This is a genomic window from Yersinia similis (assembly GCF_001053095.1).
In the GTDB taxonomy this organism is placed as follows: Bacteria; Pseudomonadota; Gammaproteobacteria; order Enterobacterales; family Enterobacteriaceae; genus Yersinia; species Yersinia similis.
Genome location: NZ_CGBP01000013.1, coordinates 56661 through 114331 on the forward strand (window position 1 = coordinate 56661; position 57671 = coordinate 114331).

Sequence of the window (57671 nt, forward strand, 5' to 3'; positions counted from 1 at the left end):
CTGCAACGGCTCTCGATTCAGCAACTGCAACAAGCGATTCATCTGCTCACACAGATGGAAATCCGGCTGAAACAGGATTATGGTCAGTCAATCTGGCCTGAGTTAGAAACACTATCTATGCTGATGTGTGGAAAAACATTACCTGAGAGTTTTTTTAATGCCCATTAAATCCTCAGATCATTCCCTGTATGCCTTATTCGGCGGTACTTTTGATCCCATTCATTACGGTCATCTGAAACCGGTTGAAGCATTAGCTCAGCAAGTCGGGCTGCAACACATTATTTTATTACCTAATAATGTCCCCCCCCATCGCCCTCAACCCGAAGCCAATGCACAACAGCGGCTGAAAATGGTAGAACTGGCGGTGGCTGGGAACCCACTATTTAGCGTTGATTCCCGTGAATTATTACGTGACAGCCCATCGTTTACCATCGAGACGCTGGAGGCGCTGCGTAAAGAACGTGGTGCAGAACAACCTTTAGCGTTTATCATTGGGCAAGATTCATTATTATCACTGCATAAATGGCACCGCTGGCAGGTGTTGCTGAATCTGAGCCATTTGTTAGTTTGCGCCCGGCCAGGTTATTCACAATCATTGGAAACACCGGAGTTGCAGCAATGGCTAGAAAGCCATAAGGTCATGGATCCACAGGCGTTGAGTCAACGACCACATGGCGCAATCTACCTGGCGGATACGCCGTTGTTAGATATCTCTGCCACCGATATCCGTCGTCGGCGTCACAACGGCGAGAGTTGCGATGACCTTCTCCCACAAGCTGTCCAGCGATATATTGAGTTACAAGGTTTATATCGCGGCTGAGGGTTTCTATCACCACGGAAAGTCCCGTGGTATACTCCGCCGCTAAATTTTAGGTATTCGCTGAAAACCCCTGTGAAATAAGCACGAACGGCGGGCTTTCAGCGGCATCCTGCCGATAAATACATCATAGCCGTTCATTAACGGTCGCCATCTTACGAGAAATCGGATGGAATGGCACCTTAGTGAAAACGTTACGAACAAAAACGACCCGAGGGGGAACCTTTGCAAGGTAAAGCGCTCCAAGAATTTGTTATCGACAAACTCGATGATTTGAAAGGCCAAGACATTCTCGCTCTGGATGTTCAGGGTAAATCCAGTATTACTGACTGCATGATTATCTGTACAGGCACATCAACCCGCCATGTTATGGCGCTGGCAGATAACGTGGTCCAAGAGTCGCGCGCAGCGGGCATGATACCGCTGGGCATTGAAGGCCAAGGCGTCTCAGACTGGATTGTTGTTGATCTCGGCGAAGTGATTGTGCATGTGATGCAAGAAGAAAGCCGCCGTATGTACGAACTGGAAAAACTCTGGAGCTAAGCGGTGAAACTGCAACTGGTAGCCGTCGGCACGAAAATGCCAGACTGGGTGCAGACAGGTTTTATCGATTATCTGCGCCGCTTTCCCAAAGATATGCCCTTCGAGCTGGCAGAAATACCTGCGGGTAAACGGGGCAAAAATGCGGATATCAAACGCATTCTGGAAAAAGAAGGTGAGCTGATGCTGGCTGCGGTAGGGAAAAATAACCGTATTGTCACACTGGATATCCCAGGGACCCCCTGGGAGACCCCACAATTAGCTCAACAATTAGAACGCTGGAAGCAGGATGGCCGTGATGTAAGCCTGCTGATTGGCGGGCCGGAGGGGTTAGCCCCGGCCTGTAAGGCCGCCGCAGAGCAGAGTTGGTCGCTCTCTCCGCTAACGCTACCTCATCCTTTAGTGCGTGTTTTAGTGGCTGAAAGCCTCTATCGTGCCTGGAGTATTACGACCAATCATCCTTATCACCGGGAATAAACGGGCGATGAAACTGAATCAAGTGATGGCTCTGAGTAAGATGCTGGTTTTGAGCAAAATGACGTAAGCTGCGGAATGAAAAAAGAACCTAACCCTTTTCGCGACTATTCGGCTGAATCAGCCCTGTTTGTCCGCCGCGCCGTAGTGGCTTTTCTGGGTATCCTGCTACTGAGCGGGGTACTGGTTGCTAACCTCTATAATTTGCAAATAGTCCGTTTCGACGATTACAGCACCCGCTCCAACGACAACCGCATCAAACTGGTTCCTATCGCTCCTAGCCGTGGCATGATATTTGACAGAAATGGCACACCGCTGGCACTAAACCGCACCATCTATCAATTAGAGTTGATGCCGGAAAAAATTGAAAACTTGTCAGCCACCCTCAATGCACTGCGTCCAATAGTGGATCTGACTGACGACGATATCGCTAACTTTGAAAAAGAGCGCAAACGCTCACGTCGCTTTACCTCTATTGCAGTTAAAACGCCGCTGACCGAGGTGCAAGTCGCCCGTTTTGCGGTGAATCAATTCCACTTCCCCGGTATTGAAGTCAAAGGCTATCAACGCCGCTTCTACCCGTATGGCTCCGCCCTGACCCACGTGATTGGCTACGTCTCCAAAATTAACGATAAAGATGTCGAGCGGTTGGATAAAGAAGGTATTCTCCCCAATTATGCTGCGACCCACGATATCGGTAAGTTGGGTATTGAACGCTATTATGAATCCACATTACATGGCAAAACCGGTTATGAAGAAGTTGAAGTCAATAACCGAGGCCGGGTAATCCGCCAATTACATGAGCAACCGCCACAGGCAGGTAAAGATATTTATCTGACTCTCGATCTGAGTCTGCAAACCTATATTGAGAAGTTACTCAGTGGCAGCCGTGCCGCAGTCGTCGTCACAGATCCCCGCACCGGTGGGATCCTAGCCTTGGTATCAAACCCAAGCTATGACCCGAACCTGTTTGTTGACGGCATCTCCAACAAAGATTATCAAGGGTTGCTTAACGATACGAACCGCCCATTAATCAATCGGGCAACCCAAGGTGTTTATCCACCTGCATCAACCGTGAAACCGTACATTGCAGTGTCAGCGCTGAGTGCCGGGGTTATCACCAAAAACACCAGCCTGTTCGATCCTGGTTGGTGGCAACTGCCCGGTTCGGAAAAGCGCTACCGTGACTGGAAAAAATGGGGTCATGGCCGCCTGAATATCACCAAAGCACTAGAAGAATCGGCAGATACCTTCTTCTACCAAGTCGCCTATGATATGGGCATTGACCGTTTATCATCCTGGATGAGTAAATTCGGGTACGGTGAATATACTGGCATTGATCTATCCGAAGAACGTGCTGGTTTAATGCCAACACGCGAGTGGAAGCAAAAGCGCCATAAGAAGCCTTGGTATCAGGGTGATACCATTCCGGTAGGTATTGGCCAGGGTTATTGGACTGCGACACCAATCCAGATGGCTAAAGCCTTAATGACCCTGATTAATGATGGTACAGTCAAAACACCGCATCTGTTGCAAAGCACCCGGATTGATGGCGTATTAGTGCCCTATAAGCAGAAAGAGAGCACGCAGATTGGTAGTATCAATTCTGGCTATTGGGAAATTGCTAAAGACGGTATGTATGGCGTAGCTAACCGCTCGAACGGTACTGGCCGCAAGTTTTTTGAAGGTACACCTTATAAGGCTGCGGCGAAGTCGGGTACCGCACAGGTTTACAGTTATGAAACCTATAATGCCAGTAAAGTGGCGGAACACCTGCGCGACCATAAGTTAATGGTCGCTTTTGCGCCCTATGAGAACCCTACGGTATCCGTTGCAATAATATTAGAAAATGGAGGGGCGGGGCCTGCGGTAGGAACCATTACCCGTCAGATCCTCGACCATATCTTGCTGGGCGATAATAACACTGAATTACCGGATGCGGCTCCTCTGCCTCCTGGTGTTGAGGCAGATTAGTTGAAGCAGAAGCAAACTAATAGTTGATGCCCGTTGAGTTGAAATAGGTCACGTTGAAATAAATAGCGTTGTAGCGGATTAAGGTAACTCATGACTGATAATCAACAAAAAGGCTCGTTGTGGTACAAACTACACATCGACCTACCGTTTCTGATTTGCATCCTGGCGCTGCTGGCTTATAGCGCCTTTGTGATGTGGAGCGCCAGTGGGCAAGATATTGGCATGATGGAACGCAAAGTTGGCCAAATTGCTATGGGCTTAATTGTCATGTTGGTCATGGCACAGATCCCGCCACGGGTGTATGAAAGTTGGGCCCCCTATCTCTATTTTGTTTGTGTCATCTTACTGATACTGGTCGATGCCTTTGGGCAGATAAGCAAAGGCGCTCAACGCTGGTTGGACTTAGGTTTTATCCGCTTTCAGCCTTCTGAAATCGCTAAGATTGCCGTCCCTCTGATGGTTGCACGCTTTATGAACCGCGATGTCTGTCCACCGTCACTGAAAAATACTGGCATCGCGCTGATTTTAATTTTTATCCCCACCTTGTTGGTTGCCGCTCAACCCGATCTGGGAACATCAATTCTAGTTGCTGCCTCCGGCCTGTTTGTTTTGTTCCTCTCGGGTATGAGCTGGCGCTTAATTGGGGTTGCGGTTGTACTGTTGGCCGGGTTTATCCCCATCCTCTGGTTCTTCCTGATGCACGGTTATCAACGTGATCGCGTCATGATGCTGTTGGATCCAGAAAGCGATCCGCTCGGTGCGGGTTACCATATTATTCAGTCTAAAATTGCTATTGGCTCTGGTGGGTTATCTGGAAAAGGCTGGTTGCATGGCACTCAGTCACAGTTAGAGTTCTTACCTGAACGCCATACTGACTTCATTTTTGCCGTATTGGCTGAAGAACTCGGTTTAATCGGTGTGCTGGTCTTATTAGGCCTCTATTTATGTTTGATCATGCGTGGTTTGGTCATTGCTGCAAATGCACAAACCACCTTCGGCCGTGTCATGGTTGGCGGGTTGATGCTGATACTCTTTGTGTATGTATTTGTTAACATAGGTATGGTCAGTGGCATTTTACCGGTGGTTGGCGTACCTTTGCCCTTAGTCAGTTATGGAGGCTCGGCGCTGATAGTTCTGATGGCCGGGTTTGGTATCGTGATGTCGATACATACTCATCGAAAAATGTTATCTAAGAATTTATAGAGGTGGGCAATGCGTAAGGAATGGCTTTGGGTCGGCATCGCAAGTGTGCTGCTATCAGCATGTATTGATCAGCCTCCGGCCCCCCAGCAACAAGTACAACAAACATACAACGGCCCAGTTGAAGAAATTGGCGGTGCGGAACCGCGCTACGAACCTTTTAATCCTAACTTTAATCAGGACTACAAAGTTAATGGCCAGTCCTACAGTATTATCAAAGATCCACAGAACTTCTCTCAGATAGGGCTTGCTTCTTCATATGGTGAAGAGGCGCGTGGCAATACTACGGCAACCGGAGAAATTTTTGATCCCAATGCCTTGACCGCCGCTCACCCTACTCTGCCAATCCCAAGCTATGTCCGGGTAACCAACGTCAGTAATGGCCGCCAAATTGTGGTTCGAGTGAATGATCGCGGCCCCTACACGCCGGGACGTGTGATTGACTTATCCAGAGCAGCAGCAGATCGCTTAAATATTTCTAACAACACCAAGGTGAAGATAGATTTTATCAATGTCGCGCCTGATGGCTCGCTGTCTGGCCCTGGTATGGTAGGCACCACCATCGCGAAACAAAGCTATGCGTTACCCAGCCGCCCGGACCTGACATCAAGCGGGATGGGTACACCTATGCAACAGGATGCCCCTGCAACAGGTGCCGCTGTACAGGCGATTGATAACAGCCAGTTATCGGGTACTGATGCCACGCAACCCGTCGCATCACAAAGTAGTGGTTTCCTAAGAGCGCCCACGCCAGTCCCTGCGGGTGTGCTGGAAAGCGCGGAGCCAGTGATAGATTCAGCGCCAGTCAGCCCCCCGGTGGTCGCCAATCCCGGCCCGGTCACTACAACACCAACATCCAGCGCGATATCAGGTGGTTATGTCGTTCAGGTCGGTGCGCTTAGCGATGCTCAGCGGGCACAAACTTGGCAACAAAGCCTAAGCCAACGTTTTGGTGTACCGGGTAAAGTGTCCAACAGTGGCAGCATATACCGTGTTCAGCTAGGGCCTTTCAGTAGTCGTCAACAAGCGGTTGATCTGCAACAGCGCCTCTCAAATGAAGCACAGCAGCAATCCTTTATCGTGGCTGCGCCCTAAGGCCAGACACGCCTTGTAGCAATTTAGACACTGACTAATAAAAATAACCGTAACCGCCTGTGCAAACAGGATGTTACGGTTAAAACTGTTTGGGTGATAAGGGGGTATTCCCCTTCCCGTAAATATATCCCCTAAATACGTCAAGTTGCAGGAAGGCAGCAACCCAGCTAATCCCAGGCGCTATTTATGTAAGGTCAACTGATGTAAGGCCAACGGCAAGATACCAGGCCAATGGCAAATCAGTGACTGGGGTGAAGGAAGGCCGCCAACGTACAGGCGACTTGAAATATGACGGGTATAAACGCCACAAGGCGAGGAGATTGTCGGATGTCTGCCGGGATCTCATCTGCTATAGTGTGGCATGTTCTTAACTTACTCCCACGGATGTTGTTGTCCTGATCATGAAATATGTAATTACCTCTCGCATTATCAAGAGCCTAGCGCTCGGCACTGTTATTGTCATGAGCGCGGCTAACGCTGATGACGTCAATCTGAAAACCATGATCCCCGGCGTACCGCAGATCGATGCAGAAGCCTACATCCTAATTGATTACAACTCCGGGAAAGTATTGGCGGAAATGAATGCGGATACGCGCCGCAACCCAGCCAGTTTGACCAAAATGATGACCAGTTATGTCATCGGCCAGGCGATTAAATCAGGGAAAATCGGGGCTGAAGACATGGTCACCGTGGGGAAAGATGCCTGGGCTACCGGTAACCCGGAATTCAAAGGCTCTTCACTGATGTTCCTGAAACCGGGCGACCGAGTGCCGGTGTCTAAACTGACCCGCGGTATCAACTTACAATCGGGTAACGATGCCTGCGTCGCGATGGCCGATTATGTCGCGGGGAGCCAGGATTCATTCGTTAACCTGATGAACAACTATGTTAAGGCTCTGGGCTTACAAAATACCCACTTCAAAACTGTTCACGGTTTAGATGCGGAAGGCCAGTTCAGCTCTGCACGCGATATGGCATTGATTGGTCAAGCACTGATCCGTGATGTGCCAGATGAGTATGCTATCTATAAAGAGAAAGAGTTTACCTTCAACAATATCCGCCAGACAAACCGTAATGGTTTACTGTGGGACACCAGTTTGAACGTAGATGGCATCAAAACCGGTCACACCGAGGCAGCAGGTTATAATCTGGTCGCATCAGCTACTGATGGACAGATGCGTTTGATTTCGGTCGTTTTGGGCGGCCATACCTTTAAGGGCCGTGAAACTGAAAGTAAAAAACTGCTGACCTGGGGCTTCCGTTTCTTTGAAACCGTCGCACCGCTGAAAGTCGGTAAAGAGTTTGCCTCAGAACCGGTCTGGTTTGGCGATAGTGATCGTGTGCAGTTAGGTGTAGATAAAGATGCTTATCTAACTATCCCACGTGGCCGAATGAAAGACCTGAAAGCCAGCTATGTGCTGAATACACCTGAAATTCATGCGCCACTGGCGAAAAACCAAGTTGTGGGAACCATTAACTTCCAGTTAGATGGTAAAACCATCGATCAGCGCCCATTGGTGGTGATGAACGAAGTAAAAGAAGGTGGTTTCTTCAGCCGTATGGTGGATTATATCAAGCTGATGTTCCACCGCTGGTTCGGCTAATCCGCTAGTTTGAAAACAGAAGAGACTTGAAAGCCAGTAGATTGGCCCCATATTGTGATTAATCTTATATTGCAAATAAGCTGACCTTATCTGGCGAACAGTACGTCACTCCCGCTCCGGCGGGAGTTGTGATTTTATAGCCGGATACGTTTTATTATTACCCCACTATCAGTCCGGCGACAGCCCAGGAGCGCACATGAAAACGAAACTGAACGAACTACTTGAGTTCCCTTGCTCTTTTACCTATAAGGTCATGGGCATCGCTGAACCTCAACTGGTTGACCAAGTGGTTGAAGTGGTACAGCGCCATGCTCCGGGTGAATATACCCCGCAGGTAAAACCGAGCAGCAAAGGCAATTATCACTCCGTGTCTATCACCATCACAGCCACCCATATTGATCAAGTGGAAACGCTGTATGAAGAACTGGGCAATCTTGAATTGGTCAAGATGGTGCTGTAGTTCAAGCTATATAGATCATGTTATCTATAGCCCATCTGTCTATAGATAAACTATCAAGCCATTCACAACGCGCTAATGACGGCCCGCACTGTTTATTCAGGTGCCGGGCCTTATTTTTTCGTGGTTAAATTATCCCCTTTAGCCATCAAATTATATCTCTGAACTGTCAAAATAGTGGCCCCACTCCGCGGGGCTGGTATACTGGCGCTACCATTTCTGTAACCAGATGATGCCTCGCTTGCAACAACATAAGATCATTTTACGTCAGCTAGGGTTACAGCCCTATGCACCCGTATCCCAAGCCATGCATAACTTTACTGAGTTTCGCACTGATACCACACCAGACGAAATCTGGTTGGTTGAGCATCAGCACGTCTTTACTCAGGGTCAGGCTGGAAAAGCTGAACATGTCCTGATGCCAGGTGATATTCCGGTTATTCAAAGTGATAGGGGCGGTCAGGTCACCTACCATGGCCCCGGCCAGCAAGTGATGTATATCATGGTTGATCTCAAACGTGCCAAAATCGGTGTACGCCAGCTAGTCACCGCCATTGAGAATACGGTGATAGAGACTCTCGCCCATTTCAATATTGATTCACATGCTCGCCCAGATGCCCCCGGTGTCTATGTTGATCAACAGAAAATATGTTCACTGGGGCTACGCATCCGTCGAGGTTGTTCGTTTCACGGTTTAGCATTAAACATTGCGATGGATCTGGAACCGTTCCAACGCATTAATCCGTGTGGCTACGCGGGTATGCAGATGACACAAGTCAGTGCATTGCAGCCAGGGGTTACCGTTGCGGATGTACAGCCTGTATTGGTTCGCGAATTTACCCGCCAATTAGGTTATCCAGCGGCAGAATTGCAGCCATGGTCATTATCAGACTATTTATTATCGAGCCATTCATCATCAAGCGCATTGTAAATGACTCATATGCCGACGTAACTGAAACCGTGAACGCTGCTGTAGCGCCAAAGGTGAATGGCTGAACGGAACAGAGTAAAGATGATATAATTTTTAAACAATTTTCAAATAATTTTTAACGAACGATACATTACGTTGAATTTAATGAAAAATCTCAAGTTGAGAGATTCAGAACTGGAACCTGCCCGATTATGAGTAAACCGATTCAGATGGAACGCGGCGTAAAATACCGTGATGCAGACAAAATGGCGTTAATCCCGGTAAAAAACGTGGTGACCGAACGTCAGGAGCTGTTGCGTAAACCCGAGTGGCTAAAAATCAAGCTTCCGACTGATTCCAGTCGCATCCAGGGTATCAAAGCTGCAATGCGTAAGAATGGTCTGCATTCGGTTTGCGAAGAGGCCTCCTGCCCTAACCTGTCTGAGTGCTTTAACCACGGTACGGCAACATTTATGATCCTTGGTGCAATTTGTACCCGCCGTTGCCCATTCTGTGACGTTGCCCATGGTCGCCCAGTCACACCGGATGCGAATGAGCCAGAGAAGCTGGCACAGACGATCCAAGACATGGGTCTGCGCTATGTTGTTATCACGTCCGTTGACCGTGATGACCTACGTGATGGCGGTGCTCAGCATTTTGCCGATTGTATTTCAGCAATCCGCGCTAAGAATCCAACCATCAAAATTGAAACGTTAGTCCCTGATTTCCGTGGCCGTATGGATCGCGCACTGGATATTCTGACCGCAACCCCACCAGATGTATTTAACCATAATCTGGAAAACGTACCGCGAGTTTATCGGCAGGTTCGTCCAGGGGCGAACTACGATTGGTCACTGAAATTACTTGAGCGCTTCAAAGAAGCACATCCAGATATCCCAACTAAATCAGGCTTAATGGTCGGCTTGGGCGAAACCAATGCCGAGATTGTCGAGGTCATGCATGATTTACGCCGCCACGGGGTCACAATGTTGACGCTGGGGCAATACTTGCAACCAAGTCGCCATCATTTACCTGTACAACGTTATGTCAGCCCGGCCGAATTTGACGAAATGAAAGCAGAAGCCATGGCTATGGGCTTTACCCATGCAGCCTGTGGCCCATTTGTTCGCTCCTCTTACCATGCAGACCTGCAAGCGAAAGGTATGGAAGTGAAGTAATCAACTGGCCGATGACTGAAATAACTTATTACACCTTAAAACAGCAGATACAAAAAAGTGGATTTCCACTGGAGATCCGCTTTTTGTTATCAGCTAAGCTCACACAACGGCCCCCTGCTTATGCGCTTCCTACCGCCACGCTTTAACCGAAAGCCTGGCGATATGACATCACGCCAAAAGATTCAGTCTTTGCGCTCAACAGAGGCTTGGGGGTCAGATGCCGCTTTAGTTTCAGCGACTGTTTTGGTTTCCGCTGCCATTTTGGTTTCTGCTAACTTTGTGCTTTCCGTAAGCACACTTGTTGAAACCTCATCATCACTTCTCATCGCTTTTTTAAAACCTTTCAGCGCCGCGCCTAAATCCGCTCCCAGCGTGCGTAATTTGCTGGTACCAAACAACAACACAATTAATATGCCGACGACCAACAATTTGGTAATACTGAGACCTTCCATAACTCACCTTCTTGGTTAGTTCTGCCGATAAAACAGTTCAGTCTATAAAACAGTAACAAATTAAATTCTGGTTTATTTACGAATAAATTACCGATAAAGACAACACTAATATGTAACAGATTTCGTAAGTGAACAATGATTAGCTCAAGAGTCCGTTTAGCATTTTGGCGCATCGCGGCAAAGCATTGCCGTAACATCCCTCACGTTAGCCAGTTGAATATCATCTCAATAATTTCATGATAGATTACAGATAATTATTATTATTTTATCACCTCGCATTAATGGCCCTATTGGGAATAATGCCAGCAAAATTAGTCATGATAAAAACCGACAGACTACAAATTAATATTCAAGCAGTGTAATATCGCCCCTCAAGATCTGGAGATGACACGCCTCCACAACCGCCCTAACAGGGCTAATGATTTCTACATGACTTTCTCATTAAGGTACATAGAGTTACCACTGAGCCTTTCTGAAAAGATCTACGGGTAAACAACGCTCCCCAATGGTCAGTATCTGTTAGAGAAAAATGCCTATGTTTAATACATTACTTGCAGTGTTTATTGGTGGCGGTGTGGGCAGCACGGCCCGTTGGTTGCTCAGTTTGAAGTTAAACAGTGCATCGGCTCACTTACCGGTAGGTACGCTTATCGTCAACCTTATCGGTGCCTTTATTATTGGCCTGACGCTAGCGATTTTTAGCCGAATGACTCATATTGACCCCGTTTGGAAGCTACTGATTACCACCGGTTTTTGTGGGGGCCTCACAACGTTTTCCACCTTCTCAGTCGAAGTGGTCTATCTGATCCAAGAGGGAAAGTTAGCGTGGGCCGCCGGAACAATTTTGCTTAATGTGGCCGGTTCTCTGGCAATGACAATACTGGCTTTTATATTGGTCAATAACTTTGCCAGCCAATAATAGCTAGTGGCCCGTTATTAAAAATCTCAGGGAGTGAATAGCGTGGCTATGGTGTTTATTCAGTAGAAAATAGGGCTGCCAATAATATCGCCTTAATGTTTTCTTAATCTATGGTACGGATAATCGTCTGCTAGAGAACAGCTAACCGAGCGGTGGTTACTGAAATACTGGGTGGATGTATGTTTGGATTACCTAAAACATCAGTTGAGTGGCTGACAACTATTTTTTGTCTGTCTATTACCGTAGTTTTCATTAAAATCTATCTCTTCTAAGCGCCCCCCTAATCCCTCCTTCTAATGCGCTATGGGTATATCCCTGCCTAATCATCGATTAGGTAACATACTAAACATATTGTCTTGTATGCTAACGCTACCCATAAAAAACCCGCCCAGTTGAGGCGGGTTTTTAAAGATATGGGCTACTTAGATAGCGATAACATTAGCAGCAGATGGCCCTTTGGCACCGTTCGTGATTTCAAATTCTACACGCTGGCCTTCAGCAAGCGTTTTGAAACCATTGCTAGCGATGGCAGAAAAATGAACAAAAACGTCCTTGCTACCATCTTCTGGGGTAATGAAGCCGAAACCTTTGGATTCATTGAACCACTTAACGCTACCTTTAATCTTAGACATCAAACTTACCTTTAACGTGAATGTTGGACACAAGAATTGTGTCAACTACAGTACAGCAATAGAACCGTTTTTTGTCCACAATGGAGATCACAAAAAAGAGAGAAAAAGTAAAAAATCTCTTTTTCATGGCGAATATCCAGCACAGAAAACTACATTTTCTTACTGTCACCGCTCACCCTCACGGGGTCTAAAGGCACTCTGGTAAACCGCCAGACTGTATCTGAAAGCCATTCACCTGTATTATACTTATCCATTGGATACACTAATATGAGACGCATGATGAACGGTAGAATAACAACTTTTTTTGAAGATAAAGGCTTTGGTTTTATCACCGATGAAAACGGCGATAACCGTTATTTTCACGTTATTAAAGTTGCTAATCCCGAGATGATCAAAAAGGGTGCTGAAGTGACCTTTGAACCAACAACCAACACCAAAGGGTTGTCAGCATTCGCAGTAAAAGTGGCGATTGAGAGCAAATATATATTTATCGCTAATGAAAGGATAAAGCTGACTAGTATCAAATCATTCAATACCTTTACAAAAGAAGTCCCTGCTCAAGCCGAGGTTGACAAAGCCAATACAATATTATCAGTAAACTTACTGATGAATAAAATTCGGCCACAGGAAGAGGATATTTCAGAGAAAACAGTACCACTGAAAATGCTGTCGATAACAACATTCCAAAATATAACATACACATTCTCTGAACACGAAGTCGATATTGATAGTACGGTTGCTAAATTAAAAAGTATTTAATATTTGATTTTGGTACTTGCTGAGGCTAACTAGCCCTGAAATATTTGGGGCTACTAGTGTAGGTGGTTGATGGCGGTGGTAATAGAGGGTAACGCAAGCGTCCTTGCCTGCAAATGCAAAAGCGTCCCTTATAACATCCTCTGGTGTCGGCAGTAAAAATAACGACAACCCCAGATATCCTTATGCTAATTATTTAAACATAAACATTTTTATTAACTCGACATCAGTCCGTGCACCAAGTTTCTTCATGGCGGAACGCTTTTGTCCACTGACTGTTTTTTCACTTTTCTTCAAGATTCTGGCAATATCACCGCCAGAAAAGCCTTCATTGAATAACTTCAGTACAATATTTTCATTTGGTGTCAGATATTGACGCTCAGATGATACTAGATGAAGTACTTTAGCCGTTTTACGTTCGATTAAATTATCTTTAAATCCACGGAACTTACGCTTAAATACAGCAGCGATTTTATTACTCACCGTTTCCAATGAGTCTTCTCTGAAGATCATGGTCACATCGCTAAATCTTGGAATACCTTGTAAAAAACTATTCAATCTGGCATCACAAATCAAAAAGACATCCGCTTCTGCGGGGGTCTTATCCAGACGTTTGAGTGCCTCGAAAAAACTGAATTCATCGACGCCAATAAAAATCACATCTGCTGAATAAAAAGCTTTTCGATAGAATTTAATCTCTTTTTTAAATCCTAAGGATGTGAAGATTTTTTTTACGATAGATACCATACCTAATGTTTGATATTTATCGTTATCGACTATCATGCAGCTTATCATTTTGGCTATGCCCATTAGTGCTTAAGCACTCTGTGAATCCCTGATGCTTATCTGTTTACTATATGATAAAATACTATTGAATATCATATAGATAACCAGACACACTCCTATGCATACAGTAAACCATGGCGGGCGTGTGCAAGGATATAGGATGTCAACACCGGAATATGTAGGAAACGTCTGTTTCTCTTTGAGCTATTTCTTGCCTATTTCTTAAGGCTATGTTTGGTAGGCGTGACAGCATTAAGATTGTATGCAAAGATATACAACGCTATAAGTAGTCTGAATAGGAAGGGTTTTCTTTTACTCGCCGAGCACCAAATATATAGCAGCAGGTGTTCTGTCAGTGCGCGATCTTATGTCATGCATGAGGTTTAACGTAGCAGCCCTATCACATTGCAGATCTCATTTAACCTTATTGTAAGTCAAATTATTTTATGAGAAACGTCGGTTTACATGCCCTAAAAACGTTGAGCTGCTTTTCCGCTGTTACGTTCTACTCCGCCAGTAAGACCTGTACTGAACAGTGCTTTTTAAGTGGGGAAGTCATGGGAGTTTTGTACTTTTTATCGATCATTGCTACCCCATTGTTTTTTATGATCATTGGGTATATCGACTCAAATGATAAAATCGATCAAAAAGACATATTCAGAAAATTAAAATCGATTATAACCATAATTATTTTCTGGAACGTTCTCTTCTACTTTATCAATGAAGATGGTTTCAAGCGGGGTTATTTCCTGCAAAGCTGGCTTCTGTTTAGTATCGCCATCATTTACCTCATAAATCCGATTATCTCTAAGATATTAAAAAGTAACAGGACAGCAATCATAACGCTCTCTTGTCTGGTCATTTTCTCTGTGAGCATTGATCTGATCAGTGCCTTCAGTGAGCGCCCATACCTTATTGATTTCCCACAATACTTTAGGCTCTGGACTTGGATTTTTTACTACATGACCGGTCGATTCCTCTGCTCGCGAATTTGTCAGAAGGTGACAAAACTGCCAAAGGTTCGTCTTGCTGCCAAGCTACTGCTGCTCCCTACATCCATCTCGATGTATTATTACGAAAGTTTCATGTCAATTTACGTGTATAAAACCGTGAATGCGAGTTACTTCCTTGATAACTTCCACGTTTTAGTCCTCAGCTTATGTCTGTTTGTTATATTTGATAATTTTGACACTCAATACGAATGGATAAAGAAAATATTAGCGTATATCAGCCCATCAATGATTGGTGTTTATATATTACATGATGGGATTTTCTACTTTATTGCCAGTGCATATAACTTATCAGATGTAACGTTGAGATTTACGCTGCTGTTATCCGTATTTGCCGCCTCAGTCTTATTGTCACGGGTTCTATTACTGAATAAATACACATCGCGCTTTATCTCATTCTGACCGATATTACCTGATTGAACCTCCGGCCAGTGCCGGAGGCAGCCTGGCTGAAAAATCTCATATTACCTATTTCCCCCTCACAACAACGGCATTTTTATGCACGATTGTTCACACAATCACCTCCAGTTCACGTAAAAAGCTAAAAAGTGATCAGCGTCGTTTTTTTAACACACATATCAAGATTCTGTTTGTCTATTTAATCAACAGTTACTAATTTATAATTAGGCCAATATTTTACATTTCATTAACAGCCTCCCCAAATCTATCTGTTCTATCACCATCGGCAGTCTGCTCAACGGATAGGGCACAATTCTAAAAAAGGGGTAAATCAAATGGCTACACAGAAAACGGATAGCAAATCTTTTATTCAGAAACGGCGTTCATCACTGATGGCGGCGGTATTTCTGATGGCAACATCTGCGATTGGCCCTGGTTTTATTACTCAAACTGCCACCTTTACTTCGACAATGGGAGCCGCTTTTGCTTTTGGGATCCTAGCCTCCATTATTATCGACTACGTTGTACAACAAAATATTTGGCGAGTGGTGACGCTAACGCGTATGCGAGCTTCCGATGTAGCAAATGCCACGCTACCAGGCAGTGGCTACCTATTGGCGGTTCTGGTGATTTTTGGCGGCCTGATATTTAATATTGGGAATATCGCAGGAACTGGACTCGGATTGAATGCGATGCTCGGACTCTCGCCTAAATGGGGCGGGGCCTTAAGTACACTACTTGCTATTGGTATATTCTCGTCACGCCGTACCAGTAGCATTATTGATCGCCTGATTATTGTTCTGGGTCTGGTGATGATTGGCCTGACACTCTATGTAGCGATAGCCTCTCAACCACCGGTTGGCGAAGTCTTGCGCCAGAGTATTCTGCCCGATCAAATTAACTTTGCCATCATTACCACCATTGTGGGGGGGACGGTGGGCGGGTATATCAGCTATGCCGGGGCGCACCGTCTGTTAGATAAAGGCATAACCGGGGTAGAGCATATTCGCGAGGTATCCTCGGCTGCGACCAACGGCATTCTGGTTGTCGGCCTTATGCGTTACGTACTTTTCCTTGCCGTGCTGGGTGTCGTAGCAAGCGGTGTGACGCTAGATACCACAAGCCAGGTCGCTAACCCGGCCTCTCAAGCTTTCCAATACGCCGTGGGGGATTTTGGCGTTCGTATATTTGGTCTGATTTTCTGGGCTGCGGCGGTAACCAGTGTGATTGGTGCGGCGTACACCTCCGTGACCTTTATGACCGTATTCAAAAAAGGCATGACCGAGAACCAACGTAATATCGCAACCGTAATTTTTATCGCTGTCTCTCTGGCGATTTATCTGATGTTGGGTACTGCGCCAGCGGCATTACTGGTATTTGCTGGTGGATTTAACGGCCTGATTTTGCCTATTGGCCTGACTATTTTTGTTTATGTCGGTTGGAAACGTGCAGATCTGATGGAAGGTTATCACTATCCACGCTGGCTGTTATGGCTCGGGGTGATCACCTGCGCATTGACATGGTATATGGGTTCAGTTTCCGTTGGTGCCATTTTTAATTTCTTGAATGTTGTTTAAAACATAAAGGTGTCACCATGAATACCTTAATGAAAGCCAGCCATCAGGCAATCACTGCAGTTCGTGAAGCCCGAAAGGCCATTCGTAGTGGTTATGACAAACCCACCGCAGGGATGGCCCCAGGAATGACACAGGCGAACATGATCAGCCTGCCACGCGATTGGGCATTTGATTTCCTGCTTTACGCTAGCGCAACCCACAAAGCTGCCCTATATTGGATGTGATTGAAGCGGGCGACTACCACACAGTACTCGCTGAATACGCGGACTTACGCACTGATATTTCGCGCTACCGCGTGTGGGAACACGGCAAGTTGGTGGATGAAATCACTGATGTCACCGCCTACTGGCAACAACATCCCGATTTGGTAACCTTCTTGATCGGCTGCAGTTTTACCTTTGAAACACCAATGCGTGAGGCGGGTATTGATATACGCCACATCACTGATGGCTGTAATGTTCCCATGTATAAAACGAATCACCTGTGCCGCCCTGCTGGGCGACTACAAGGGGAATTGGTCGTATCAATGCGTCCGATTCCGGCAGAGAAAATCGCTCTCACGGTGATGATAACCGGGCAATTCCCTGCAGTTCATGGTGCGCCCGTTCATATTGGTGAACCGGAACGTTTGGGGATCCTCGACATCATGCAGCCTGATTTTGGCGATGCAGTGCGTAAATAGATAAGCCACCAGGTGAAATGAAATGACCACGATAGAGGTTCATATCACGCAGGTGGCTTATTTAATATCAGTGCAGACTTCATATCAATACATACTACAGCGGCCTATAAATATCCCTGTAGTACGCTAATCTTTTACGAAAGAAATGACGTTCATCCACAGAAAGCTTTGCTTCAATTTTATTAACATCAAGATTCTTTTTTTGGCTTTCCATAAAAGCAACTGTGGATGCCACAAAGTCTAAACTGGTATGACAATACGCAGAAACCAGCTTCTCTAGTGTTGACATATCACACCCCCACCCACTTTCACAAAAAAACAATAACACAAATATTTATCCAGATAATGTGACTAAAATCTCACCATTAAAGTTAAATGATTGTTATTTGGCCCATTGTCAACCTAATTAATTGAAAAGAAGGTGAGTCCGATAAGATAAATATAATCAATAAGTTAGTAGGTAATATTCCGCTATAACATCAGCGAAAGGAGGGGAGTGAGTTTCAGTCATCACGGTGGCGAGTCCGATTAACCGCCACCAATTAACTCGCCCTTTTATCCATATACCGTGTTTTTTTGAATGATTTCAGCTATCTTCTTCGGCTAGCCTAAAACTAACAATAGACTCGAGGCAGTAATGAGAAAAATAACGATGATCATGATAGCAGTAGCGCTAGCCGTGTTCGCCTATACCTACTTTACCGGGGCATAGAGTGACAATATGCTAAAAGTCATTGCTCAGGATTTTATAAAACTGGCACACATTAACGATGTGTTACCGCTGTATAAAGAATTAGTGGCTAAAACGAAACTGGAAGCGCTTTGTCTCTCTTATGATTTATTTATAGATCATAACGATCCAGGCCACTTTATTTTTATTGAAGAGTGGCCCGATCAGGCAGCTTTAGATACCCATTGTGCAACTGAACATTTTAGGCGGTTAGTGCCGCAAATTAATCATTATCAGCGTCAGGAGTGTGCGGTTACCCTAATGAAGCCACTGGAATAACCGCCGACAATATCCTTACAGCACAGGCTGCTCTTCTTCATGATACTGATTTTGCCACATAGCCGCATAGCGGCCATTCTTTAGCAGCAATTCGTCATGGCGGCCACGTTCAACGATTGAACCCGCCTCCAGTACGATAATTTCATCAGCATCAATGATGGTCGATAAACGATGTGCAATCACCAGCGTCGTATGGTCACGGCTGACTTCCCGCAGATGAGATTGAATCTCTCGTTCGGTGTGGGTATCAAGGGCGCTGGTGGCCTCATCGAAGACTAATATGGACGGTTTCTTCAAAATGGTACGAGCAATTGCCACCCTTTGTTTCTCCCCACCCGATAACTTAAGCCCCCGCTCGCCAACCCGAGTTTCATAACCATCCGGTAAGCTGATGATAAAATCATGGATATGCGCTAATTTCGCCGCCCGTTCGATCTCTTCATCGGTCGAACCTGTTTTACCGTAACCAATGTTATAACGCAGAGTATCGTTAAACAGCACCGTATCTTGCGGTACAATCCCGATGGCGTCGCGTAAGCTCGACTGCGTCACACCACGAATATCCTGATCATCAAGGCAAACGGCCCCCGCCGTGACGTCATAAAACCGGAACAACAAACGAGCAAGCGTTGATTTCCCTGCCCCTGACGCGCCGACAATCGCCACCGTCTTCCCCGGTGAGATAGTGAACGACACATTCTGCAGAATTGGCCGACGTGGATCATAGCTAAAATTCACCGCATCGAAACGCACTTCCCCTTTTGTCAGTTGTAATGGCAAGGCATCAGGGCGATCTGTTATCTCTTGTTTTACCATCAAGAGGTCGAGCATATTTTCCATATCAATCAGGGCCTGCCTAATTTCCGAATAAATAAATCCGAAAAAATTAAGCGGCTGATATAACTGCAAGAGATAGGCATTAACCAACACAAAGTCACCGATCGTCATCTGACCTTGTACAATTCCCTGCGCGGCCATTGCCATCATGACAATCAGACCGACGGAAATAATTGCAGTTTGACCGAAACTAAGTACGGTGAAACTGATCTGGTTTTTGATTGCCGCATATTCATATAACTGACGCGACAGATTAAAACGTTCTGCTTCGAAATCTTCATTACCGAAATATTTTACGGTTTCATAATTTAATAAGCTGTCGATGGATTTAGTATTCGCATCCGCATTCGCTTTGTTTAATTCACGCCTAAACCGAGTACGCCAGCCCACAGCCATTACCGTGAATAAAATATAACAGCCAACCGTGACAAGGATCGCGAGAGCAAACCAGCCACTTAATAACCGCCACATAATTACCGAGACCAGGGTTATCTCAAATAAAATGGGGAGAATAGAAAACAGCAGGCGCGACAGTACCGTGGAAACGGCCTGTGTACCACGCTCAATAGATAATGATAGGCCGCCGGTCTGACGCTCTAGATGAAACCGCAGACTCAAAGCATGCAATTGCCTGAATACACGCAACCCCAATAACCGTGTTGCGTTCTGGCTAACATGCACAAACATCACATTACGCAACTCTTCGAATAGCGAAGCACTGACTCGGGCTACGCCATACGCGATGATAAGGCTGATCGGGATTGCCAACATTTTGGCATTTTCACTGCTCAGCGTATCCACCATCGCCTTATACGCCAGGGGGACCAGTGTCGTACTGACCTTTGCAATCACCATGAAAAATAAAGCGATTATTAAATAATAACGTAGTTTCGGATTATCTTTAGTCCATAAATAAGGCAGCAAAAATTTGAGAATGCGGGAACGGTCCATATTTATCTGTTTTTCATCTCTGGCAAAGCAACGATATTCATGTCTTATATTCTGGCAGCTATCCGTGCAATCTCCGAGTAATAATCGCAGCGCACGTTGCAGTAAGCCTTTTTTATATCGCCGAAATCATTAGCGTTTTAGCCAGACAGTAAGTGAATATCGCCCTCCTGCTCCTTTAAGTGCGCAGGATTTAACCTATAGCATCAATCACATCAACATGACTGTGATAAAGGACAACACAATCAGAGCCAGTGGGACAGCGAAAGTAATTATTAACCACCGTTTACGAAGGATAGCAGCCACGATTAAACCTACGCACATCGCAGCAACAACGGGCCAATATATCATTGATAAAATGATGATATAAACAATCCATGATCCTAACTCTGTGGGATTAAACGAAAAATCCATATTAGCCTCAGTAATTCCATTATATTAAAAACCAAATGTTACAGTATAAATTTATTATCTCAAACGAATAAAAATAAAGAGATTTGGTTATTCACAATAAAATTTTAATCCTTTTCTTGTTGACTATTTAATAAACCATCATTTACATAATAAATAATTTATGTGATAGGATAATTATGATTTATCCAAACATGATCGCTTTCCCAGCTAAATATCCATTTACGTACCGGACCGGCCATTACATTCAGATAATAGCTGTCATAGCCTGCCATCGTCGCTACTGGGTGATAACCTCTTGGCACCATGACCACCTCACGATTGTAAACCGCCATACATTCATCAAGTGAGCGATCATCAGTATAAACACGCTGCATACAGAAGCCCTGCTCTGGATTAAGGCGGTGATAATAGGTCTCTTCCAGATAAGTTTCGTGTGGTGGGTTGTCAGTGTCATGTTTGTGGCTCGGGGACGAACTGCTCGCCCCTTCGTTGGTATAAACCTCCACCACCAGCAGGCTATCGGCGGGGTGATCTTCTGGCAAAATGTTGTGTACATAACGCTGGTTATGGCCCTTACCACGCGCTTCTGCGCCGATATCCTCTGGTGAAATCAGCCGGGTTGGGTAAGTGCCTTTACCGGGGGCGGAACAGACTGCCAGTTCAAGCGGGGTGATGGCCTGCACCTGTACCGCTTCGCCGGGTGTGACATACACCGCCCAAGGTTTACGGCGCTCAAACGGGCTCATGCGATCACCTATATCAGGGAATTGTGCGCTGGGCGTACTGATACTGGCGCGCCCAGCGATCAAAACCAGGCAACGCTCATCGGGAACCGCGGGGAGCGTTAGTTGCTGCCCTTCATTCAGTTCATAGACCTCAAACCCCACATACCCCCAGCCCGCCTGCGCTGGAGTGATTCGCTGCGTCAGACCCCGCTCATCCGGTGCCTGCCTGCGTGATAATAAACGTGACATATTACCCCCTTAAATCAGCCCCGCGTTATGTGCCAGACGGCTTAAATTGTGGTAGCCCATGCGCGCATAGGTCATTGGGTGGGCGACGTTGGGATCTTGCTCTGCCTCTACCACCAGCCAGCCCTGATAACCGTGTTGTTTGAGTAACGCCATGATGGGCGGATAGTCCACACTGCCGTCACCCGGAACGGTAAATACACCACTCAACACCGCGTCCAGAAAACTGGTTTTACGGTTTTTGACATCGGCCAGCACCGACGTGCGCACATCTTTGCAATGGACATGGTTGATCCGCGCAATCCAGCGTTGTGCCACCGCCAGCGGATCAGCCCCCGCAAAGGTGAGGTGGCCTGTGTCGAGTAGCAGCCCGACCTCTTCGCCGGTATGAATCATCAGATTATCGATGTCTTGCGCGCTTTCGATCACCGTGCCCATATGGTGATGGTAAGCAATCTGCACCCCCTGTGCCTGCGTGTAACGGGCAAAGGCGGTGAGCTTTGCGCCATACTCCACCCAACGCGCTGGCGGGAAACGTGGGCGCAGATGTACCGGCGTTTGCTGTTCACCATGAATACAACCGGACACTTCAGCAAATACCATCACCTTAGCCCCCAATTCACGCAGCAGTGCCAGATGTGACCGAACTGCCACGATCTCCTCTTCAACCGAGCGTTCCAACAGCCGCCCGGAATACCAACCGGAGACCAATTTCAGTTGATGACGCTCTAGAATTGGCCCTAAAACCCCCGCCTCGCGTGAAAATTTATTACCCAGTTCAAAACCCGCAAAGCCCGCCTTTTTACCTTCGCTCAGGCATATTTCAAGCGATGTTTCCGCCCCCAGAGAAGGCAGATCGTCGTTAGTCCATGTCAGCGGATTAATGCCTAAATGCACCGCCGCGGTATGCCGATCAGCTTCTGCTTTTCTAAAAATATCTGCTTTTCGAACAACCTCTGTTTTCTGATCAACCGCCGTTCTTGGTTCAACTGCCCTTCTTTGATCTACCATCGCTGTATTTCTCCTGAAGATTATCTCTGTCCGCGCTCACGCCACAGCGTAATGAGCTGTAGATAGTTGTCCCGAATACGTGTAACAAGCTGCGTATCGTCAATATCGCGTTTTAGCCAAACGTAGGAAGCGTCACCAAACAGCGTGCGCCCTACGGCAAAACCTTTAACTATCGGGTAGCCCGCCGCTGCGTAAAAGCCTGCGCGCAGTGCCTCAAGTGATGCATCGAGCCCAAGGATCACTACGCCGCGGCAGTGCGGATCGCGCCGTTCAATCAGTTTGTCCAGCGCCGCCCAACCCTCTGAGGCAAGTGGCGGCAGTTTCCACCAATCGGGGTAGATCCCGAGGTTGTAGAAGCGTGAAATTGCACGTAGGTAGAGTTCATCACTGCGTGGCATGTCGGCGGGTAATATCACTTCCAGCAGCAGTTCGTGACCAGACTGGCAACACGCACGGTACACCTCAATAATTTTCTGTTCCTGCTCCAGGCGTAGGCTGTAAGCATCTTCTGGATGGAAGAACACCAGACATTTGACGATATGCTCTTGCGGCCAACCAATAAGTTGCGAGCCAATATTGCCGTGCTCCATAGCCAGTGGCCTTGAGCCAGGCAATTCAATGGGCCGCCCAATCCACCAGCCTTCTCCCGTAATGGCATTAAGGGCGTCCTGACCAAAAGTGCCATCACATAGCAGCCCCGCTTTCCCTTGCAGTCCGGCAGTGTGCACCGCCTCACGGCTGGCCTGTAAAATCAGTGTTTTGAGTGTCGAGATACGCCACAGTTCAGCGCCGCATTGCAGTGCCATCTCTTCGAGTTGGCTACGGTGATCAAAGGCCATCACGCACAACTCGGGCCACTGGCGGCGGCGCGTCGTAACGCGGTGTAAATGGTTAAGATACACATCAAGATCTGGCCGCACCACTGCATCAGCACGCGCCAGATAATTATCCAGCTCGATTTTACTCGGCATCGCGGGCGCACAGCCGTGGCGCGAGACCACCAGTGCGCCACAAGCATTGGCGTAGCGGCATGCCTGCTGCCAACCTTCATCATTGAGATAACCGCGCAGGAGACCTGACATAAATGCGTCCCCTGCACCCAACACGTTCAGCACTTTTACCCGCACACCGCTAACAGTCAGCCCCTCATCAAGGGCCTGCGGGATGGCCTTGGTGTACACCGAACAACCCAGCGCCCCGCGCTTGCACACCAGCGTAGCGTCACTGACTTCACGCACACCTCTTAGCGCATCCAGCGTATCGGTGCTACCACCCGCAACATGAAACTCCTCTTCGGTACCTACAATCACATCAAACAAATTTAATACTGCGTGCAGTTCAGCAGTGACCTGATGGGATTCAATAAAGCGCGTTTCACCGTCACCAAGCGACGTCAGCCCCCACAGTACCGGGCGGTAGTCAATATCCAACACGGTACGCACACCATTGCGGCGTGCATAGCGCAGCGCTGTCAGTACCGCTTCACGAGTGTTTGGATGAGAAAGATGGGTGCCCGTGATGGCAAGGCAGCGGGCAGAGGCGATGTATTGCTCGCTAAAATCCTGCGTCGTAATCGCCATATCAGCACAGTTGTCACGGTAGAAAATCAGCGGAAAGGTGTCTCGATCTTTAATACTGAGGAGTACCAGTGCCGTGAGCCGCTCTTTATCTGTGGTCAGATGGCTGGTATCACAACCCACCTGATGAAGCTCTTCGCGCAGAAAGCGCCCCATATGCTCGTCACCCACGCGCGCCAACATTGACGAACGAAGCCCCTGCCGGGCGGTACCATAAGCCACGTTGCCGGATGAACCGCCGAGGTATTTGGCAAAGCTGGAAACATCCTCCAGCCGTGCGCCAATCTGCTGACCGTAGAGATCTACCGCAATACGACCCATACATATGACATCAAATTTCTTTCCTGTATTACATTTACTTTCCGTATTACATTTACTTTCCGCGCTAACGCTAAATTGCTTTTCCACACTCATACCCCCCCTCAGACCATGTCATACCCAATCCGCAGACATACCCAGTCCTCAGACTATGTCGGTCACGTTCACCCAGCGGCTATCCTGATGAGACAGATCAATTGCATCGAGAATGCGTGAGACTTTCCAGCCCTCGGCGAAATCGGGCCACAATGGCGCATCCATCGCGATGCCGTCGATCAAGTCACGCACTTCCACGGTTTTTTGATCGTTAAAACCAATACCGTGGCCTGCGGCCATACAGAATGCGGCATACTCCGGGTGCGCCGGGCCGACGAGCAGGGTACGGAAGCCTTGTCGGTTGACCGGGTCGTTGTGCAGGTAGAGTTTGAGTTCCGCCATACGTTCTTGGGTAAAACTGATAGCCCCTTGAGTGCCGATGATCATGTAAGAGAGGCCCATTTTGCGCCCGCAAGCCACCCGCGAGGCTTCAATCACTCCCTGAGCGCCATTCGCAAAACGCACCATGGCATGGGCCTGATCTTCGTTTTCAACCGCCACCCTAACGCTGGAGCCAACACTCGTTGGGCGTGTAGCGACGACAGTTTTCAGATCACCGCATACTTGAGTTATTTCCCCCACCAGGTACTGCGCCATGCTGACGATGTGAGCCGCCAGATCGCCAAGTGCTCCCAGCCCTGCAGTTGCTTTTAAACAGTGCCAATGAATAGGGGTATTTGGATCGGCCATATAGTCTTCGTTATGGGTGCCATAAAAGTGGATCACCTCACCGATTTCACCACGTTCAATGATCTCTTTAGCCAGCTTCGCACTGGGGTTTTTTATGTAATTGAACCCCACCAACGTTTTCACACCAGCACGTGTTGCAGCCGCCATCATCTCGCTGGCATCACGGGCATTCAGTGCCAGCGGTTTCTCCGCATAGACATGTTTGCCGTGGTGGATTGCCGCCAACGCCATCTCTTTATGTAGATAATTGGGTGAGCAAATATCAACTACATCAATGGCCGGATCCGCGACCAGTTCCCGCCAGTCGCTAGTAAACCGGTTGAAACCGAAAGCCTGCGCACGCTGTGCCGCCAGTGCTGGTGAGATTTCGGCCACCATTTCGCGCACCAGTTTGCCGCGCAATTCAAACACCGTCGGTGCCTGCGCGTAGGCAATGGCATGCGCCTTACCGATATACCCGGTACCAATCAATCCAATACGCACTTCTTTCATCATTCACTCCTGACATGAACGTATTACAGCGCGCCGCGACGGTTCTTGGCGTAGGTATCAAAGGCCACCGCCAAGACGATGATCAGACCAGTGATAATTTGCTGGTAGTAAGCCGAAACATTCATCAGCACCAGACCGTTAATCAGTATCCCCATAATGATGGAGCCAATAATGGTGCCGCCAATGCGCCCGTAGCCGCCCATCAGTGAGGTGCCGCCAATCACCACTGAGGCAATCACCCTCAATTCAAACGAGATCCCGGCTACCGCTTCAGCACTGCCTAACCGGGCGCTTAGGATGAAACCCGCCAACCCGGCAAGGCAGCCGATCACTACGTAGACGCTGACCAGCACACGTTTCACGTTGACGCCCGCCAGACGTGCCGCTTCCGGGTTGCCGCCAATTGCATAGACGAAACGCCCCCAACGGGTTTTGTGCAGCGCCAGATAACCGGCTATGGCGACAATGGCAAAAATCCAGATGGGTATTGAAATACCGAGCAAGTCCCCGCGCCCCCACCAGCGGTAGCCTGCATCAAACCCGGCGATAGGTGCACCGTCGTTAATCACCAACGTCAGGCCGCGCCAGATGGTCATCCCACCAAGAGTGACAATAAAGGGCGGCAGACGCAGACGCGTGACACCCAACCCCTGCAAGAAACCAATAAGGGTGCCCATCGCCAGGCAAATACTGAGGCCAATTAACCAACTCATGCCCCCCCAAGCGTTGGGGTCAATGGTGGTAAAGTTATCGCCTTTAATCACATAAGCGGCTGTCATGGCAGACACCGCAAGAATCGAGCCAACGGAAAGATCAATGCCTGCTGTCAGGATGACGAAGGTCATGCCTACCGCCATGATGCCGTAGATGGACACCTCAGTGAGGATGTTGAAAATATTACGTTCTGAGAGAAAATTACTGTTCTGTAACTGGAAGAAAATCAGTAGTAAGAACATAAAAATCAGTACACCGAAGCGTTCAAAAAAAGCGACCGGGTCAAAACGCATCGCGCTTTTCACCGATGCCTGGGGCTTGGAAAGCGGCTGTAGCATGAGGTGCTCCATTATGCGGCATTTAACGCATTATGATTGATGGCCATCATGGTCATCAGCCGTTCTTCGCTGGCATCATCACCGTGAATTTCTCCAGTGACTCGCCCTTCGCTTAGCGTGATGATCCGATCAGAAACCGCGAGAACTTCCGGTAAATCTGAGGAGATGACGATCACCGCCACACCCTGTTTAGCCATATCAAACAACACCTGATGCACTTCCGATTTCGTGCCCACATCAATGCCCCGTGTCGGTTCATCGACGATCAGGATCCGTGGATTGAGCGCCATGCAGCGGGCCAAAATCACCTTCTGCTGGTTACCACCAGAGAGCTTACGCACCACCTGTTCGCTGTTCACCATCTTGATTTGCAATGCTAACCGGTAGGTCTCAATCAGTTGATCTTCTTTGCGGGTATTGACGAAAAAACGCCACTGCAACAGCCCCGCAAGGCTCGATAGTGTCAGGTTGTCACGAATAGAAAGCCCTTGTACTGCGCCCTCTTTTTTACGGTCTTCCGGCACCAGTGCGATCCCCTGTTCCAGCGCGAACAGGGGATCCCGTGGCTGATAGGGCACCCCGTCTATCTCAAAACTGCCGGAGGTGAAAGCCCCCGCCCCAAACAGACAGCGCGCCACTTCGGTACGCCCTGCGCCTACCAACCCGGCGATACCCAGTACTTCCCCAGCGTGGACGTGAAAGCTGATGTCTTTTAGCGTCACACCATGTGGGTCAAGCGGAGGTTTTTCACGACACAGCCCTTGCACAGATAGCCGAATGGGCTGGTCTTGGTGATGGGTCTCACTGGCGGGACGGCGGTTAAACACGACGTCGCGCCCCACCATCAGGCGGATAATTTTCTCAACGTTGGTGCCTGCAACCTCATCAGAACCGGTGTAACGCCCATCCTGAAACACGGTGAAACGGTCACAGAGTTGGAATACTTCGTGCAGGCGGTGGGTGACATAGATGATGCTCACACCACGGCCTTTCAGTTCCCGGACCACGCGATGCAAGCTTTCGACTTCGCCGTCGCTGAGTGCTGCCGAAGGCTCATCCATGACAATAAGCTTTGCGTTCAAGGTCAGCGCCCGGGCTATCTCTACCATCTGCTGTTGCGCGATACTCAAGCGCGCTACCGCCGTGGTAGGTGACACCTTGAGTTGCAGGTAATCGAGGATCGTTTGGGCTTCCTGATTAACGGCCTTTTCGTCCACAAATACCTGACGACGACGCGGTTCACGGCCAAGAAACATGTTTTCTGCCACCGTCATGTTGGGCAGTAGATTAACTTCTTGATAGATGGTGATAATGCCTTTGTTCTGGCGCTCCACTGGTGAGTCATCCAGAGCAAGCGTTTCACCGTTAAACCAGATTTCGCCGTGAGTCTGGGGCTGAGCACCCGAGAGTGCTTTCAGCAGCGTCGATTTACCTGCGCCGTTCTCACCCAAGAGTGCATGAATTTCGCCCTGCTCTACGGTGAGCTGTACGTTACTGAGCGCCCAGACGCCAGAAAAACTTTTCGCCATATCGGTGATTTTCAATAAAGGTTGCGACATCGGTGTTCTCCTTCTGACGCCGCCCCCGGTGCGACGGCACTTACAGGGTTACTTACTCGCTTCGCTAACGCGCTCAGCCTGGTCTAGGTTCTCTTTGGTGATCATTGTTGGCAAGAAATCTGCACCGGTGATCGCTTTTTGGTCACGGATATTCGCCACCAGTTGGCTCATGGCAGTTGTCACCGCATAACCCGGACGTTGATCGGCCGTCACCGCCATCCACCCTTCACGCACACGTGCCAGCGCCTCCGGCACGGCATCGAAACCGGTCACCATGATTTCACCCGGTTTCATGCCATGACTCTGCAACGCTTCAATGGCACCCAGCGCCATATCATCATTGGCTGAGAGGATCACTTGTGGGGGCTTGGGCAGCGATGGGAGTACGCTTTCTATAATGCGCATCCCTTCTGAACGCATCCAGTTTCCTGTCTGATCGACCACGATACGATACTTGTCACCACCGGCTTTCAAGCTGTCGCGGATCCCTTTAGTTCGTTCGATATTGGAGGAGGATCCCGGTTGGCCGGTGAGTAGTACGATATCTGCACCGTTCGGGAACGTGGATTTCACATAGTTGGCAATGGCCTCGCCACCTTTATAATTATTTGCGCCAAAATGCGGCACTTTTTTCTCGCTCTCGACTGACCTATCCAGCGTAACCACCGGCAGTTTGGCCTGTTGAATTTCCTCTACGGCACTAGAAATGGCGTTGATGTCATTCGGCGAGACAATAAAACCCTGCGCGCCACGAGTGATGGCATTTTCCAGGTCAGCCACCTGTTTAGGCGAACTGCCCTGCCCATCCAGCACTTGTAACTTCACACCCAACGCTTTGGCCGTTTTCACCGCAGTGCGCTGCATATGTACTTCAAACGGCATCGCCATATTCGGCGTACTAAAAACAATTTGTTCATTCTCGGCAAAGGCCGCCCCGGAAGTGAATGCGATGAGGACGGCGAGGATCAGCTTTTTCATTGTTGTCTCTCTTTATCGTTGTAGGGTCGGTACGGTTGTAAGGTCGAGATGGTTGTAGAGTCGATATAGTTGTAAGGCCGATATAGCTGTAAGGTCGATATAGCTGTAAGGTCGGTATAAGCTGTAAGGCCGATATAGCTGTAAGGTCGTAAGAATTTACAGGGAGATTTCACGCTGGTTATGCAACGACTCCAGCGCTTTATCGGCTAAATACAACGCCCGCTCACCCTCTTCACCACCACATTCCGGTTGCGCATCGCCGCGTAAAACAGCGACAAAGTGTTCCCATTCCGCAGCATAGGCGGCTTGATAACGTTGCAGGAAGAAATGCTCCGGTAACGCACGGGCCCCCCCCTTTTGGCCAAAGTGCTGCACCTGGTTTTCCAGGATATTGCCCACGCACAGCAACCCCTGCGAGCCGTGCAGCTCTAACCGCTGGTCGTAACCATAAGCCGAACGGCGGCTATTGACGATGGTCGCCATCGCGCCAGAGGCGTATTTCAGCACCACAAACGCGGTGTCGATATCGCCAGCCGCACCAATGGCGGGATCCACCAAATTACTCCCCTGAGCAAATACGGCAACTGGCTCTTCGCCCATGATGAAACACGCCATGTCAAAGTCGTGGATGGTCATATCACGGAACATACCGCCGGAAACGCGCACATATTCCACCGAGGGGGGCGAAGGGTCGCGGGAGATAATCAGTAGCGATTCCGGTTTACCAATGCGCCCTGCCAATACTTCGTTTTTGAGGTGCCGAAACTGTGGATCAAAGCGGCGGTTAAAACCGATAAACAGCGGCACCCCATACTCTTTCACTACTTTTAGGCAATCCCGCACACGAGCAAGATCGAGATGGACCGGTTTTTCGCAGAAAATGGCTTTGCCATGTTTTGCTGCCAGCTCAATCAAATCAGCGTGAGTATCAGTGGCGGAAGCGATCAGCACCGCGTGAACGTTCGGATCTGCCATGGCCTCATTCACACTCTGTTGGCGGGTCCGATACTGTGATACGAGGCGAGCTGCGTTTTCCTGATTGGGATCCACCACTGACCAGAGGGCAGTCTCTTGGTGGGCGGCTATATTGGCGGCATGAACCTGACCAATGCGGCCTGCGCCTAGTAAGACAATGTTAAACATAGCGGCTCCTACTCCTGATCTAGCGATATCTCGGTGGTCTGGTAATCCCCCCTAAAAACTGGGATACCCCGCGAAAGCATTGCTGCGGTATAACCTTTATTCAATCAAACATAACCTTCACCCAATAAAACATTCATTTCATTTTAATTAAAAGTGAAAATTACATTTTTGAGTGGGAGTTAACATTTTTTTAATAAAGTGAGTTAATTTTGCTATCACAATCACAACATTTTCTAAAGCCAACCCTATTACCTGAAATCAACAGCTTCTTCTGCAACTAACCCCATTTTTTGCAGCCAACTCTATCTTCTGCAGCCAACTCTATCTTCTGCAGCCAACCCTATCTTCTGCAGCCAACCCTATCTTCTGCAACCAACAACGAATGAGCAGGCAGGATAACGGGGGGTTAGTACTGACGGGCACGTTTTACCTTCATCCGAGTTCGCTCTGCGGCCTGCTGTACTGCGGGTGAACGGGCAATTTGTGCATCGCCAGTGCGCCACCAAGATGCATAATCGTGTGTCATGCTTTTCGGCAAGACTTTAATATCCAGTAGCACCGGCCCCGGATGATCGCGGGATTCTGCCAATGCCGCTAGCAGGCTTGGTTCATCGTGCACCCGCCAGGCGCGGCAACCATAACTTTCGGCGTTTTGTGCGAAATCAACGCGAATCAACGGGCCATCAAGTTGCCCCGAATCCGGGTTACGGTGGCGACTCTCAGTGCAAAAACTGCCCATCCCGTGCCCCATTTGCAGGTTGTTGATACAGCCAAATCCGGCGTTATCAAACAGCAGGACGGTAATTTTTAGCTCCTCTTGTACCGCCGTGTGCAGCTCGGAATGCAGCATCATATAGGAGCCATCACCCACCATGGCGTACACCGGTTGATGTGGCATCGCAATTTTCGCCCCGATGGCGGCAGCGATTTCATAGCCCATGCATGAATAACCGTATTCAAGATGATAGGTGTCCGCCGTTTTTACCTGCCACAGACGCTGTAAATCCCCCGGCAGAGACCCCGCCGCTCCCACGACAATGGCATCGTCTTCAATATGCTGGTTGATAAGCCCAAGTACCCGAGTCTGGGTCAGTGTGGTATTGAGCACCTCGGCGTATTCTTGTAGAGAATCATCAAGATGACCGGCCACTTCTGGCACCTCATCAGGCCGCCAGGTGCGCGACCAGAGCCGTTGACATTCGTCACGCCACGCTGCTTTTGCCTCAATGATATCGTCCTGCCAAGCGGTGCGATAACCTGTCAGCCCTTCGGTTAATGCCTCAAGCCCCACCCGCGCATCGGCAATCAGGGCCGTGGCATCCAGTTTAAGCGCATCGAATTCCGCCACGTTAAGCAGCAAAAATGCTACCTCCGGGTTAGAAAATAGTGCTTTGGAACCCGTAGTGAAATCGGTGAGCCGGGTACCGATACCGATCACCAGATCAGCCTGTGGGGCTAACCGGTTCGCTGCCAACCCGCCGGTGACACCAACCCCCCCCAAATTGAGTGGGTGATCACTTGGCAGCGCCCCTTTACCCGCTTGAGTTTCAGTAAAGGGTAATTGAGCGCTTTCCACAAACGCACGAAACGCCTCATGCGCGCCCGAATAACGCACGCCGCCGCCACACACCACCAGCGGGCGGCGTTTACGGGTGATTAAGTTGAGCGCATCGGAAAGCCTGTGCACATCTGGTGGACGGCGCTCGATACGGTGCACCCGGCGCTCAAAGAAGCTCGCTGGGTAATCCCACGCTTCGCCCTGCACATCCTGAGGCAGACAAAGGGTCACCGCGCCGGTATCCGCCGGGTCAGTCAGCACTCGCATGGCACTCAGCATGGCGCTCATCAATTGCTCTGGGCGATTAATACGATCCCAGTAACGTGATACCGGGCGGAAGCAATCGTTGGTGCTGATACTGAGGTCGTGATACTGCTCGATCTGCTGTAATACCGGGTCAGGCTGACGGCTGGCGTAGATATCCCCCGGCAACAGCAGTAGCGGAATGCGGTTTGCCGTGGCGGTGGCCGCTGCGGTGACCATATTGGCGGCTCCCGGCCCGATAGACGAACTGACGGCATAGATACGCTGACGGCGATACTGTTTCGCAAAACCAATCGCCATATGCGCCATGCCCTGTTCGTTACAGCCCTGATACACCTGTAAATGGCCCGGATTTTCTTCCAGAGCCTGGCCAATACCGAGTACATTGCCGTGCCCGAAAATCGTCATCACGCCGTGGACAAACGGTACCTCTTGACCATCAACTGCCACATATTGCTGATTAAGAAACCTGACCAGCGCCTGTGCCATGGTCATGCGTACTGTTTTCATCGTCATGTTTATGGTGCTCATGCGGCCTCTCCCTTCAACCGAGTGTCGGCATAGAGAATGCCGCCCCCTGATCGTGTTGTGCTTCTGGCCAACGGGCGGTGATAGTTTTCATCCGCGTGTAGAAGCGCACCCCGTCATTGCCATGCACGTTAAGCGGCCCGAAAATCGAACGTTTCCAGCCGCCGAAGCTATGAAACGCCACCGGTACCGGGATAGGCACGTTGACGCCGACCATCCCCACCTGTACCGCTTCACAGAAGCGGCGTGCGGTACCCCCATCGCGGGTGAAAATGGCCGTGCCATTACCATATTCATGACGGTTGATCAGATCTACCGCACTGCGATAATCCGCGAGACGTACCACAGAAAGGACCGGACCGAAAATCTCTTCTTGATAAATGGTCATGGCCGGGGTGACATGATCGAACAACGTTGGGCCGACAAAATACCCTTGCTCATGGCCTGCCACCTTCAAACCACGGCCATCGATGCGCAACGTTGCCTTCTGAGCCACGCCGCTGTCGATATACCCCAATACCTTCGCGCGGTGTGGCGCAGAAATCAGCGGCCCCATGTCGTTTTCTGGCTCCTGCGCCAGACCCGGACCAACACGTAACGTGCTAATTTGCTGTTCCAGCCGCGCACAGAGGTTATCTGCCGTTTCATCCCCCACCGCCAACACCACCGAGAGCGCCATACAGCGTTCCCCTGCCGCGCCGTAAGCCGCGCCCATAATGGCGCTAGCCGCCATGTCCATATCGGCGTCCGGCATCAAAATGCAGTGGTTTTTAGCCCCGCCCAGTGCCTGACAGCGTTTTCCGTGGGCCGATGCGGTCTGGTAGATATATTCAGCAATCGGCGTAGAACCGACAAAGCTGACTGCCTGCACTCGCGGATCGGTCAACAGCACGTCCACCGCGGTTTTATCACCCTGTACGACGTTAAATACACCGTCTGGTAGCCCGGAATCGGTTAAAAGTTGTGCCAGCCGCACAGCCAGCGACGGATCCTTTTCGGAGGGTTTCAGTACAAAAGTATTCCCGGTCGCCAGGGCTATCGGGAACATCCACATCGGTACCATCGCGGGGAAATTAAAGGGCGTAATCCCCACGCACACCCCCAACGGCTGCATCAGGGAGTGATTGTCCACGCCAGTGCCAACATTGGCTGAGTGTTCGCCTTTTTGTAGGTGCGGAATGCCACAGGCGAATTCCACCACTTCCAGACCACGGGTTAGCTCCCCCACGGCATCGGAATACACTTTTCCATGCTCCTCGCTGATAAGCTGTGCCAGCGCGCCCAAATGCTGCTCCAGCAAACTTTTAAAGCGGAACATCACACGCGCTCGTTTGAGTGGCGATTGACGCGACCAACTTGTGAACGCCTGTTGCGCCGCCGCGATGGCCTGCTCAGTCTCCTGCGCAGTGCTCATCATCACCTGACGGATAGGTTCGCCAGTGGCTGGGTTGAAGATTGCCTGAGTGCGCAGGCTACCGCTGGTAGCACCATTGCCGCGACTAAAGACACATTTACCATTAATAAAATTCGCTACCGTCTCCATTTTGGCCCCTCGCTGTTAAAAGGTGACTGATACCTGGATACTGTATATAAAACAAATGTTCTATTTTAAGTTAAAATAAAACAAATGTTGGATATTGTGATCAATAATGGATTTTTATGTTAACAAGCTGCATGGCTGGCAATGATTGAGGTATTAGATGACTGAAGTATTAGATGACTGAAGTATTAAAGGCCGTTATCGTCCCCATTCTCCCGGAGCGTCTGTTTCATTTGGTGGGTGGTCTGAGTGACAGGCGTTTAAAAACAGCCGTTGAGCGATTACAATCATAATCATGTATTAAGGGAGAAATGATGACTACAGCAAGCAATCTGAGTGAACTACAGCAGCAGATCCGTGATCGCTACGACAAACTGAGTAAGCGGCTCCAGCAGGTCTCCCGCTATGTGTTGGACAATACCAACAGCGTGGCATTTGACACCGTCGCCGTCATTGCCGAACGCGCAGACGTTCCTCCGTCAACCTTAATCCGTTTTGCTAACGCCTTTGATTTCAGCGGGTTCAACGAGATGAAACAACTGTTTCGTATGAATCTGGTGGAAGAGACCGCGAGTTATACTGATCGGGCACGGCTGTTTCGCGCAATGGAAAGCGAAGCCGTGCCGGAAACGCCACTCGGTATCCTGCAAGAGTTTGCCCGATCCAATGCTCAGGCACTACAGCAGTTGGCGGCACGTACTGAACCAGAGATGCTGCAACGCGCGGTGGAACTGCTTGCTCAGGCCGATACCATTTATGTGGTGGGTCTGCGCCGCTCGTTCAGCGTGGCCGCCTATCTGACCTACGCACTCAGCCATTTGGAATGTCGCCCGGTGCAACTTAATGGCCTCGGGGGGATGTTGCGCGAGCAGGTGAACAGCATTAAAGCCCGCGATATCGTGGTTTCTATCAGTTTCTCACCCTACGCCGAGGAGACCGTGATGGTCAGTGAAATGGCCGCCAACGCTGGTGCTCGGCAGATTGTCATTACCGACAGCCAGATAAGCCCACTCGCCACTTTCAGCGATCTCTGTTTTGTGGTGAAAGAGGCTCAGGTAGATGCCTTCCGATCTCAATCAGCCACGCTCTGCCTGGTACAGTCTCTGGTCGTGGCGTTGGCCTACTTGCAGGAGGCTCAGGCCGGGGCCGCGCTGGCGCACAGACAGTGACCCTATATAAGCTGCCTGTGCGGCAGTGAACATTTCCCTATATTCTTTATGTGAATAAGCGAAGCCCCCTCATGAGTTATTATTATGATCTTTATCATCTGTTGTACTAACCCCCTGAAACACTCTCAGGGCATTACTCTGCCATAGCTTCGTTTTAGGGTTCAGGTCAATGGGATCATTAGGTAAATTGGGTCATTAGGTAAATTAAAAAAGAATATTGGCGTGCTCTAGTGGGATCCCAGTGACGGGGATGAGAAAAATCCCACACCAACGTCTGAAATATCCTAATTAATGCGCGTTTTATCTGAATTATTATATATTGGATCAATAAGAAACCTTTTACCATTAGCCCCTCCCCCCTATTTCGCCTATTATCCCTGATAAAATATAACCTGAATGGGGAAACTGTGACTTATCCGTCCGCGGACAGTAACTAACCTCTTGGGTTGTTGTGCTGTCTGGTGTTTAAAGGATTATTATCTATGGATTTGTTGAGGTTTCTGCTGATCTCCCCCTTTGCCCTTATCAAGGGACTCTATCGGTTAAGCGCTTATCTTTTACGGTTAGTGGGCCGCCTATTGCGCCCAGTCGTCGGTAACCTGAATTGGCGCGCGCCACAATGGATGACGAAAACCGCCAACGGGCTACACTGTGCCTTCAACCGTTCAGAGCAATGGGTCGCTAAGCATCCCAAAGGGATCAGTGCGGCAATAGTGCTGTTGATGGTTGCCGCCAGCGCCGCATTCTATGGCTATCACTGGTATCTTAATCGGCCTCAACCGATTGAACCGGCACCGATGGTTTATCAGGAAACCAGTATCAGAGTCTCGGCACCAAGAACGGTTAACTATCAGGCGCAAAAACCAGAAACCCAGCCGCTTATCCTTAATTTTATGCATTCAGCCGCACCTATCACCGCGATGGGCCAGGTAGTCGATCAGGGCATCTCATTAACCCCGGCTATGGAGGGGGAATGGAAATGGGCGGCTGAACGCACGTTAGTGTTTACTCCCAAAAAAGCCTGGCCGATGGGCGCTAACTATCAAATTACGATCGATGCAGAAAAACTTTTAGCACCGCAGATTAAGCTTAATCAGACCGAACTCAATTTCACAACGCCAGCTTTTGCTTATCAATTAGAAAAAGCAGAATATTATCAGGATCCGCAAGAGGCCCAAAAACGCAGCACTATTTTCCATGTGCAATTTAACGCCCCGGTTGATGTTGCCAGCTTTGAAAAACAGATCCTATTGGGATTGGTCGAAGGTAAATCCAAGTCAGAGAAGAAACTTAATTTCTCCGTCATTTATGACGAGAAAAAGCTTAATGCCTGGATACATTCACAACCCTTGATGCCAATGGATAAAGGCGGTTCGGTCCATCTATCGATTAATAAAGGGGTGAATGCCAGTGTTGCCGCCACGCCTACGACACAGGCGCAGAATAAATGGGTATCCGTCCCCAACCTATATAGCCTGGCGGTTAACAGCATCAATGCCACGTTGGTAGAGTCTGATAACAATAATGGTGAGCGGGCCTTAATTATTGCTATCAGCGACGCGGTTAAAGATAAAGAGATCAAAAATGCGGTCAAAGCCTGGTTACTGCCGCAACATAATTTTCAAGCTAAAGAGAGCGCCAAAACATCAACCGATTTCTATCCTTGGGATATGGATGATATTGACGATAATCTGCTGCAACAATCAACGCCGCTGGCGCTGACCCTCAATGAGGCCGAACAAGAGTATCAGCCAATATTCAGCTTTAAGTTTGATGCCCCTTCCTATCGCACACTGCTGATCGAGGTTAACAATAGCCTGACATCGGTGGGCGGTTATAAAATGCCGGAAAAAATCTACCAAATAGTTAGGGTTCCCGATTACCCTAAGACGCTGCGCTTTATGTCACAAGGCTCGTTATTATCGATGCAGGGTGATAAGCAGATCAGCGTCGCCGCCCGTAATATGACCGGCATGAAGCTGGATATTAAGCGGGTTATTCCTAGCCAGTTACAACATATTGTGTCATTTAAAAGCAGCGAATATTCATCAGCTCACTTTAACCGCTTGGGTGACGAATACTTTACTGAACACTTCCAGTACCAAACCGCGCTGAATAATGACAATCCCGGTGAGATCAATTATCAAGGGGTCGATCTGTCCCGTTATCTTGCAAATAATCCGAGTGCTCGGCGCGGGGTGTTCTTACTCACCCTGTCAGCTTGGGATCCGGAGAAAAGGGATAATCAGCAATACAGCGGGGAAGAATACGACGAAGAACAGGATCAAGAATGGGTCGGCGATTCACGCTTTGTGGTGATCACGGACTTAGGCATTATCACCAAGCAATCGCAGGATAGATCCCGTGATGTGTTCGTGCAATCCATTCACTCGGGTCTGCCCGCCGCCGATGCCAAAGTCTCCGTGGTGGCAAAAAATGGTGTGGTCTTACTGAGCCAATTCACTGATAGCAAGGGGCATGTCCATTTTCCTGCACTGGACGCCTTTAAAAATGAGCGCCAACCGGTCATGTTCCTGGTGGAAAAAGAAGGGGATGTCTCCTTCCTGCCCACCCGTGCCACCTATGACCGTAACCTTGATTTCTCACGTTTTGATATTGATGGCGAAGAGACACCGTCCGACCCGCGGACACTGAGCAGCTATCTGTTTTCTGACCGGGGAGTGTATCGCCCAGGCGACCGTTTCAATATCGGTCTGATCACCCGGACCGCCAACTGGGCTACCGCACTCGATGGCGTTCCCCTGCGGGCGGAGATCCGTGACCCACGTGATACCTTGATGAGTACCCTGCCGATAACCTTGGACAGCAGTGGTTTCAATGAGCTCAGCTATACGACCGGTGAAAACTCACCTACCGGTGAATGGAACGTCTATCTCTATCTGGTTGGTAAGAATAATGAAACGTCGATGTTGCTGGGGCACACCACCGTAAATGTTAAAGAGTTCGAGCCAGATCGCTTAAAAGTGCAACTGCAACTGACGCCAGAACGTCAACAAGGTTGGGTCAAACCGCAGGAGCTGCAAGCCAATATCAATGTGCAAAATTTATTCGGTACACCAGCACAGGAGCGCCGTGTCACCTCTAGACTGATCTTGCGGCCAATGTACCCCAGCTTTGCCCCGTTCCCTGATTACCTGTTCTATGAGAACCGTCATAACAGCGATGGTTTTGAGACTGAACTGGAAGAACAAACGACCGATCTACAGGGGATGGCAACCATCCCATTGGATCTGAAATCCTATGCTGACGCCACCTATCAACTGCAATTGCTGTCGGAAGCCTTTGAAGCGGGTGGAGGCCGTTCCGTGGCCGCGACTGCGCGGGTTCTGGTTTCACCTTACGACTCTCTGGTTGGGGTGAAAGCCGATGGCGATCTGAGTTATATCAACCGTGATGCCGTGCGTAAGCTGAATATTATTGCTGTGGACCCGAGCCTGAATAAAATTGCGCTGCCAGACCTGAGTCTGTCATTGATTGAGCAGAAGTATATTTCAGTGCTGACCAAACAGGATTCCGGGGTTTATAAATATCAATCTCGGTTAAAAGAGCAGTTGATCTCAGAGCAACCGTTAAAAATCAGCCCAACAGGGACAGATTTCACCCTGGTGACCCAACAGCCCGGTGATTTTATTCTGGTGGTTAAGGACAGTCAGGGGCAGGTTCTGAATCGTATTAGTTATACGGTGGCGGGTAACGCAAACCTGACCCGTTCGCTGGATCGCAACGCCGAATTAAAGCTAAAACTGAATCAGGCCGAATATTTGCCAGGCGAGGAAATTGAAGTTGCGATTAACGCACCTTATGCCGGTAGCGGTCTGATCACGATAGAAAAAGATAAAGTGTATAGCTGGCAGTGGTTCCACAGTGATACCACCAGCTCCGTGCAGAGGATCCGCATCCCACCGGCAATGGAAGGCAATGGCTATATCAACGTACAATTCGTGCGTGATGTAAATTCCGATGAGATCTTTATGAGCCCACTGAGTTACGGTGTGATGCCATTTAAGATCAGCACCAAAGCGCGTCAGGCGGCTATTGAGTTAGCGTCGCCGTCAGTCATTAAACCGGGTGAAGTGTTGCCGATTAACGTGACCACCGATTCCCCACAGCGCGTGGTGGTGTTTGCCGTCGATGAAGGTATTTTGCAGGTGGCACGCTATCGCCTGAAAGATCCACTGGACTACTTCTTCCGTAAACGTGAACTGAGTGTACAGAGTGCACAAATTCTCGATTTGATCCTGCCGGAATTCAGCAAGCTGATGGCACTGACCTCCGCGCCGGGGGGCGATGCCGGGGAAGGGCTGGACCTGCATCTCAATCCGTTTAAACGCAAACAAGACAAGCCGGTGGCTTATTGGTCTGGTATCACCGAAGTGAATGGTGAAACCACATTCAATTACCCTGTTCCCGACTATTTCAATGGTAAAATTCGCGTGATGGCCATCTCTGCGACCCCTGACCGCATTGGTAAAGTCCAGACCACGACCACCGTGCGGGATAACTTTATTCTGACGCCGAATGTCCCCGCGATGGTGGCACCGGGAGATGAATTTGATGTCACCGTGGGGGTGAGTAACAACCTGCAAGGATTGAAGGGTAAAGCGGTTGATATCACCGTGCGTCTGACGCCGCCGCCACAACTGGAAGTAGTGGGTGAAGCGCAACACAGTCTGTCGCTGGCAGAGAAACGTGAAACCCTTGTCAGCTTCCGCCTACGCGCCCGTTCAGCATTGGGTGATGCTCCACTGGTGTTTGATGCCAGCTATGGCTCTCAATCCAGCCGCCGGACGGTCAGTACCTCGGTACGCCCGGCGATGCCATTCCGAACGCAATCGGTGATGGGCCGAATGGACGGTAACAAGCATACTGTGACCAATCTGCGCCAGATGTTTGATAATTATGCTCAACGTCAGGCGACCGCTTCCCACTCACCGTTGGTCTTAACCCAAGGTCTGGCGCGGTACCTGGCTGATTACCCGTACTACAGTTCTGAACAAATTGTCAGCCGCTCGATTCCGTTGATTATGCAAAGCAAACATCCTGAAATGGACAGTGCCATCAATCAGAATGAGGTCCGTGATCAACTGAAAAACATGCTACGGATCCTGAGCTCTCGGCAGAATAGCACTGGCGCAATCGGTTTGTGGCACGCCTCCCCTACCCCTGATCCGTTTGTCACACCTTATGTCGTGCAATTTCTGCTGGAAGCGAAATCTGCCGGTTACAGCTTGCCGAATGACATCTTGGAGGGGGCCAACAACGCACTGCGTCTGTTAGCGGCTCGACCTTATGATGACCTTTACTCTCTGCGTTTGCGGGCCTTTGCCGTTTACCTGTTGACCTTGCAGGGGGAGATCACCACCAATACTCTGGCATCGGTGCAAAGTACGTTACAGCAACTTTATCCTGACAGTTGGCAGACTGATCTGAGTGCCATTTATCTGGCCTCATCATACCGTCTGCTCAAAATGGATGACGAAGCCAATAAACTGCTGCAACCCACCTGGAAACAACTGGGTAAAGCCTACAGCAAGGCCTGGTGGACGCAGAATTACTTTGATCCACTGGTGCAAGATGCCACCCGGTTGTATCTGATCACTCGCCATTTCCCAGAGAAAGTCTCTTCTATTCCGCCACAAGCACTGGAAAATATGGTGCTGGCACTGAGGGATGAGCATTACACGACCTATTCATCCGCGATGAGCATTCTGGCACTGGAAAGTTACACCAGCCAGGTAGCCGCCCAGCAAGATACGCCAGAAACCCTGCAAATTATCGAGATCAGTAACAGCAAAGGGATCGACCCTAACGTTATCTCAACGCTGAACGGCCTGTTCGCTCAAGGTGATTTTACCGGTGAGGCTAAAGCGATTCAGTTTAACAACTATGCCCCCGCACCCGCTTGGTATGTGGTCAATCAATCAGGCTATGACCTTCAGCCACCAAAAGACGCCATCTCTAATGGGCTGGAAATCAGCCGCAGCTACACCGATGAGCAGGGTAAGCCGGTGACCCAAGTCACCTTAGGGCAGAAAGTTAACGTGCACCTAAAAATCCGGGCTAACGCTAAACAAGGCCAAAATAATCTGGCGATTGTCGATCTACTGCCGGGCGGTTTTGAAGTGGTACAACAAACGGCACCTGAACCAGAATTTGATGATAATCAGGATGCTCAGGATGAGGAAACTGGCAACGGCTGGCAGTCGCCGCTAATGGTATCTGGCTCCAGTTGGTACCCTGACTACAGTGATATTCGTGAAGATCGCGTGATCATTTATGGCAGTGCCAGTACCGATGTTAAAGAGTTTATCTACCAAATCAAATCAACCAATACGGGTCGCTTTGTGGTGCCACCGGCTTACGGCGAAGCCATGTATGATCGTAATGTACAGGCGCTGTCGGTCGGTAAAGGGCATATCCTTGTCGTTCCACCTGAGGCAAAATAGCTGAAAACAACGCGCCCCGCATCGCCGGGGCGCTATCGGATTTCAGCCGTAACCAGATGCGCATCCCAACCTTAATGGCAACCAAACGCCTGTTGCAAAATATCCTGATGGCCCTCTTTCTGTTGGCCCTCTTGGTCATCGGCTTTCGGCTGTGGCCACACCCGCCCTTGTCTCAGGGGCTACCACTCTCTACTGCTTACTATGATCGGCACGGCACGCTATTACGTCTTTCGCTGGCTAACGATGATCGTTATCGCCTGTGGACACCGTTGGAAGAGATCTCCCCATTGGTGATACAGGGTATCCAACTGCATGAAGACCGCGGTTTCTATTATCATCCCGGTGTTAATCCCATTAGCCTGTTACGCGGGTTCTGGCAAAGCTATGTACAAGGCGGCAGGCAACAGGGCGGTTCAACCCTGACCATGCAGTTGGCACGGATGCACTGGCATCTCAATACCCGTTCGCCAACAGGTAAATTGCGACAAATCGCCCGAGCTATCCAACTGGAACTGAGCTATTCCAAGCACGATATTTTAGAGGCTTACCTGAATTACGCCCCTTATGGCCGTAATATCGAAAGTATTGCCGCTGCCAGCCTGATTTATTTTGATAAAAAACCCCAGCAACTGACGCTGCCAGAAGCCCTGACATTGGCGGTATTGCCCCAATCGCCCAGTTACCGCATTGATCCCACCACCGGTGTGCTGGGGAGCGCCCTGACCCAAGCCCGTAACCGGCTATTCGTTCGCTGGCAACAAACGTACCCCACCGATAGCAGCCAAATGGCGCTATTCCAGTTACCGCTCAGCCTGCGTCAACCCGAAAAAATGCCCTATATCGCGCCGCATTTTATTGAACAGATCCGGCGGCAAAATCAACAACTGGCGAACACCCAGAGTCAGGTTGACACCACACTGGATGCCAATCTGCAACAACTGGTAGAAAAACAGGTCGAGGCCTTTATCCGCCGTAATAACAGCCGGGGCATCCATAATGCGGCGGTATTATTGCTGGATACACGGGATATGGGCGTTCGGGCGCTGGTGGGGTCGGCAAATTATTATGACCGAGAAATTCAGGGGCAAGTTAACGGCACCAATGCCAAACGCTCCCCCGGTTCGACACTGAAACCCTTTATTTATGCTCTAGGGCTAGAACAGGGGATACTGCATCCGATGACCATCCTGAAAGATGTACCCTCTTCTTTCGGGGCCTATGCGCCAGAGAATTTTGACCACCGTTTTCTCGGGCCAGTGACCGCCACGGACGCCTTGAATTTCAGCCGAAACATTCCTGCGGTGTATGTCGCATCCCGTTTAAGACAACCAACGCTATACCAATTTTTACGTTTATCCGGCGTCACCAATATGGCCAGTGAAAACCATTACGGTTTATCACTGGTACTGGGGGGCGGTGAGATTACCCTACAGGAGCTGGCGCGGCTCTATGCCATGTTGGCGAATCGCGGCACACTGCACCCCATACAAATGGTACAAACAGATAAAACGCTGCCCTCCATTCGTCTGTTAAGCGAGGCGGCCAGTTTCATCACGCTTGATATGTTGCGTCAGCACCGCCGCCCCGGTGATACCTTGGCACAAAGCCCCACCTCGCTACCGGTCTACTGGAAAACCGGGACCTCTTGGGGATTCAGAGATGCCTGGAGTGCGGGGATTTTTGGCCCTTATGTGTTAATCGTCTGGGAAGGCAACTTTGCGGGTAAGGGCAACAGCGCCTTTGTCGGTGCCGATGCCGCCGCACCGTTATTCTTTAATATTATTGACAGTATTCAGGCTAACTATCCAGCGCTGCGCGAGCCTAAACATCCTTGGCCGCCACAGTTAAAACGGGTGGCTATCTGTCTGGCCAGCGGCAACTTGCCCACGCCTTGGTGTCAGCAGCAAGGTAAAACCTGGTTTATTCCGGGGAAATCGCCGATCAAAGTCGATACGGTCTATCGCCCCGTCGTGATTGATATAAATAGTGGCCAGGCCGCTTGTCCACCTTATGACCGCAGCCAGACCCGTACTGAAGTTTTTGAGTTCTGGCCATCGGATCTGGCCAATGTATTTGCTCAAGCGGGCTTGCCGAAACGCCAACCACCTGACCGCTCTCACTGCAAAGAAGGGAATACTCTCGCATCGGGTAATGCACCACGTATCACCTCACCGTTGCGCAATACCACCTACACTCTACGCCAGTCGCAACAGGGCCGTGATCAGATTGTCTTCAGCGCCACTCTTGATGCGGATAGCACCACCACTTACTGGTTTGTTGACGATATCTATCTAGGCAGCAGCACCAGTAAAAAATCCATCGATTGGCATCCGACCCGCAGCGGTCAATACCGCATTCGGGCAATTGATGATCATGGCCGCGCTGATAGTAGGCTAATTCGTGTTGAGAAAGTGGATTAATGGCACACCTTACGGTTTCCATCCTTAGAGCGCCTGCTGTTCTTCTACGGGGCAATATATTGATATTGGTCAACGAGATGAGTAACCAGCAAACGGCCGGAGGGCGGTTCCTCTTGCCGCGTCACATGTGAAGGGGATCAAAAAAGCCCCACAGGTCACACCATTGTGGGGCAGCAATCTCGCGTTTTTATTATCCTTTTCAATAAACGGAATCAGCCTGGATTAACTGACTCTGTGGGTGATTTTTTAGGTTTTAGGTAACGTGACGGCCAAATCTCCGCAGGATGTAACTCCAGCACCTCTGCAATCAATCTTTCGCCTTTCGGCCAAGGGCGCAATAGCGTATTCGCCAGCGTTGAAGAGGCCAGCCCCGATTTTCTGGAAAGAGCCGCCATCGTCGTACCCCGTTTTTTCAACCCCGCCAAAATATCTGCCGGATGCCAATCTTGTTTATCCATAACGTTTACCCCTCCATCTGATGTGTTCGGGTAATTATCCCATGCTCTGAAAAACATCCCCAAACAGGATATTTTTAGGTAATAGAGATCTTAATGGGATTTTTATGGTATCCCTGCTTGTAGGATTAGCTTTAATGGCTGCGAGTGTCTCTATTATTGTCACGCCAGCCATCGCCTTATCATTATTTAACTGTGTCACTCTGGACCTCGATTGACATTTGATCGTAAATACTCAGTTTGGTTTTTAACACTGCATTAGGTGTTTTCCCACCATGTGCAGAATTGAATCGGGGTGCAACTGGGTGCGCTAATTTCGTCTGCGATGGAAAAAACTTAATCCAACCTAAGAAAACTGGGGATGAAGCAGGAAAAAGCACAGTGGGCTGAAATAAAGCAAATAATTAAAATTTAATTCTAAAAATAAGTTGAATGGTTCATACCCGTTCAGCTCTGGTCATCTTCTTCGTAATGAAGTTTTTCTTCATTTAAATAATTACCCCAGTCTTGTAGGCCATGACACCAACAATTCTCCTGCTGGTTAGTTGATTTGTCAGTTTGGAATTCCGTTGGAAAGCAGATTTTAGCTTTTTGACAGAAAATTATGGGATTCTGGTGCACAACTCCCTATAATACGTTGACTTAACTTAAATTATATACAGGGAGTTAGTAATTATGAAGTATGACTCAGTGTTAAAAACTTTTGTTGATGATGATTATCGACTAGAAGATCATCTTGATTTTAAAAAACAACATGCAGATATCAGATATCAGATATCAGATATCAAAAAATACATAAACAACTCAATGAAATGAGTGATGAAAATATGCATGCATTATTAACAATAGAGGAAGGGGAGTATTTTTTAAAAACATTATGTAACCCCAACCCTCATCAATCGTGGAAGGATGCTATTTTTTCCTGTACCGATCCCACATCGGTTTTTTTTGGCAGTCTCGTTGAGTCATTGTCTGTGAGTAGAATAGTCCTTGAAATAAGGGGGTTTGGTGTAACTGCAACTGAATATATGGGGAAAAATGGCAGTTCATATATTAGATTATCTGGATATGCTGGAATAAGAAAGTATTTAGATGCAACAAGATACTTAATTGATAACCCAAAAATATTAGATATAGGCATAGGAACTCAAGGTATTGAAAATGGGATCGTTAGAGGCGCAAGATTCTGCATTGTATTTTCTGCTGCTTATCGTTCCGTTGAATTGTTGTTGAAAGATGAATATGGGTTAGCTGATTTTTTTGTTAATTTAACTCTTGATGCTGCAAAACTAGGAGTATCTATTGGGGTTGCTTGGGGGGCAAAGGCGTTAGCTACCGGTTTTATGGTCGCCGGAACTGGTGTTATTTTTATTGCTGCAGGTATATTTTTGGTTGGATTTGGTGTCAGCCTTTTATTATATTGGCTAGATAACGAGTACAAGATAAGTGAAACAATAATAAAAAACATAAAAACACATAGAGCACACAATACTCCTTATCATCCAGACCAATTATTTAGCGCTTGGGGGAGGTTCAGTCGTGGTTAAGATAAATAGGCCATTGTTTGGTGCATTTGCAGTCTTTCTTCTTTTTCTTTCATGTTGGGTTAGCTGGTTTTCTTTAAATGGATACTGGGATTTTTTTAAATTAAGTGATGTTATTATCTTCTCATGGAAAGTTGGAGTGATGATATTTGGTGCTCCTGTATTGTTTTATTTTTCATATCTTGCATTTTATTGTGCAATAAAAAACAAACCTGCAAAGGTGAATAATAAACTGGCTAATACATTCGCTATGTTAGCCATGCTGGGTGTTGTGATTAGTTTTTTTTCATCTGTATATATCGGTTATAGCCTCACCGAATATGGTTATAAGCTATGCTCAAGATCATCTTGGATGTCCCCTAATGAATACGTAAAAGATATAAAGCTATGTCCATAGTTAACCACTAATGCTGTTATATATTTCCGAGCACTATATTGCGCCTTGGCGCTGACTCCATTGTGCGCTACGGCTATTGGTATTGGTATTGGTATTGGTATTGGTATTCCATCGTATTTTCCATCGGGGTTCTCGTAATCTTATTCTTGTTAGATAACGAATATAGAATAAGCGAAAAAAAATAAAAACACATAGAGTACATAATGTTCCTTATCATCCAGACCAATTTTTTAACGCTTGGGGGACTCATACGTGGTTAAAATAAACAGGCCATTAGTAGGTGCATTTGCAGTCTTGCTTTTCTTTCTTTCATCTTGGGGGTGCTGGTTTTCTTTAAGTGGATATTTAGCTTTCTTTAAATTAAGCGACGTTATTATCTTTTCATGGAAGGTTGGGTTTGTAATATTTGCAGTTCCTTTATTATTCTATTTTTCATACTTGGCATTTTTTTCTGCAATAAAAAATAAACCTGCAATAATGAATAACAAACTGGCTAATGCATTGGCTATTTTAGCTATATTGGGATCTATAATTAGTTTATTTTCATCAGCATATATCAGTTATAGCCTCACCGAGTATAGTTATAAATCATGCTCAAGATCATCTTGGATGTCCCCTAATGAATACGTAAAAGATATAAAGCTATGTCCATAGTTAACCGCCTCTTACTTCTCCCAAAAATAATTTTGGTAAACAAGCTAATTGAAGAATATAAATATGCTCAAGCACACTTGAAAAAGTGTGCTTGATATCAGAAACTAGTAAACCCTATCTTCCCATATACTGTAACCAGAAGTACCCGCACTTTTGTGATCCCACGCTATGGATTTATATTTTAATTGAATTTTTTCATACGGTATCATTTCATTATTATCTATTGAGTGTGGATAAACACTGGTGATATCGACAATACTCGCATCTGTCAGTTTAACTTCATAATAAAGTTCCAACTGCCCAGCAGAATTTACTCTATAAAAATAAAAGACAACATCTATTCGTTCATTTTCAGATATTGCCACACCTAGCAATGGAGATGACTTATCTATAGGCTTAACAAAATGAACAGGGTGATGAGCTACATTCTGTTGGCGGCTTATACTATGATTTAAACTTAATACCTGTATTTGATCTTCATGACCTGCCTGGCACCGATTACCAATAGAGTTGAGTGACGAGCATCCGGCAGATATTAAACCTTGTTTTCTACCATTAACACTTGCATAAATCAAATTAGACATGACAATTCCTTATGTAATAGAGGTTAGTGCTGTCGTTCCAAAATTGGCGGCACTTCAAGCCTGAGTATAAACCGATAATCCTCTCCAGCAGAATCAATGAATTTCATCTCTGCAAGATGACCTTCTGTTTCAGAAAACAACGAAAAAATACTCTCCATAACTACTGATAATATCTCCACCGAACCCAACTGGCTGTTATTTATCATTTCTTTGATTTGCTGAACCAATTCATCTGAAAATTCATCTTTATTTATAGTTTTATTATTTTTCATCATGTCACCCCATTCTTATTAAAAAAGAAAAATATCAAACATTAATGCAATACAGATGATGTTTTTTCAAGTGTGAGTTTTAGTATGCGACCATCTGAGACTTTCATTTCAGCAGCATCCGTCTTATTTTCTCTAAATAATAAAACACATAGTTTCATTATTAATGCTAGTTTTTCCTCTGGAACTAATGGGCTATTATGTAAAGAGCTTTCAAGTTGCTCTGACAGCTGCATCATTGCGGAGGTTTTGTGGCCGAATAGCGTCTTTTTTTCTTTTTCCATATGAATAAACTCACTTATAGTAAATGACTTTTAGTACATGAGTAATTATCATTTTAGTTCTCAATGTGACATGATTCACACAATTGCAAAAACAGATGTACGTAATTATTTTATACGTGTTGTTTACAGACGCAAGGCAAATGTCGAAAAATCTGCCGTTATGTTTATGAGGACGTTTACGTGTTGCATTCCAATTACTCTAGTGGCTAGCGTATTAATGCCAGTTATAAGTTATACCCACCAAACTGCATGTGCGTTGGCTACGCTCAACAACCCGAATCACTTACTGGTCGTTGACGTTAAAATAAAGAAGCGCATAGGGATGAGATCCCTTACCACCTTCCTGTAACTCGAATTATTTAGGGTATATATGGGCAGAATATCAACCAACCGCAGACATTAACCCGAAGCGACCTAATCCAGATGTGGCAACATTTAGCCTCCCCACTCTGTATTACGCCACTTGCTTCGATAAAATATAATTATGACAAGAATAGTCTTAAAATTAATTAAGAATATTCTCTCATGAACTGAATGATTTTATTCTTTGTCGTCCTCCATAAAAAACAAAGTTGGCCCTATTATGATTTCAAACTGAATTGTGCTACTTTCACATTGCTAGAATATAAAGTAAAATTCTTTTATCTGGGGTAATAACCCTTGAAACTCAGTACTGTTGAGTATCTATATACTTCCCCTCCTATGTATATTGCTACTGATAAACATAACGTTCAAACCGTCCCAAGGGCGGTGTGTCTCTTTTTACAATGAGTGATATAGCATCATCTCATTACATTTAATATTTTTGAGGTTTTATGGACAAAACATTATTGGCCGGTGCTATCAGTCTATCTTTAGTTACATTACCTGTTCAGGTATTGGCTTTTACACCGAATGTGGTGGGAATAACTGTCAACGATGAAGTCGTCATTCATGGTATACAGAATGTGCGCGACGGCGGAGTCATTAATAATGGGCTGGTTAGTGACAATGCCATAATTACTGTCACCAACGGGAGCAGTGCCGGTACGGCAAATAATACTACCGTGGGTGATAAAGGCTGGTTACAGATTACCGGTGCTCTGGCGACGGGTACCATAGTTAATCAAGGCGGGCTGCTTGACACCAAAACGGCGGGTACCGTAATAGATAGCCAAATTAATGATGGCGGCCATATGACTCTGGGACTTAATAGCCAGTCTAAAGGCTACCTCAATATAGCGGCTGGGGCAGAACTTTTTGTTACCAACAACGATCCATACATCTCCGATGTGACCACCCATAACCCCGCACTGCCTGCCAATGTTATGATTGAGAACCTCAACGTCGCGGGTCTGGTCGAAATCGGCCCTTCCTGGAAGGGCACGAGTATCGTGCCGCTTCCCCTCTCTGACGTTTTAGGGCCGGTGCTGGTTACCCGAATCAATAATGTGACTTTGCAAGGGGGGGATATCAATTTAATGGCCTATTCTGCTGGTGGGCAATTTAACCGGCTGGAGATAGAAAATTTGTCTGGTCAGGGTAATTTTGCGATGACAACCCAGCTTGCCAGCAATACCGGGGATTTCATTACGGTCTCACAGCAGGCGACCGGCCAATTTGGTATTACCGTTCAGGACAGCGGTAAAGAGCCGCAATCTGCCGACAACCTGGCACTGGTACATATTAATCGTGGTGATGCTCAGTTCCGTTTACTCAATACAGGCGGAGTGGTGGATTTAGGTGTTTACCAATACGGGCTATATAGTCAGGAAAGCAATGGCAGCACTGACTGGTATCTGGCAACTAGCACAGAAGAACTGCCTGGTACAACACCGAACGTAACCGCTCCAATGCTCAGTTCCGCAGCACAAGGTGTGCTGAATATGGCAGCGGCACCGCGGCATATCCTGAATGCGGAATTGAGTACCTTGCGTCAGCGCCAAGGCGAGTTGAAGGCAGATGCGGAAGGGACTGTTGGCGTTTGGGCGCGTTACCTTACAGATGACAGCCGGTTGTCTGATAATAAAAATATCGCTTTCAAGAATACCTTAAGTGGCATGGAAATTGGGGCCGATAAACAACTTGGATTAAACCGGGGTAATATGTTGATCGGAGCATTTACCTCCTACAGTTCATCTGATGTCAAATCCACCCACGGCGCTAATGGTGATATTCGCAGTTACGGTGGTGGCGTCTATCTGACCTATTTGGATCAAAGCGGATTTTATGTTGATACGGTGCTAAAAGCTAACCGCTTTAATAATAAGATGAATACACAGGAAACCCGTGGCGAATATAACCAGAATGCTCTTACCACCTCAGTAGAAAGTGGTTATCAATGGCCTGTTTATGCCAATCTGGTGCTCGAACCCTATGGAAAGGTGAGTTATTCACGTATTGGTAGCGCAGATTATACTCTCAGTAACGGCATGGTAGCGGAAGTGGCGAAAGCCGATAGCGTGCAAGGCGAGTTAGGCACGGTACTCGCCGCCTCTTACAGCATTAACCAAATGACGATAAAGCCTTATATTAAACTGGCTATTACCCGTGAATTTATCAAAAGTAATGCTGTAGCGATTAACAACATTGGTTTCGATAATGATTTCTCCGGTAATGTCGGTAAATATGGCGTAGGCATAAATGCGACGGTAGCCAATAACACCGCCATTTTTGCTGAAGTGGATTATCTCAATGGTTCAAAAATTGAAACACCGGTAACTGCCAATATCGGTTTCCGCCTTCGGTTCTAATTGTTTCAGCCCCTCTTCTGAGGGGGTTTTATTTTTTCTATTTCACTCCCCTTTATTAAATTAAAAAAAATGCTCAGTCAGCAAGATAATTTCCACAATAATCGATGCTATTTCCTGTATTCCCTACAAATTTAAAAATGCATTACAAATGGCGAACGTATCAGCATAGCGCGAGGAATTTATTTTACACTTATATCCCGGAAATATTGGGGAAGGTCTTTTACGTGTTGCATTCCTATTATTCGCATTTATTGACGTATATACTTGCTTTTACAAACCAACCTTCATCAATAGTTTGATAATTTCAGTAAATACGGCAGTAATCACCGTATAAAGGAGATTGATTAAACCATGCTAAACACAGACGCACGGCAACAACTTCGCAAACTCCTGCCATTGGAGATGGTAGCGACTAAACAGTGGTTACTTGACCAAGGGCTGAGTCTGCACTTTTTGGACAATGCCGTGCGCAGCTCAACCCTACTGCCGCTTACCGCCGGGTGTATTGCCTGCTAGAGGCCAGAGTCAGTTGGCAAGGCGTTGTTGCGTCACTACAAAGGATGTCTGAGCAACCTATACATGTCGGTGGCCTGACAGCTTTAGAGTTGGCCGGATTAGGACACTACCTCTCTAAAGGCGCAGAGCAGCATATTCATCTCTGGTCAGAGGCGGCTCTGCCAACATGGCTGAATAGAGTACCACTTAACGCTAAATTCAAATGGCATGGTACCCATCGCCTGTGACCGAAAATGACAATGGATGATCCCAGATTCCTTAACGAAGAAACCTGGCGCGAGGAGCTACCGCCAGTGACATTTTCTTGCCCAGAAAAAGCTATATTTGAGACGCTGGTCGATGTACCGAAAGCGATCAGCTTTGAGCATGCCGATGAATTAATGCAGGGATTACACAACCTGTCACCCATTATTTAGGGTATATAGCGCTATTATTCGTTGAAGAACCAATAGCCCTGATTAATCAATTCGGTTAATTCCGCGACGAAAGCCGGGTCCTGTAGTGCCTCGCCCAACTCTTTTTTGCCAATAATGGTGTAACGGCACAGAGCATCAGCGGCTTCAGAATTGGTCATTTCCAACCGTTCGCTGTTAATGAAGACGTTGTCGCCAACACGCAGAACTCGCAACCCACCTAAGCGCGTCAATACAGCGCCCTCCATCAGGGCATCAACAATCTCATCCTGCTCATAGGGCGGCTGTGCGGGGGCGATATCCAGTTCATGGCGTGGTGTCGTTACGAAGCGGCCAAACCACTGTTTAAAATCTTCCGGCTGATTAATCATGTTGAGCATCATCCCGCGTAGGCGCTCCAACTCATCATCTTCAACCCGCCCCGGATGCTCCCGACACGTTAAATCAGGATCGCTGTAGTGCTCACCACCAAGATCGTTTTCCAGCACATAGTCAGCAAAGCTACTGATTAAATCTCTACCATTTGGCCCACGAAAACCGACGGAGTAGTTGAACGCCGTTTCGTGAGTGATACCGTCATGCGGGAAGCCCGGCGGAATATATAAAATATCGCCCGGCGCTAAATCTTCATCAATGATGGGTGTAAAAGGCTCTACGTGCAGCAGCGCCGGATGCGGACAAAACTGCTTCAACGGCAGTTTATCACCAACACGCCAGCGGCGGCGGCCCATCCCCTGAATGATGAATACATCGTATTGATCAATATGCGGCCCGACGCCACCGCCCGGTACGGAAAAAGAGATCATCAGATCGTCTAAGCGCCAATCCGGTAGCACGCGAAACGGACGGACCAGTTCGGCTGACGGGGCATGCCAGTGGTTAACCGCTTGTGCCAGTAGCGACCAGCCGGTTTCACCCAGATTATCAAAGTGCTCAAACGGCCCGTTACTGGCCTGCCACCGGCCATTGGTATGACTGACCAAACGGCTATCGACCTCCACTTCCATCGCCAAGCCAGCCAGTTCGTCCGGCGTAATAGGATCGACGAAGTTTGGGAAGGCATTTTTTAATACAACAGGTTGTTTTTGCCAGTATTTTTCTAAAAATTCGGGCCAGTTGAGGTTGAGTTGATAAGCCATACTTTCACACCAGAGAGAAAATAAATGAACCTGATTATAAAGTGGCTAACCCCCGACCCGCCTTGTCATTGGTCAAGGCTGTGTGTTCCGTTATGCAAAAATGAGTGGTGAGTGGTGAGTGGTGAGTGGTGAGTGGTGAATGGTGAATGGTGAATGGTGAATGGGCTTATCACTTTTCAATAATAAGCCACCAGTACGTTTTACTCTGGATTAGCGCCCTTTCTTCTTACGCCCAGGCTGAGTAAAGCGCTTGCGGGAAGCCGTATTGTCGTCGGATTTTTCGGCTTTTTTCTGCCCCTGAATACCCGGTTTTTTAGCGACTGCGGGCTTAGATGGCGCTTTCTTTACTGATTTTTCTTCAGACGAGGAGTTTTCAATCAGCTTAAATAGCGTGTTCAGTTCATCGTCGGTCAAATCTCGCCACTCGCCCAATGGCAGCCCTTTCAAGCTGATGTTCATGATGCGCGTGCGTTCAAGCTTAGTGACTTCATAACCAAAGTGTTTACACATGCGGCGAATCTGGCGGTTAAGCCCCTGCACCAGCGTGATACGAAACACCAAGGGGGCTTCTTTCTGCACTTTGCACTTTTTGGTCACCGTTCCCAAGATAGGTACACCCGCACTCATGCCTTGGATAAACTCATCGGTCACCGGTTTATTAACGGTGACCACGTACTCTTTCTCGTGATTGTTCCCGGCGCGGAGGATCTTGTTAACCAGATCGCCGTGATTAGTCAGAAAAATCAGCCCTTGGGAATCCTTATCCAACCGCCCGATAGGAAAGACACGCTTGCTGTGGTTAACGAAATCACTGATGTTATCCCGCTCACCCTCTTCCATCGTGGTGATGATACCGGCGGGCTTATTCAGCGCGATAAACACCAAGTCTTCTTCATCACGCGGCTCAATAATCTGACCGTTAACTTTCACGACATCTCCGGCAAATACCTGATCGCCAACGGTGGCTCGCTTACCGTTAATAAAAACATTGCCCTGTTCAATGTAGCGATCGCCATCGCGGCGAGAACAGATGCCGCTCTCGCTAATGTATTTGTTAAGACGAATGGATGAGTTAGTCAGCATGGTTCCTCCGTAAAAAGCGGACTATACCTTAACCGAGGTACATTGCGAAGCTTGATCGGGGCAATACGACCGGGCGTTTCAAACCAATAGCGTGCCATTTTGGCGGCCTTCGCCATATCTCTGACCAATGCCTTCCCTCTACTCATTACTTACATTGAACGCTTTCATCGCTTATATTAAATGCACTTATCGCTTATATTAAACGCATTCACCGTTTATATTGAACGTATTCATCATTTATCACTTTTCGTCAAGAAACCAGAGATGGCCCGCCATCTTGCCGCCGTCAGAGCCTATCGGCAACAATACGGCATTTGATATCCCTTTCGCTTTCAGAAACAAGGATGTAAACCATGGCAGCACCAAAACCCGCGTCTTGGATGCCTTCACATGCGGCAGCGCAACTCTGCCGCCAGTTGCAGTCACTCTTGCCAATGCATCTTCTGGCACCTGCGGCCTTTGAACAGATATTACGTTATTGTGGTGTCCGGCCCGAACGTCAGGCTTGGCGTTTGTTTCTCAGTAGAACGCTGCTACTGGCCGGGTCCCTCGCGGTCATCTGTGGCGTCATCTTTTTCTTTGCGTGGAACTGGGCGGCAATGCCCGCAATGGCAAAGTTCGGTATCATCGAATTGCTGATCGTGGCCTTGGCCATTCTCATCTGGTGGCGCTGGTATGATGCCGTCAGTCGCACGGCATTATTGGCTGCTGGGTTCCTCTTTGGTGCGCTGTTTGCCGTCTTCGGGCAGATTTACCAAACCGGGGCCGATAGCTGGGAGTTATTCCGCGCTTGGGCACTCATTCTTCTCCCTTTAGCGTTGCTCAGCAGGCAGGGGGGATTATGGTTTTTAACCTGGCTGGTGACCAATATTGGCCTGAATCTCTTTTTCTTCAGTTACTCATCACCGTTTACGGTCTCTTTCTCACTGTTCGACAGCATTTTTTATCTCAACACCTTGTTCACGTATGGTTATTTGCTTTTTCAGGGATTATGTCTTTTGACCTGGGAAGTGGTACAAAGATTCAGCAAAACCCAATCCCCCGATAAAACGGCAAATCGCTGGTTTCCGAGGCTCATGGCAGCCTATTTTTTACTGTCACTGACAACCCCAATAATCAGTGAGCTCACTTACTTTCACTTCCAACAGCCTGGCTACGTTTTACTACTTTGCTGGGTAGCGGTTATGGCCGGTGGCTATTGGTGGTATCGCTATCGCCAACCCGATTTATGCATGCTGACACTGGGTGTTTGCAGCTTATTAGCGGTGGGAACTGCCGCTATCCTTACCTCGGCGGGCTGGGGTTGGTATAGAAATGTTGGTTCCCTGTTCCTGATTGGGATATTAATCGCCCTATTGCTTGGCGCAGGGGGCAAATTGTTACTCCACTGGCGCCGAAAGATGTATCCAAATCAAGCCGTGGAGTTATCCCGATCAGCCTACGACGAACTGTTAGTTAATCTCGAACAGCATTCGTTGCTCAACGCAGACCAAAAAGCGGTGTTGCTTGCTGAACAAGGCAAGTTAACTCTGCCTTGGTATATTCGCACCGCTTTTGCGTTCGGCGGGTGGATCGCGGCATTAATCCTGTTAGCTCTGTTGATATTGCTGGGATTTGTCAGTGGGATGTTTGACAATCTCAATGCTGGAACAATTATTGTTGTTTCACTGATAGGCAGTGCCTTTGCCGCGTTATTGCTCATCCGCCCGGGCCTGGGGAGGCAGCAAATTGGTTTGGTATGGGCAATAGCATCCTCGATCGGGTTATATAGCGGAATAATATTAATCCAGGATTCAAGCAGCAGATTGATGCTGATGCAAAGTCTGTGGTTCATTCCTGTTTTGGCGGTTCTGATTGTGGTATTCCACAATGATATGTATCGCTTTCTGGCGACGGGCACGTTGGTATTCATGAGTATTGTTACGACAAGCTACGCTCTGATATGGCACTTGGCACCCGATAACCAACAGCTCTTTTTCTTCATTCCAATCCTGATAGTCACCGTCATTGTCATGTTGATTCTTTGGCTGATCTGCAATGAAATTAAATTGCTGGCGACCGTCAATGCACCACTGATTCATCCGTTAATGTATGGCGGGATCGGGGGCATATTGGTGGTTTGCCTGCACAGCATTCAGATGGGGAATATCCATGAATTCTACTGGATGTCAGATCGGGGGCTTTATTTGGAACAGAGTTTGAGCTACGGGATCCCTGCCGCTTTCTTGCTGTTTACGCTAATTCAATGGGTTTTGCATCGCAGTAAGCTCAAGCCACTCTGGTTGATAGCGGCGGTCGTAACCTCCCTTGCAGCCTATTTTGCACCGGGAATGGGTTTTGGTTTGGCACTGTTATTGATTGCCCGTTATCAAGGGAATCAGTGGTTACTGGGGGTTGCAGCCTGTTTTCTCGCGGTTTACACCAGTGGCTGGTATTACTTCCTCGGCTTCAGCTTGTTGTATAAATCATTGTTATTAATCGGGTGTGGTGTCTTGCTGCTGGTTTTGGCCGCCGTATTGAATCGAGTACTCTCTGCTGGGGAGGTCAATCAACATGCTTAAGAGAAAATGGCTCAGCATCGCGGTCATTATCATTGCCCTGATCGTGGTGAATATCTCTATTTATCAGAAGCAACATTTGTTGGCTAAAGGTGACATCATTATTCTGGAACTGGCCCCGGTGGATCCCCGATCATTGATGCAGGGTGATTATATGGCGCTGAGTTATGCCCTTGTAGCGCCATTCAATGAACAATTCTATGCAGAACAAGAAAAATGCAGAGAAGAGCCTTCACTGCCTTGTCCTGAGTCCAAAAGGCGTCTAATTGTTGAACTCGACGATCGCCAGCGGGCCACAGCGGCCAGAATTGATCAGGGTGAGCCTCTGGCAGATAATCAACATTATTTGCAATACCGCTTTAAGGGCAGGTCTATTCAGATAGGAACGGATGCGTATTTTTTCCAGGAAGGACATGCGGAAGATTACGTCAATGCACGCTACGGTGAGTTTCGTGTTGCTAAGGATGGTTCGGCGTTGCTGACCCACTTACTGGATGCCGATTTGCAGCGCATAGAGAATAAGTAATCCTTAAACAATAA

Annotated in this window: 47 protein-coding genes, 2 pseudogenes and 1 riboswitch (1 of these 50 only partly in view); of the genes and pseudogenes, 27 read left to right on the forward strand and 22 right to left on the reverse strand. The window is 48.0% G+C overall.

Annotated elements, in window-relative coordinates; translation table 11 throughout:
• From holA to lipA, 11 genes are all read left to right on the forward strand, one after another.
• Positions 1-168, forward strand: the final stretch of a protein-coding gene (gene holA / locus AC971_RS11580; RefSeq protein WP_025382981.1) for a DNA polymerase III subunit delta. It extends 867 nt beyond the left edge of the window; the window shows 168 of its 1035 coding nt (coding positions 868-1035); its start codon lies off the left edge, out of view; the stop codon is at positions 166-168.
• Positions 158-820 carry a nicotinate-nucleotide adenylyltransferase gene (nadD, locus tag AC971_RS11585; protein ID WP_025382980.1) on the forward strand — a complete coding sequence of 221 codons (663 nt, stop codon included), beginning with the start codon at positions 158-160 and terminating at the stop codon, positions 818-820. The genes holA and nadD overlap by 11 nt, the downstream gene beginning before the upstream one ends.
• A gap of 222 nt (positions 821-1042) precedes the next feature.
• Positions 1043-1360 carry a ribosome silencing factor gene (gene rsfS / locus AC971_RS11590; protein ID WP_025382979.1) on the forward strand — a complete coding sequence of 106 codons (318 nt, stop codon included), beginning with the start codon at positions 1043-1045 and terminating at the stop codon, positions 1358-1360.
• A 3-nt stretch (positions 1361-1363) separates the two neighbouring features.
• A complete protein-coding gene (gene rlmH / locus AC971_RS11595) occupies positions 1364-1834 on the forward strand; it encodes a 23S rRNA (pseudouridine(1915)-N(3))-methyltransferase RlmH (protein WP_025382978.1) in 471 nt (156 codons plus the stop codon).
• 75 nt (positions 1835-1909) lie between these two features.
• A complete protein-coding gene (gene mrdA / locus AC971_RS11600) occupies positions 1910-3805 on the forward strand; it encodes a peptidoglycan DD-transpeptidase MrdA (RefSeq protein WP_025382977.1) in 1896 nt (631 codons plus the stop codon).
• 90 nt (positions 3806-3895) lie between these two features.
• Positions 3896-5008: a peptidoglycan glycosyltransferase MrdB gene (gene mrdB / locus AC971_RS11605; RefSeq protein WP_025382976.1), complete on the forward strand. Its 1113-nt coding sequence runs from the start codon at positions 3896-3898 to the stop codon at positions 5006-5008.
• Positions 5009-5017: 9 nt separating this feature from the next.
• Positions 5018-6100, forward strand: coding sequence for an endolytic peptidoglycan transglycosylase RlpA (gene rlpA, locus AC971_RS11610; protein WP_025382975.1), 1083 nt, complete (start codon positions 5018-5020; stop codon positions 6098-6100).
• Between the two features lie 401 nt (positions 6101-6501).
• Positions 6502-7704 (forward strand): D-alanyl-D-alanine carboxypeptidase DacA, encoded by a 1203-nt coding sequence (gene dacA, locus AC971_RS11615; RefSeq protein WP_002210323.1) that lies wholly within the window; start codon positions 6502-6504, stop codon positions 7702-7704.
• A gap of 196 nt (positions 7705-7900) precedes the next feature.
• The gene (gene ybeD / locus AC971_RS11620) at positions 7901-8164 is read left to right on the forward strand and encodes a DUF493 family protein YbeD (RefSeq protein WP_002210322.1); all 264 of its coding nucleotides are present in this window, start codon (positions 7901-7903) and stop codon (positions 8162-8164) included.
• 226 nt (positions 8165-8390) lie between these two features.
• Positions 8391-9092: a lipoyl(octanoyl) transferase LipB gene (lipB, locus tag AC971_RS11625; RefSeq protein ID WP_025382974.1), complete on the forward strand. Its 702-nt coding sequence runs from the start codon at positions 8391-8393 to the stop codon at positions 9090-9092.
• A 191-nt stretch (positions 9093-9283) separates the two neighbouring features.
• On the forward strand, positions 9284-10249 hold the full coding sequence (gene lipA / locus AC971_RS11630; protein ID WP_002210320.1) for a lipoyl synthase: 966 nt from the start codon (positions 9284-9286) through the stop codon (positions 10247-10249).
• A gap of 182 nt (positions 10250-10431) precedes the next feature.
• Here the strand turns inward: lipA and tatA are convergent, their stop codons facing one another.
• A complete protein-coding gene (gene tatA / locus AC971_RS11635; protein WP_025382973.1) occupies positions 10432-10701 on the reverse strand; it encodes a Sec-independent protein translocase subunit TatA in 270 nt (89 codons plus the stop codon).
• 371 nt (positions 10702-11072) lie between these two features.
• Positions 11073-11136: riboswitch (Fluoride riboswitch) on the forward strand.
• Between the two features lie 100 nt (positions 11137-11236).
• Between tatA and crcB the strand changes: the two genes are divergently transcribed.
• Positions 11237-11620 (forward strand): fluoride efflux transporter CrcB, encoded by a 384-nt coding sequence (gene crcB, locus AC971_RS11640; RefSeq protein ID WP_025382972.1) that lies wholly within the window; start codon positions 11237-11239, stop codon positions 11618-11620.
• A 422-nt stretch (positions 11621-12042) separates the two neighbouring features.
• Here crcB and cspE read toward each other — a convergent pair whose 3' ends face one another.
• Complete coding sequence (cspE, locus tag AC971_RS11645) at positions 12043-12252, reverse strand: transcription antiterminator/RNA stability regulator CspE (protein WP_002210315.1); 210 nt, start codon at positions 12250-12252, stop codon at positions 12043-12045.
• 279 nt (positions 12253-12531) lie between these two features.
• Between cspE and AC971_RS11650 the strand changes: the two genes are divergently transcribed.
• Complete coding sequence (locus AC971_RS11650; protein ID WP_025382971.1) at positions 12532-13011, forward strand: cold-shock protein; 480 nt, start codon at positions 12532-12534, stop codon at positions 13009-13011.
• A 189-nt stretch (positions 13012-13200) separates the two neighbouring features.
• Here the strand turns inward: AC971_RS11650 and AC971_RS11655 are convergent, their stop codons facing one another.
• The gene (locus tag AC971_RS11655; protein WP_038402581.1) at positions 13201-13791 is read right to left on the reverse strand and encodes a helix-turn-helix transcriptional regulator; all 591 of its coding nucleotides are present in this window, start codon (positions 13789-13791) and stop codon (positions 13201-13203) included.
• 449 nt (positions 13792-14240) lie between these two features.
• Between AC971_RS11655 and AC971_RS11660 the strand changes: the two genes are divergently transcribed.
• From AC971_RS11660 to AC971_RS11670, 3 genes and pseudogenes are all read left to right on the forward strand, one after another.
• The gene (locus AC971_RS11660) at positions 14241-15206 is read left to right on the forward strand and encodes an acyltransferase family protein (RefSeq protein ID WP_025382969.1); all 966 of its coding nucleotides are present in this window, start codon (positions 14241-14243) and stop codon (positions 15204-15206) included.
• Between the two features lie 332 nt (positions 15207-15538).
• A complete protein-coding gene (locus AC971_RS11665; RefSeq protein ID WP_025382968.1) occupies positions 15539-16780 on the forward strand; it encodes an NRAMP family divalent metal transporter in 1242 nt (413 codons plus the stop codon).
• 17 nt (positions 16781-16797) lie between these two features.
• Positions 16798-17456 (forward strand): annotated as a pseudogene (locus AC971_RS11670) (putative hydro-lyase); the annotation flags it as partial.
• A 100-nt stretch (positions 17457-17556) separates the two neighbouring features.
• Here AC971_RS11670 and AC971_RS11675 read toward each other — a convergent pair.
• Positions 17557-17751: a glycogen synthase gene (locus tag AC971_RS11675; RefSeq protein WP_025382967.1), complete on the reverse strand. Its 195-nt coding sequence runs from the start codon at positions 17749-17751 to the stop codon at positions 17557-17559.
• Positions 17752-18183: 432 nt separating this feature from the next.
• On the opposite strand from AC971_RS11675, the gene AC971_RS11680 reads away from it, so the two are divergent.
• Positions 18184-18471 (forward strand): putative quinol monooxygenase, encoded by a 288-nt coding sequence (locus tag AC971_RS11680; RefSeq protein ID WP_025382966.1) that lies wholly within the window; start codon positions 18184-18186, stop codon positions 18469-18471.
• A gap of 15 nt (positions 18472-18486) precedes the next feature.
• On the opposite strand, the gene AC971_RS11685 is transcribed toward AC971_RS11680, so the two are convergent.
• From AC971_RS11685 to AC971_RS11740, 12 genes are all read right to left on the reverse strand, one after another.
• Positions 18487-20259: an ABCB family ABC transporter ATP-binding protein/permease gene (locus tag AC971_RS11685; RefSeq protein WP_025382965.1), complete on the reverse strand. Its 1773-nt coding sequence runs from the start codon at positions 20257-20259 to the stop codon at positions 18487-18489.
• A 207-nt stretch (positions 20260-20466) separates the two neighbouring features.
• Positions 20467-20670: a hypothetical protein gene (locus AC971_RS25625; RefSeq protein WP_025382964.1), complete on the reverse strand. Its 204-nt coding sequence runs from the start codon at positions 20668-20670 to the stop codon at positions 20467-20469.
• A 158-nt stretch (positions 20671-20828) separates the two neighbouring features.
• A complete protein-coding gene (gene iolB, locus AC971_RS11695) occupies positions 20829-21644 on the reverse strand; it encodes a 5-deoxy-glucuronate isomerase (protein WP_048677624.1) in 816 nt (271 codons plus the stop codon).
• 9 nt (positions 21645-21653) lie between these two features.
• On the reverse strand, positions 21654-22652 hold the full coding sequence (gene iolE, locus AC971_RS11700) for a myo-inosose-2 dehydratase (protein WP_025382962.1): 999 nt from the start codon (positions 22650-22652) through the stop codon (positions 21654-21656).
• 20 nt (positions 22653-22672) lie between these two features.
• A complete protein-coding gene (locus AC971_RS11705; protein ID WP_025382961.1) occupies positions 22673-24643 on the reverse strand; it encodes a bifunctional 5-dehydro-2-deoxygluconokinase/5-dehydro-2-deoxyphosphogluconate aldolase in 1971 nt (656 codons plus the stop codon).
• Between the two features lie 48 nt (positions 24644-24691).
• The gene (locus AC971_RS11710; RefSeq protein ID WP_025382960.1) at positions 24692-25825 is read right to left on the reverse strand and encodes a Gfo/Idh/MocA family protein; all 1134 of its coding nucleotides are present in this window, start codon (positions 25823-25825) and stop codon (positions 24692-24694) included.
• Positions 25826-25848: 23 nt separating this feature from the next.
• Positions 25849-26877 carry an ABC transporter permease gene (locus tag AC971_RS11715; RefSeq protein ID WP_025382959.1) on the reverse strand — a complete coding sequence of 343 codons (1029 nt, stop codon included), beginning with the start codon at positions 26875-26877 and terminating at the stop codon, positions 25849-25851.
• A gap of 11 nt (positions 26878-26888) precedes the next feature.
• Positions 26889-28436, reverse strand: a complete 1548-nt coding sequence (locus AC971_RS11720) for a sugar ABC transporter ATP-binding protein (protein ID WP_025382958.1) — start codon at positions 28434-28436, stop codon at positions 26889-26891.
• 48 nt (positions 28437-28484) lie between these two features.
• Positions 28485-29414, reverse strand: coding sequence for a substrate-binding domain-containing protein (locus AC971_RS11725; RefSeq protein WP_025382957.1), 930 nt, complete (start codon positions 29412-29414; stop codon positions 28485-28487).
• 156 nt (positions 29415-29570) lie between these two features.
• On the reverse strand, positions 29571-30557 hold the full coding sequence (gene iolG, locus AC971_RS11730; RefSeq protein WP_025382956.1) for an inositol 2-dehydrogenase: 987 nt from the start codon (positions 30555-30557) through the stop codon (positions 29571-29573).
• Positions 30558-30963: 406 nt separating this feature from the next.
• Positions 30964-32889 (reverse strand): 3D-(3,5/4)-trihydroxycyclohexane-1,2-dione acylhydrolase (decyclizing), encoded by a 1926-nt coding sequence (gene iolD / locus AC971_RS11735; protein WP_038402577.1) that lies wholly within the window; start codon positions 32887-32889, stop codon positions 30964-30966.
• Between the two features lie 34 nt (positions 32890-32923).
• Positions 32924-34450, reverse strand: a complete 1527-nt coding sequence (locus AC971_RS11740; RefSeq protein WP_025382954.1) for a CoA-acylating methylmalonate-semialdehyde dehydrogenase — start codon at positions 34448-34450, stop codon at positions 32924-32926.
• Positions 34451-34761: 311 nt separating this feature from the next.
• Between AC971_RS11740 and AC971_RS11745 the strand changes: the two genes are divergently transcribed.
• From AC971_RS11745 to pbpC, 3 genes are all read left to right on the forward strand, one after another.
• Entirely contained in the window at positions 34762-35616 is an 855-nt protein-coding gene (locus tag AC971_RS11745) for a MurR/RpiR family transcriptional regulator (RefSeq protein ID WP_025382953.1), read from the forward strand.
• Between the two features lie 482 nt (positions 35617-36098).
• A complete protein-coding gene (locus AC971_RS11750; protein WP_025382952.1) occupies positions 36099-42083 on the forward strand; it encodes an alpha-2-macroglobulin family protein in 5985 nt (1994 codons plus the stop codon).
• A 56-nt stretch (positions 42084-42139) separates the two neighbouring features.
• The gene (gene pbpC / locus AC971_RS11755) at positions 42140-44503 is read left to right on the forward strand and encodes a penicillin-binding protein 1C (protein ID WP_032466176.1); all 2364 of its coding nucleotides are present in this window, start codon (positions 42140-42142) and stop codon (positions 44501-44503) included.
• A gap of 212 nt (positions 44504-44715) precedes the next feature.
• On the opposite strand, the gene AC971_RS11760 is transcribed toward pbpC, so the two are convergent.
• The gene (locus AC971_RS11760) at positions 44716-44961 is read right to left on the reverse strand and encodes a helix-turn-helix domain-containing protein (protein WP_025382950.1); all 246 of its coding nucleotides are present in this window, start codon (positions 44959-44961) and stop codon (positions 44716-44718) included.
• 809 nt (positions 44962-45770) lie between these two features.
• On the opposite strand from AC971_RS11760, the gene AC971_RS11765 reads away from it, so the two are divergent.
• The 3 genes from AC971_RS11765 to AC971_RS22035 all read left to right on the forward strand — a co-directional run bounded on the left by AC971_RS11765 (position 45771) and on the right by AC971_RS22035 (position 47553).
• On the forward strand, positions 45771-46505 hold the full coding sequence (locus AC971_RS11765; RefSeq protein ID WP_404282478.1) for a hypothetical protein: 735 nt from the start codon (positions 45771-45773) through the stop codon (positions 46503-46505).
• A complete protein-coding gene (locus AC971_RS11770) occupies positions 46498-46899 on the forward strand; it encodes a DUF1240 domain-containing protein (protein ID WP_002209748.1) in 402 nt (133 codons plus the stop codon). The genes AC971_RS11765 and AC971_RS11770 overlap by 8 nt, the downstream gene beginning before the upstream one ends.
• A gap of 252 nt (positions 46900-47151) precedes the next feature.
• Positions 47152-47553, forward strand: coding sequence for a DUF1240 domain-containing protein (locus AC971_RS22035; RefSeq protein WP_038402154.1), 402 nt, complete (start codon positions 47152-47154; stop codon positions 47551-47553).
• 104 nt (positions 47554-47657) lie between these two features.
• On the opposite strand, the gene AC971_RS11775 is transcribed toward AC971_RS22035, so the two are convergent.
• Genes AC971_RS11775 through AC971_RS11785 form a run of 3 tightly spaced genes read right to left on the reverse strand, consistent with a single transcriptional unit; the run spans position 47658 to position 48690 of the window.
• Positions 47658-48137 carry an Hcp family type VI secretion system effector gene (locus tag AC971_RS11775; protein ID WP_025382949.1) on the reverse strand — a complete coding sequence of 160 codons (480 nt, stop codon included), beginning with the start codon at positions 48135-48137 and terminating at the stop codon, positions 47658-47660.
• A 23-nt stretch (positions 48138-48160) separates the two neighbouring features.
• The gene (locus tag AC971_RS11780; RefSeq protein WP_025382948.1) at positions 48161-48412 is read right to left on the reverse strand and encodes a hypothetical protein; all 252 of its coding nucleotides are present in this window, start codon (positions 48410-48412) and stop codon (positions 48161-48163) included.
• Between the two features lie 38 nt (positions 48413-48450).
• Positions 48451-48690 carry a hypothetical protein gene (locus AC971_RS11785; RefSeq protein WP_025382947.1) on the reverse strand — a complete coding sequence of 80 codons (240 nt, stop codon included), beginning with the start codon at positions 48688-48690 and terminating at the stop codon, positions 48451-48453.
• Positions 48691-49505: 815 nt separating this feature from the next.
• On the opposite strand from AC971_RS11785, the gene yapC reads away from it, so the two are divergent.
• The gene (gene yapC / locus AC971_RS11790) at positions 49506-51422 is read left to right on the forward strand and encodes an autotransporter adhesin YapC (protein ID WP_025382946.1); all 1917 of its coding nucleotides are present in this window, start codon (positions 49506-49508) and stop codon (positions 51420-51422) included.
• A 351-nt stretch (positions 51423-51773) separates the two neighbouring features.
• Positions 51774-52354, forward strand: a pseudogene (locus AC971_RS11795) (AbiEi antitoxin N-terminal domain-containing protein).
• A 14-nt stretch (positions 52355-52368) separates the two neighbouring features.
• On the opposite strand, the gene AC971_RS11800 reads toward AC971_RS11795, so the two are convergent.
• Both AC971_RS11800 and rluF read right to left on the reverse strand, forming a co-directional pair.
• Positions 52369-53490: a ribosomal protein uL16 3-hydroxylase gene (locus AC971_RS11800; RefSeq protein ID WP_025382944.1), complete on the reverse strand. Its 1122-nt coding sequence runs from the start codon at positions 53488-53490 to the stop codon at positions 52369-52371.
• A gap of 210 nt (positions 53491-53700) precedes the next feature.
• Positions 53701-54573 carry a 23S rRNA pseudouridine(2604) synthase RluF gene (rluF, locus tag AC971_RS11805; RefSeq protein WP_025382943.1) on the reverse strand — a complete coding sequence of 291 codons (873 nt, stop codon included), beginning with the start codon at positions 54571-54573 and terminating at the stop codon, positions 53701-53703.
• A 353-nt stretch (positions 54574-54926) separates the two neighbouring features.
• Here rluF and AC971_RS11810 point away from each other — a divergent pair, with 353 nt between their 5' ends.
• Together AC971_RS11810 and AC971_RS11815 are read left to right on the forward strand one after the other, a co-directional pair.
• The gene (locus tag AC971_RS11810) at positions 54927-57134 is read left to right on the forward strand and encodes a DUF4401 domain-containing protein (RefSeq protein WP_025382942.1); all 2208 of its coding nucleotides are present in this window, start codon (positions 54927-54929) and stop codon (positions 57132-57134) included.
• Entirely contained in the window at positions 57127-57657 is a 531-nt protein-coding gene (locus tag AC971_RS11815; protein WP_025382941.1) for a GDYXXLXY domain-containing protein, read from the forward strand. The genes AC971_RS11810 and AC971_RS11815 overlap by 8 nt, the downstream gene beginning before the upstream one ends.
• Positions 57658-57671: the final 14 nt, after the last annotated feature.

Bases quoted from the DNA above. Each gene is read 5' to 3' on its own strand.
- AC971_RS25625 (WP_025382964.1), bottom strand. From the start codon at position 20,670: ATGGATTTTTCGTTTAATCCCACAGAGTTAGGATCATGGATTGTTTAT.
- AC971_RS11650 (WP_025382971.1), top strand. From the start codon at position 12,532: ATGAACGGTAGAATAACAACTTTTTTTGAAGATAAAGGCTTTGGTTTT.
- crcB (WP_025382972.1), top strand. From the start codon at position 11,237: ATGTTTAATACATTACTTGCAGTGTTTATTGGTGGCGGTGTGGGCAGC.
- AC971_RS11815 (WP_025382941.1), top strand. From the start codon at position 57,127: ATGCTTAAGAGAAAATGGCTCAGCATCGCGGTCATTATCATTGCCCTG.
- ybeD (WP_002210322.1), top strand. From the start codon at position 7,901: ATGAAAACGAAACTGAACGAACTACTTGAGTTCCCTTGCTCTTTTACC.
- iolE (WP_025382962.1), bottom strand. From the start codon at position 22,652: ATGGTAGATCAAAGAAGGGCAGTTGAACCAAGAACGGCGGTTGATCAG.
- AC971_RS11775 (WP_025382949.1), bottom strand. From the start codon at position 48,137: ATGTCTAATTTGATTTATGCAAGTGTTAATGGTAGAAAACAAGGTTTA.
- AC971_RS11655 (WP_038402581.1), bottom strand. From the start codon at position 13,791: ATGATAGTCGATAACGATAAATATCAAACATTAGGTATGGTATCTATC.
- lipA (WP_002210320.1), top strand. From the start codon at position 9,284: ATGAGTAAACCGATTCAGATGGAACGCGGCGTAAAATACCGTGATGCA.
- AC971_RS11800 (WP_025382944.1), bottom strand. From the start codon at position 53,490: ATGGCTTATCAACTCAACCTCAACTGGCCCGAATTTTTAGAAAAATAC.
- AC971_RS11685 (WP_025382965.1), bottom strand. From the start codon at position 20,259: ATGGACCGTTCCCGCATTCTCAAATTTTTGCTGCCTTATTTATGGACT.
- cspE (WP_002210315.1), bottom strand. From the start codon at position 12,252: ATGTCTAAGATTAAAGGTAGCGTTAAGTGGTTCAATGAATCCAAAGGT.
- AC971_RS11750 (WP_025382952.1), top strand. From the start codon at position 36,099: ATGGATTTGTTGAGGTTTCTGCTGATCTCCCCCTTTGCCCTTATCAAG.
- AC971_RS11780 (WP_025382948.1), bottom strand. From the start codon at position 48,412: ATGATGAAAAATAATAAAACTATAAATAAAGATGAATTTTCAGATGAA.
- AC971_RS11760 (WP_025382950.1), bottom strand. From the start codon at position 44,961: ATGGATAAACAAGATTGGCATCCGGCAGATATTTTGGCGGGGTTGAAA.
- AC971_RS11665 (WP_025382968.1), top strand. From the start codon at position 15,539: ATGGCTACACAGAAAACGGATAGCAAATCTTTTATTCAGAAACGGCGT.
- rluF (WP_025382943.1), bottom strand. From the start codon at position 54,573: ATGCTGACTAACTCATCCATTCGTCTTAACAAATACATTAGCGAGAGC.
- AC971_RS11705 (WP_025382961.1), bottom strand. From the start codon at position 24,643: ATGAGTGTGGAAAAGCAATTTAGCGTTAGCGCGGAAAGTAAATGTAAT.
- AC971_RS11740 (WP_025382954.1), bottom strand. From the start codon at position 34,450: ATGGAGACGGTAGCGAATTTTATTAATGGTAAATGTGTCTTTAGTCGC.
- iolG (WP_025382956.1), bottom strand. From the start codon at position 30,557: ATGTTTAACATTGTCTTACTAGGCGCAGGCCGCATTGGTCAGGTTCAT.
- iolB (WP_048677624.1), bottom strand. From the start codon at position 21,644: ATGTCACGTTTATTATCACGCAGGCAGGCACCGGATGAGCGGGGTCTG.
- AC971_RS11765 (WP_404282478.1), top strand. From the start codon at position 45,771: ATGAGTGATGAAAATATGCATGCATTATTAACAATAGAGGAAGGGGAG.
- AC971_RS11725 (WP_025382957.1), bottom strand. From the start codon at position 29,414: ATGAAAAAGCTGATCCTCGCCGTCCTCATCGCATTCACTTCCGGGGCG.
- AC971_RS11710 (WP_025382960.1), bottom strand. From the start codon at position 25,825: ATGAAAGAAGTGCGTATTGGATTGATTGGTACCGGGTATATCGGTAAG.
- yapC (WP_025382946.1), top strand. From the start codon at position 49,506: ATGGACAAAACATTATTGGCCGGTGCTATCAGTCTATCTTTAGTTACA.
- lipB (WP_025382974.1), top strand. From the start codon at position 8,391: ATGATGCCTCGCTTGCAACAACATAAGATCATTTTACGTCAGCTAGGG.
- AC971_RS11660 (WP_025382969.1), top strand. From the start codon at position 14,241: ATGAGAAACGTCGGTTTACATGCCCTAAAAACGTTGAGCTGCTTTTCC.
- AC971_RS11745 (WP_025382953.1), top strand. From the start codon at position 34,762: ATGACTACAGCAAGCAATCTGAGTGAACTACAGCAGCAGATCCGTGAT.
- mrdB (WP_025382976.1), top strand. From the start codon at position 3,896: ATGACTGATAATCAACAAAAAGGCTCGTTGTGGTACAAACTACACATC.
- AC971_RS11720 (WP_025382958.1), bottom strand. From the start codon at position 28,436: ATGTCGCAACCTTTATTGAAAATCACCGATATGGCGAAAAGTTTTTCT.
- mrdA (WP_025382977.1), top strand. From the start codon at position 1,910: ATGAAAAAAGAACCTAACCCTTTTCGCGACTATTCGGCTGAATCAGCC.
- tatA (WP_025382973.1), bottom strand. From the start codon at position 10,701: ATGGAAGGTCTCAGTATTACCAAATTGTTGGTCGTCGGCATATTAATT.
- pbpC (WP_032466176.1), top strand. From the start codon at position 42,140: ATGCGCATCCCAACCTTAATGGCAACCAAACGCCTGTTGCAAAATATC.
- AC971_RS11715 (WP_025382959.1), bottom strand. From the start codon at position 26,877: ATGCTACAGCCGCTTTCCAAGCCCCAGGCATCGGTGAAAAGCGCGATG.
- dacA (WP_002210323.1), top strand. From the start codon at position 6,502: ATGAAATATGTAATTACCTCTCGCATTATCAAGAGCCTAGCGCTCGGC.
- AC971_RS11785 (WP_025382947.1), bottom strand. From the start codon at position 48,690: ATGGAAAAAGAAAAAAAGACGCTATTCGGCCACAAAACCTCCGCAATG.
- rlpA (WP_025382975.1), top strand. From the start codon at position 5,018: ATGCGTAAGGAATGGCTTTGGGTCGGCATCGCAAGTGTGCTGCTATCA.
- iolD (WP_038402577.1), bottom strand. From the start codon at position 32,889: ATGAAAACAGTACGCATGACCATGGCACAGGCGCTGGTCAGGTTTCTT.
- AC971_RS11680 (WP_025382966.1), top strand. From the start codon at position 18,184: ATGCTAAAAGTCATTGCTCAGGATTTTATAAAACTGGCACACATTAAC.
- AC971_RS11675 (WP_025382967.1), bottom strand. From the start codon at position 17,751: ATGTCAACACTAGAGAAGCTGGTTTCTGCGTATTGTCATACCAGTTTA.
- nadD (WP_025382980.1), top strand. From the start codon at position 158: ATGCCCATTAAATCCTCAGATCATTCCCTGTATGCCTTATTCGGCGGT.
- AC971_RS11810 (WP_025382942.1), top strand. From the start codon at position 54,927: ATGGCAGCACCAAAACCCGCGTCTTGGATGCCTTCACATGCGGCAGCG.